This window comes from Sagittula sp. (genome assembly GCF_052825245.1).
The window spans coordinates 109,420-164,949 of the sequence record NZ_JBRBWD010000033.1 but is presented as its reverse complement, the minus strand read 5'-3'; the positions used below and the strand labels follow the sequence as shown (position 1 = coordinate 164,949).

The following is a 55,530-nucleotide window of genomic DNA, read 5'->3' as shown; positions in this document are numbered from 1 at the left end:
TTCACCACGGCGGGCGCCATCCGGCTCGGGCAGGCGATCGAGCCCTACAATCCCCTGTGGTACGAGGAACCGATCCCGCCCGACAACCTGCTCGAGTTCGCCCAGGTCGCAAGCCAGGTCCGCATCCCCATCGCCACCGGCGAGCGCATGACCACCCGGTCGGAGTTCGCCACCCTCCTGCGCACCGGCGGCGCGAAGATCCTGCAACCGGCGCTTGGCCGCGTCGGCGGTCTCTGGGAGGCGAGGAAGCTCGCCGCGCTGGCGGAGTCGTTCAATGCCGAGATGGCCCCCCACCTTTATGCCGGTCCGGTCGAATGGGCCGCCAACATCCAGCTCGCCGCCTGCATCCCCAACCTGCTGATTGCCGAAACCATCGAGACCGATTTCCACCACCGGCTCATCAAGGGATCGATCCGGGTGGAGAACGGCTTTGTCGCAGCGCCCACCGCCCCCGGGCTCGGCATCGAGGTGGACGAGGACCTTGCCCGCGCCCATCCCTACACCGGCAACGATCTGCATCTCCAGATGCAGGATGAGCCCTGCAACTATGCGGAAGGCAACCGATTCCAGGGTGGCGCGCCCGCCCATGACGAGTAATCTCGCATTTTCCGAATCACCCGGCTATACAGTCCCGAGACCGGACCCAGGACCTGACCATGGACCAGAAAGCCCCCCCGGCGCCGCCGGAAGAAATGGAAGCCAACGCCCGCAACGCCTCTGCGTTCCTCAAGACGCTGGCGCATGAAGGCCGCCTGATGATCCTCTGCCACCTGGGTGGGGGCGAGAAATCCGTCGGCGAACTGGAGGAACTCTTGGGCATCCGTCAGGCCGCGGTCAGCCAGATGCTCGCCCGCCTGCGCGAAGAGGGGCTGGTGGTCACCCGGCGCGAGGGCAAGACGATCTACTACAGCCTCGCGAACGAGAACACCTCGCGCGTGATCGCGCTTCTGTACGAGATGTTCTGCGCAGCGCCCGATGCCGACTGCTGAGACGGCGGGATTCACCGGACACGACCTGTGCCGTCTGACGGCGCGCGACGTGGTGGCCCTGCTGAAATCGGGTCAGGTCTCCACCGCCGAACTGATCGACGCCAGCCTGAGCCGCATCGCGCAGACCTCTCCCGCGATCAACGCCATGGTCACCACCTGCGGCGACCGGGCCCGTGACGCGCAGCCTGACCACGACAGCCTGCTGGCGGGCCTGCCCGTCGGCATCAAGGACCTGACCGATGTCGCGGGTGTGCGCACCACCTACGGCACCCCGGCGCTGGCCGACAACGTGCCGAAGGCCTCCGATCCTATGGTCTTGCGCATGGAGGCGCGCGGCGCGGTGGTGATCGGCAAGACCAACACCCCTGAAATGGGCGCAGGCGCCAACACCTTCAATGCCGTCTTCGGCGCCACCCGCAACCCGTGGGACACGCGCATGAACCCCGGCGGATCGTCGGGCGGGGCTGCGGCGGGCCTTGCCACCGGCGAAGTCTGGTTGAGCCAGGGCTCCGACCTCGGCGGCTCGCTCCGGACCCCGGCCAGCTATTGCGGTGTCGTGGGGCTGAGGCCGTCGCCGGGACTGGTCGCTTCGGCTGCCGGTGCGGACACCTTCGACGCTTTCGGTGTCGACGGTCCCATGGCCCGGAACGTGGCGGACGTGGCGCTCTTCCTCGACGCGATGACGGGCTTCGACCCCGTGTCCCCCCTTTCGCATCCGCCCTCGACGGACAGCTATCTGGGCGCCTGCCTCGCAGCGCCGGGCCATGTGCGCATCGCCTTCTCGCCGGACCTCGGCGGGCTCGCCCCCGTCACGTCCGACATGGCGCAGATCCTCGCCCGGGCGGTCGCGCGGGTTCAGGCCCCCGATGTCGCGGTGGAGGAGCATCAGCCGGACACCCGCGGTCTCGACCACGCCTTCCGCACCTTCCGCGCGCTCGGCATGTGGACGTCGCATCAGGTCCGGCCCAAGCGCATCTCGCAGCACTTCAAACCGACGCTGGCCGAGAACATCCGCACCGGCGGCACGTTGACCGTCGACGACATCGCCAGGGCCAACGTGACCCGGTCGCGGCTTTACGCGCAGATGCGCGGGCTCTTCGGCAGGTTCGACGTGCTGGCCTGTCCCGTCACCGGGCTGGCCCCGCTGCCGTCAGAGGTCGAGTATCCCACCGAAGTCGCCGGTCAGCCCTGCCGCGATTACCTCGACTGGCTCAGCTTCGCCTTCCTCGCGTCCACATGCGGCCTGCCCGCGCTGTCGCTCCCGGTGGGGTCGACCTCCAGCGGCCTGCCGGTCGGGCTGCAACTGATCGGCCCGCCGCGCGGCGAGGCGCGGCTGCTTCAGGTCGCCCGCCGCCTGGAAGAGGCGCTGGCCCTGCCGCTGGCGCCCATCGATCCCATCGTGCGCCACGACAACACCCAAGCGGCGTGACAGACCCGCAGAGGGTCCGTCATCTGCATGCAGAGGAACCGCAGGAGGCGGCGCGCCTCACTCCGCCGCCACGTCCTCCTCGACCCATTCCCACGGTCGGGTGAAGCCGCCCAGCACCGCGCCGACCTCGGCCTCGGTGTTGCCGTTGGGGGCCACCTGCGCCACCAGCCCGCGCGACTTGTCGTCGACGACCTTCTCGACCCGCGCGGCAACACCGGCCTTTTCCAGCGCGCCGTTGTAGACGCGCGTGATCGCCAGCTTGCGCAGGTCGGGCTTGAAAACCTTGCCGACCGCCGTCTTGGGCAGTTCGTCGAGGATGGTCATGTGCTTGGGATGCGCCGCGCGTTCGTGGACGTGCACCTTCGCATGTTCCAGCAGCTCTTCCTCGGTCACGGTTGCACCGGCGACCAGTTCCACGAAGGCGCAGGGCAGTTCGCCCGAATGCGCGTCCGGCTGGCCGATGGCCCCGGCAAAGGCCACCGCCGGGTGCGCCAGCAACGCCTCCTCGATCTCGGCCGGATCGATGTTGTGGCCGCCCCGGATGATCAGGTCCTTCGCCCGTCCGGTGATCCAGAGGTAGCCGTCCGCGTCCAGCCGCCCCAGATCACCGGTGCGCAGGTGCGTGCCCCAGTGGAACAGGTCGACGTTCTTGGGCTCTTCCGTGTAGGTTTTCCCGGCGTAGACGCCCGGGTTCGACACGCAGATCTCGCCGATCTCGTCCGTGCCGCAGATCACCGGCTGGCCGTCGCGCACCTTCGTGATCTTCACGTCCGTGTAGGGGAAGGGAATGCCGACGGAGCCGACCTTCTTCTCGCCCTCGGGCGGGTTGACCGACACGAGGCAGGTCGCCTCCGTCAGCCCGTAGCCTTCGCAGATCGTCACGCCGCAGGCGCTCTCGAACCGCTTGAACAGCTCCAGCGGCATCGGGGCCGAGCCGGAGAACGCCGTCTTGATCGACGAGATGTCCGCATCCACCTTGCGCTGCATCAGCGCCGACACGGCGGTCGGCACAGTGATGACGAACGTGGTCTTCCAGCGCTCGCAGAGCTTCCAGAAGTTGTCCATCACACCTTCGCCGCGATAGCCGGCGGGCGTCGGAAACACGACATGCGCCCCCGAGCAGACCATCGCCATCAGGATGACGTGGCACGCGAAGACGTGGAACAGCGGCAGCGGGCACATCACGCTGTCTTCCTCGGTGAACAGCAGAGTGTCGCCAAGCCAGCCGTTGTAGATCATCCCCGAATAGAGGTGCTGCGCGACCTTCGGCATGCCCGTGGTGCCGCCGGTGTGGAAGTAGGCCGCCACCCGGTCCTTGCCGCCGTCCTCGAAGGTCAGCGTCTTGGGCTGCTTCTTCATCTCCGCGCGGAAGCACTTGTAGTCCGCGTGCCGCGTGCCCGGCATCTTCGGACGGATCAGCGGCACGATCCACTTCTTCGGCGGCGTCAGGTAGCGGTTGAGGTCGACCTCCAGCACCGTGTGCACGTTGGGCGCATGGCGCACGGCCTCCTGCACCTTCTGCGGCACGTCGGTCTTCGGGAAGGGCTTCAGCGTCACCACCACCTTGGCGCCGGTCTCGCGCAGGATGGCGCCGATCTGCTCCGGCTCCAGAAGCGGGTTCACCGGGTTCACGATGCCCGCCACCATGCCGCCCAGAAGGGTCGAGACCGCCTCGTTGCAGTTCGGCAGGACGTAGGCGATCACGTCCGTCTCCTCGATGCCGAGGCTGCGGAACAGGTTCGCGGCCTGTGCGGTGCGGTCCCGCACCTCGGCCCAGGTCATCGTCTCTGCCTTGTCCTTCGGTCCCGACAAAAGCTGGTAGCTGACCGCCGGGCGCTGCGGGAACTTGTCCGCCGTCCGGCAAAGCTGGGCCCAGACCGTCTTCGGCAGCCCCAGATCGTGCCAGGCGCCCTGCGATTCGATGGCGTTGCGGTCGTCCATGGTGGCGTAGCCCATGAGCGCATTCTCCTCCCCTAGTCCTCGCCTCCAGTCTTGGCCTTCCCCGGTGCATCGCGCAAGAGCAGTGGACGTCGGGGAAAACACCCGGTGACGCTGCGTTCCGGAGATCTGGGCAACGCACAGGGCACGGTTTATGTTGGGATCATGGACCATCCCCTGATCGACCTCATCTCTGCAAAGATCCGCGCGGCCGAGGCGGAAGGCGCGTTCGACAACCTGCCGGGCGCGGGCAAACCCCTGCCGCCCTGCGACGATCCGGAGAACGCCGTCCTAAACCGGATCATGAAGGAAAACGGCGCGGTTCCTGAGGCGGTCTCCGTCTCGAAGGAACTGGCCCGCCTCCGCGAGGAACTGCGCGAGACCGGCGACCGGACCGAACGGCAACGGATCATGCGCGACATGGCCCTGCTGGAAACCCGGCTGGAGATCGCCAGGCGCCGCTAGGGCTGGCCATCGCGGGCGCGATCGGGCAGGACACTGCGGCAGTCGGAGGGCAAGGCATGGTCACGGTCAAGGAACAGTACGAGGTCTATCCCTACCCCGCCCGAGACCCGGAGGACGAGCGCACGCGCCTGATCACCGGCTCCCCCTCAAGGCCCACCGAAATCGACCACCACCTGTTCGGCGGCGCGCGCGACTGGTCGCAGCCGCTGCGCGTGCTGGTGGCCGGCGGCGGCACGGGCGACGCGCTGATCCAGCTGGCCACGCTGATGACAAAGGCCGGTGCACCCTACGAGATCACCTACCTCGACCTCTCCACCGCCTCGCGCGGGATCGCCGAGGCACGGGCCAAGGTGCGCGGCCTCACGGGCATCACCTTCCACACCGGCAGCCTGCTCGACGCCGGGGACTTCGGGCCCTTCGACTACATCGACTGCTGCGGCGTGCTGCACCACCTGCCCCGTCCGGAGGACGGCTTTGCCGCGCTGCGGGGCGCGCTGGCACCGGGGGGCGGCATGGGGTTCATGGTCTATGCGCCCTACGGCCGATCCGGGGTCTATCCCCTGCAGGAGGCGTTCGGCGCACTGCTGGACGGTCTGCCGCCAGAGCAGCGCCTCTCGCGCGCGAAGGAGATCGTCGCCGCGCTGCCGAAGGGCCACCCGTTCGCGTCGAACCCGCTGCTGATGGACCACGAACAAAGCGACGCGGGGTTCTACGACCTGCTCCTGCACAGCACCGATACGCCCTTCGACGTGGCGCGCCTCCTGGACACCTGCGCGGCGACCGGCTGGCGCCTGCAGGGTTTCGTCACGCCCGCCCTCTACGACCTGTCGCGCATTGCGGAGGTCCCGGCGGGGATGGACTCGGACACCGCCATGGCCGTGACAGAGAAGCTGCGCGGCACGATCCGCAAGCATGTGGGTTACCTCGTGCCCGCCGATGAGGACCGCCCCCTGCCGAAACCCGGCCGCGCCTCGCTGGTGCCGCGCCTGCAACTGCCGCAGCGGCAACTGGCGCAGGCCGTGGCACGCGGTCAGACCCCGCCGGTGGAGGTCGATGGCGTCAAGGACAAGCTCGCCCTCCCGCCCGAGGCCGCACCGCTGATCGCCGCCGCAGACGGGCGCACGCCGCTGTCGCGCATTGCCGCCGGCGCCGGGCTGGACCCGCTGCGCTTCGGCGCTCTCTGGGGCAAGGTGCACCGGGAGCTGACGGACTGGGGGCTGCTGCATTACAGCGGCTTCGGGCTCTGACGGTTTGATTTCCGGCGGCGCGCGATAGATCATCCGGCAAGGATCTGCCCCTGGAGGATACGCCATGTGCGGTCGTTTCGCCGTCACCCTGCCCCCCGACGCCATGGCGCAGCTTTTCGCGGCCGTGCCGTCGAACGACCTGCCCGATGTGCCGAACTTCAACGTCTGCCCGACGAACCAGGTGCATGTCGTCATGAGCGACGAGGGGCGCAGGCTGGTCGCCATGCGCTGGGGTTTCATCCCGCACTGGTACAAGAAGCCGAACGACGGGCCGCTGCTGATCAACGCGCGGGCCGAAACCATCGCGGAAAAGCCCGCCTTCCGCGCTGCCTGCCGCGAACGCCGCTGCCTTGTCCCCGCGACCGGCTTCTACGAATGGACGAAGGATGAGGAGGGCAACCGGCTGCCCTGGTACATCCATCCGGCGGACGACGGCCCGTTGGTCTTTGCCGGGGTCTGGCAGGACTGGGCGCGCGACGACCTGTCCTTCCGCACCGTCGCTATCGTCACCTGCGGCGCGAACGGGTCGATGTCGCGCATCCACCACCGGATGCCCGTGGTGCTGGCCCAGGACGACTGGGGCAAGTGGCTGGGCGAGGACGGACACGGCGCGGCCAGCCTCATGCAGCCCGCCCCCGAGGATGCGCTGGCCTTCCATCGGGTCGCGCGCGAAGTGAACTCCAACCGTGCCTCCGGACCGGAGCTGATCGAACCCATCGACGCTTGAACGCTAGCCCAGCAGGAACAGCAGCGGCAGCAGCCCGGCCAGCCAGAGGCCACCCATGTCGCTGCCGCCCTCACCTTCATCCTCTTCGTCACTGTCCGGGGATGCACCCCCGCCGTCGGACGGCGCATGCGCGCCGTCGGCGAGCGCATCCATCAGCCCCTGCCCGTCCCGGTCGCCGGAGGCGCCGTCATCCGTTTCGTCGTCCGGATCGTCGGTGTCGTCCGCGGGCACCGCGACGGCGTCGGAGGACACACGCGGGCTGCCCGTCTGGGCGAAGACGTCGGCGAAATCGTTGGTGGGCACCACGTCGGTCAGCCGCACCTGCATGATCTCTCCGGGCGCCAGCAGGGTCTCGATCAAGCCGTCGACATGAAGGTCGTCCGGGTCAGGATGCTCTACCGTGGCGCGGCTTTGCGTGTTGCCGGGACCGTCGCCCCGGGCGACACCCAGCACGGTGATTTCCATCTCGCCGAAGCCTTCCACGAGGTTCGAGATGTCGACCTCGCTGTCGACCAGCCCCCGCTGCAGGTTCGAGGTGAAGTAGAACAGCATGTCCTGCCCGTCGGCAAAGGCGTGCACGTCCATCTCGGTGGTGTGCATCTCCGTGCCGCGCTCGTCCTGCGGGGCGAAATCCAGCATCCGCATCCCCGGCAGGTTCTCCGACAGCATGGAGAACATCTCTCCGGGGGGGGTGGTCTCGTCGAACTCCCGCCCCAGTGCCAGCGCGGTCGGGGTGTTCTGGATCAGCGGCCAGACCTGCGCCGAGGCCACGTCCATCCGCATGAATTCCTCGACCTGTTCCAGCATCTCCTGCGCCTGCCAGAGCCCGTAATCGCGGGTGTCCTCGAAGGCGTTCGTGTTGGATTTCTGGTTCCACTCGGTGACGTGGATCTCCAGTTCCGGGTCGATGGACTGCCAGTGCTCCTCGATCTGTTCAAGCTGGTACCAGCGCGAGTGCTCGACCACAGGCGCGCGTGAATAGACGTGGGCGATCACCCCGTCGGTCGCGGCCATGGCGTCGTCGTCGAAATGCGACAGGAGGATCTCGTTGTTGATCTCCGTCCAGTCGATGTCGCCGTTCGGGTAGATCACGCTCTCGTCCAGCGAGAGGCCGTAGGCGGCGTTCACCTCTGCCACCACGTCCGCCGGGGCCATGCCCGCGTAGTCGTCGGACAGGTCGGAATGGCCGAAGTTGGTGCCCACCTGCACCAGCACGCCGACTTCCGCTGCATCCGGGTCTGTCTGCGCGAGGTCGTTCAGCGTGCGGTCGATGATCTGCGCCATGCCGGCAGCCAGCCGCCCGTATTCGGCGGCGTTCATCTCGCCCGAGCCCCAGTATTCGTTGCCGATCTCGAAGGCGGCGACGCGGGCATCGCCGTATTCCCCGCCGACCACGTCGCGCACGAAGCCGGTCAGCACGTCGCGGTCGATGGCGGGCATCCGGTCGCCGTTGGCGTCCAGCGCCGTATCCGACAATTGGTCGCGCGTCGGGATCACGATGGTCAGATCGCGTCCCGTCTGCTCGGCGTAGTCCATGATACCGGAGAGCGGGATGAAATCCACCTCCCTCCCCAGATCGGGCGAGAATACCCGGGCCGCGTCCGGATCGCGCAGGCTGAACATCTTTTCCGTCAGCGAACCGCCCGGGTATCGCAAGCCGGTGACGCCCAGTTGCTCGATCGCCTCCGCGTAACTGCCCGGCCCCATCATGTGGGCGCGGGGGGCAAGGACATTGCCGCCGAAAAGGGCCGGGTGCGCGGCAGAGCCGGTCGCGGCGTCGGGTGTCGTCAATACAGGCATGATCGTCCCACTCGGTCGTGCGTTTGGCGGCACGTTGATGCAAAAGTGGAAACGATCTCTCTATATCGGGAGGAATGTCTCTAAATTACAAACTATTAACCACGTCCCACGCGGGCGAGGACGTAAGGCGTCAGGTACATCGGGATCTGGTAACATCCGATGAAAAGCATGACGGGGGCCATCGTCTCGGGCGGGAGGGCCAGAAGGTAGAGCGCGATGTTGCGGTTGCCCGCCACGACCGACAGTGACATGCGCTCTCCCATCGGCCACCGGCGCAGCACCAGTGCCGCCGCCCCCTGAAGCCCGAAGTTCACCGCCACGGCGATCCCCAGCCAGAGGGCAAAGCGGCCGGGCGCATGGCGCAACGCGTCGGCAGCGGGCGACATCAGGCCCAGCACCATCAGCGTCATCACCAGAGCCGACAGCCCATCCATGATCGAGATGGCACGCGGCGTTCCGGGCACCACGCGATGCGCCAGAAGGGCGAGGCCCCCGGCGCCGAGGATCAGCACCAGCAGCCGGGCCACCGCCATGGTCACCGCCCAGGGGTCGCCGCCGATCTTCAGGACGGAGAGGACGATCCACGCCGTCAGCGGCAGGAGCGCCGTGCCCAGCACCAGCATGCGCAAGGCGGGGGCCGGGTCTCCGCCACCGAGGGCGGCAAGGTTCGGGCTGCCGGTGACCGAGGGCGCCGCCGTCACCAGCAGCAGCGCCAGAACCGCCGGATGCCCGATGATGCCCAGCACAGCCGCGATCCCGGCCAGCGCCAGTGGCAGCGCCACCTGGTAGGCCGCGATCAGACCAAGCGTCTCACGGACCCGCAGTCCGGCCACGCCGACGCGGCCCGTCGCCCCCACACGGAGGGCGCCGAAAAACAGCATCACGGCGATCAGGTGTGGCAGCCACGGGGCAAAGATCGCGCCCGCGCCGGGAAACGCCAGCCCGGCGACCAGCCCCGCCACCAGCATCAGGCGTCCCTGCCGGCCAAGCCATTCGAGGAATGCCACCTAGCCTCCGGGCCGCGACCGGATGTTGTCCGGCAGCCATGTCGCCAGTTCCGGCACCGCGATCAAGACGAAGACCATCAGCACCATGATCAGGAACATCGGGAACGCCGCCTTGGCGATGAAGCCCATCTCGTGCTGCGTCATCCCCTGCAGGACGAACAGGTTGAAGCCGATTGGCGGGGTGATCTGCGCCATTTCGACGACCACGACGATGAAGATGCCGAACCAGATCAAGTCGATGCCCGCCTGCCGTACCATCGGCTCCACCACCGCCATGGTCAGCACCACCGACGAGATCCCGTCGAGGAACATGCCCAGCACGATGTAGAAGACCAGCAGCACCATCAGCAGCTCGAACCGGCTGAGCTCCCAGCCCGCGATCAGGTCCGCCAGCCCGCGTGGCAGCCCGGTGAAGCCCATCGACAGCGACAGGAAGGCCGCGCCCGCGAGGATCAGCGCGATCATGGCAGAGGTGCGGGTGGCGCCCATCAGGCTCTCGGTGAAGGTCCTCCAAGTCAGCGACCCCTGCAGTGCCGCCAGTGCCAGGCTGCCGATCACGCCGAAGGCCGCCGCTTCCGTCGCGGTGGCAAAGCCCAGGTACATCGACCCGATCACCAGCACGATCAGGCAGATCACCGGCGCGAGGTAACGCGAGTTCCAGAGCCGTTCACGAAAGGTCATCTCCGGCTCCGCATCCGGGTTCCAGCCCCGCGAGAACCGGCTCATGACCGCGACATAGGCCATGAACATCAGCGCCAGCACCAGCCCCGGCAGGATGCCTGCAAAGAACAGCTTGGAGATCGATTCGTTGATCGTCACGCCGTAGACGATCAGGGTCAGCGAGGGCGGGATCATCAGGCCCAGCGTCGCGGCCCCTGCCAGCGTGCCGATCACCATCTTCTCCGGGTAGTTGCGCTTGCGCAGTTCCGGGATCGACATCTTGCCGACCGTGGTCAGCGTCGCCGCCGAGGAACCGGACACAGCCGCGAAGACCGTGCAACCGACGATGTTGGTGTGCACCAGCCCGCCCGGCAGCCCCTTCATCCAGGGCGACAGACCGCGGAACATATCCTCCGACAACCGCGTGCGATAGAGGATCTCGCCCATCCAGATGAACAGCGGCAGGGCGGTCAGGGTCCATGACGAGGACGCGGCCCAGATCGTCGTCATCATGGTGTCGCCCACGGGGCGGGTGGTGAACAGTTCCATCCCCACCCAGGCCACGCCCATCAGCGCAAGGCCGACCCAGACGCCCGATCCGAGGAGGGTGAACAGCACGAAGAGGAACAGCAGGATGATCGAGATGTTCTCCATGTCACTCTCCGAAGCTCTGATCCATGCGGTCCTGCACGATCCGGGACTTGCCGCCGAAGATCAGCGACAGAAGGTTGTCGGTCAGGGCGACGGCAAAGATCACCGCCCCCACCAGCACGACGCTTTGCGGGATCCACAGCGCGGTGCGGTCCTGGCCCTGGCTGACCTCGTTGAACTTCCACGACCAGTAGACGAAGCGGTAGCCGTAGTAGACCACGTACCACGCCACCGCCGTGCCGATGGCAAAGCACCAGATGTCAAGCCAGCGCCGCGCGCCCTCCGGCAGCGCGTTCAGGACCAGCGACACGCGGATGTGGCTGCCTTGGTTCAGTGCATTGCCGAAAGCGAGGAAGGAGGCCGCGGCCATGAAATACCCGGCGTATTGCGGCACGCCGGGAAAGACTTCGCCGGTCCAGCGCGCCAGCATCTGCAGCACGATCAGGACAAGGATCGTCACGAGGCACAGCGCCGCGGCCACCCCGGACAGGCGGTAAATGAGGTCGAGCAGGCGGCGGAGCGCAGCCACGGGCGGTCTCCTTCAAGGATGAGGGGAACGGTCGGCAAGGGGCGCGGCCCGGAGGGTGTCCGGACCGCGCGGGGTCTGCTTACTGCATGGCCTTGAAGGCGTCGACGATGGCCGCGCCCTGATCGCCGGCCTCTTCCAGCCAGTCGGAGGTCATGGTCGCGCCGATCTCCTGCAGCTCGGCCTTCAGCGTGTCGGAGGCCGGCGCCACGGTCATGCCGCCCTCGCGCAGGCCGTCCATGGTGAACTGCGTGTAGCCCTTGGACTTCTCGAGCCCCTCCGCCTCTGCCGTGGCAGCACAGTCCTGGATTACCTTCTTGTTCGCATCAGAGACGCCCGACCAGGTGTCGGCGTTGACGATCACGTAGTTGCGCGGCAGCCAGGCGTCGACCTCGTAGAAATAGTTGAGCGACTCCCACACCTTGCGGTCGTAGCCGGTGGCCCCGGACGACACCATGCTGTCCGCCACACCGGTCGCGAAGGCCTGCGAGATTTCCGCCGCCTCGATCTGCACCGGCAGCATGCCGGTCAGTTCCGCCAGCCGTGCGGTGGCGCTGTTGTAGGAGCGGAACTTCACGCCCTCCATGTCGGCGACGGAATTGACCTCGTCACGGAAATAGAGCCCCTGCGGCGGCCACGGAACGGAGTACAGCAGGACGAGGTTCTGCTCTGCCAGCACCTCCTCCAGCGGCCCCTTGGCGGCTTCCCACAGCTTCTCGGACGCATCGAAGGAGGTGGCGAGGAAGGGCACGGAATCGAAGCCGAAGATCGGGTCCTCGTTCTGGTGGCTCGACAGCAGGCGCTCTCCGATGGGCACCTGGCCGGTCTGCACCGCGCGCTTGATCTGGTCGCCGGGGAAGAGCGAGCCGGACGGATGGGTCACGATCTCGATCTCGCCGCCCGTGCCATCGGTCACGCATTGGCCGAACTCGGCGGCGTTCTCGGAATGGAAATTGGTGGCGGCATAGGCCAGCGGCATGTCCCATGTTTCGGCAATGGCCCCGGTCGAGGCAACGGCGCTGACGGCCGTGGCAGCCAGGATGGTGCGCATCTTGGTCATCGGTAGAACTCCCTGTCTTGTTTTATGAACTCATTGAAACCGCCCCGGCGAATAGGGTGCAAGGTCTATGTTGGGCATTCGGCCAGAGATCACCTGCGCCAGAAGCCGCCCGGTCTTCGGTCCGCCCGTCAAACCGACATGATCGTGACCGAACCCCGCATAGGCGCCGGGCGCGTCCGGGAAGGCGCCGATCACCGGCAGGGAATCGGCCATCGAGGGGCGGTGCCCCATCCATTCGACCTTTTCCTTCCAGGTGATGCCGGGGATGGCGCGGCGGATGTTGTCTTCGAGCAGGGCAAAGGGCGCGCGGGAGGGCTCGGCCTCCAGCCCGCCGAATTCGACGATCCCCGCCAGCCGCAGCCGCCCGTCCATCGGCGTCGCCACGAACTTGCCCGAGGCGACCATGACCGGCGCCTTGGGCATCACCGACGGCTCCCACAGCTCGAGGTGATAGCCCCGTTCGCTTTCCAGCGGGACCTTCGCGCCCAGCTTTGCCGCCAGCTTGGCCGACCACGCGCCCGCCGCCAGCACCACGGCGTCGCAGGTCAGGGTCTCGCCGCCCACCCGCAGACCGATGACGCGCAGGCCGTCGCGCACCACGTCGCTGACCTCAGCCTTCAGGATCTGGCCGCCTTGGCGTTCGACGTGGGCGGCCAGCGCCTTCACATAGGCGCCGGGATCGCTGATCCGCCCGTGACCGCCCAGCCGGACGGCACAGCGCAGGTCCTGGCCGAAGCAGGGGTCGTAGGCGGTGAAATCCTCGTCCTCCAGCACGTCCCAGTCCCAGCCTGCCTTGCGGCGCACCTGCCAGTAGGCGGCATCCACCTCGAACTGTCGGCGGGTCGGGTAGACGTAGAGGTAGTCGGAGGGCACGACGAACCGCTCTGCCCCGGTGCCTTCTGCCAGAGCGAGGTGGTCGTTCAGGCTGTCCCCGATGATCGGCGCGATGGCACGCGCACGGCTGGCCACCCCTTCGGTCGTGGCGTGACGCATGTAGCGCAGCAGCCAGGGCATGAGGCGCGGCAGGTAGCCCCACTTCAGGAACAGCGGCTGGCGCGGATCGAACAGCATCCGGGGCGCCATCTTCCACAGCCCGGGCACCGGCACAGGCACGACGGAGGCAGAGGCCAGCACCCCGCCGTTGCCGTGGCTGGTGCCCTCTCCCGGACCGCGCTGGTCGATCAGCACCACGCGGTGCCCTTCGCGCTGCAGCCAGACCGCCGTGGACACCCCGACGATGCCCGCCCCCACAATCGCTACCGTTTTCGTCATGCCACCCCCGACCGTTTGCGCGGACCTTGCGAAGGGACCGACCGCGTGTCAACGAGGTCGCGTGCCGCCGGAGCCAGCCATGTCCGATACCTCCCCGTTCGACGCAGCGCCGATCGGCATCCTGATGCTCGATTCGCGCTTTCCCCGCATCCCGGGCGACGCAGGCAATCCGCTGTCATGGCCCTTCCCGGTGGCGATCAGGGTGGTGCGCGGCGCCTCTCCGCAACGGATCGTGCGCGAGGGCGGGGGCGACAGCCTTGCCGCCTTCATCGACGCCGCCCGCGCTCTGGTCGACGAGGGCGCCGTGGGCATCACCACGACCTGCGGGTTCCTCTCGCTGTTCCAGCAGGCGCTGGCAGAGGCCGTGCCGGTGCCTGTGGTGACGTCCTCTCTGGCGCAGGTGGAGATGGTGAACCGCATGCTGCCCGCGGGCCGCGTCGCGGGCATCCAGACCATCGCGGCCTCGTCCCTGACTGCGCGACACCTCGCCGCCGCCAACGTACCGGCGGGCACACCCATCGGCACCACGGAAGGCGGGCGGGAATTCACCCGCGCCATCCTGAACGACGAACCGACATTGGACGTGGCGCTGGCCCGGCAGGACAACGTTGAGGCCGCCCTCGCCCTGCAAGAGGCCAACCCGCATCTCGGCGCCATCGTCCTCGAATGCACCAACATGGTGCCCTATGCGCCGGACATCGCTGTGGCGACGGGGCTGCCGGTCTATTCGATCCACACGCTGGTGCGCTGGATGCACATGGGGCTCTGCCCGCCGCGCTTCGCCGTCTAGGGGATCAGCCCGGCCAGCAGGGCATCAGCCGCCGACGGTGACAGCGCCAGCGGCGTGTCATGGTAAATCGCGAGCCGGGTCAACGCCTGCAGGTCGGCATCCCCCACGTAGCCGGAACCGGGATCGGCGAAGAACACCACCGCGTCCAACTCCCCCGTGGCAATCAGCGCGCCAAGCTGCTGGTCGCCGCCGAGCGCGCCCCGTTGCAGCCGCTGCACGGTCAGGTCCGGGGCGGCCTCTGCCACCATCCGGCCCGTGCCGCCGGTACAGATCAGCCGCTGCCCGGCCAGTGCCCTCGCATGCCGCAGAACCCACGCGCGCAGGTGTGCCTTGCGGTTGTCGTGCGCGACGAGGGCAATCCGGCGCGGCGCGCGGGAGAACCGTCGCGCCCGCGCCGTGATACCCAGGATGGCGCGGACCTGCGCCGCGAAACCCTCTGTCTCCGCCGGGAACACCCCGTCGAGCGCCGCCGTACCCACGGTGAAACCCGCCGCCCCCGCCTCTGCCACCGCCTCGACCCGAGCCTCGCTGTCGATGGACCCGGCCATGATGACCGGCTTTTCGACCGCGCCGCAGACCTGCGCCATCAGCCCCGGCACGTCGCCGTCGAAGCGATAGGCCAACAGGTCCAGGCCATGCACGTATTCGAGGTCGCACAGGCGGCGGGCGGAGTCGGCGATCGCTTCTGCCGGGCCTTCCAGCACGGACGGATGCCCGACGATGCGGCCCGGGAAGGGATAGTAGCGCAGGGGGTGGTGGCGGATGACCTCCGTCACCTCCGCCGCGCGGGTGCCGCCCAGCAGGCAGTCCACGTCCAGCGCCACGGCGGCGCGGGCCGAGGCCAGCTCGCTCTCGGCGTCGAGGCTGACGACCTCAAGGTAGGACCGGCCCCCGGCCGCGCGGATCGCCTGCGCCAGCCCCTTCAGGTCTTCGAACGGCAGCCCCACGTCCTTGAAGCCGATGTGCCGCACGCCGCCTTCCAGCGCCTCTTCCAGCCGCGCGCGGGCGTCCGGGATGGTACGGTCGTTCGACGTCAGCATCAGGATGAAATCAAAGGCCATGTGGTTCCCCCTCAAGCGGCGCGGCCCGGGTCCAGACCGCCGCCGTCTCCGTGATCCTCAGATGTGGCGCGCCGAGGCTTTCCGCGATCAGCGCCTGCAGATGGCCCAGTGCCTGTCCCGTCGCCACACCCGCCGCGATCAGCGCGGCCAGCACGTCGCCTGTCCCCTGCGGCACCCCGTCATGCCGGGGCACAACGTAGCGGACAGCGGCGGCCTGTGACAGGTCCAGCACGCCCAGCTCCATTGCTGTGACCCCGTGCGAGGTCACGATGACACGCGGCACGGATGACGCGACCTCCCCGAGCCAGCCCTGTTCGAAGGCGTTCGGGGTCAGGATGTCGGCGCGGGGCACCAGCGTGTCCCTCATGCGCCCTGCCGCCTCGGCGTCGATATAGAGCCCCTTCGGCGCGTCCCCCATCACCGGATCGACGACGACCCGCGCCACGCCGATGCCGCGCATGCGGTCCACCAGCCGCGCCCCGAAATCCACATGCTCCGCCGTGGGCAGGTAGCCGGTGAGGACGGCATCGTGGCCTTCGAGGAACCCGTTCCGGTCCAGCGCGGCGACCATGTCCTCAAGCTGTCCGACCGGCACCTTCGCCCCCGCCACGGCGGCGAAACCCGGATGGTTCGACAGCATCACTGTGGGCAGGACGGTCGCGGTATGCCCCAGCGCCTGCAACGCCGGAATCGCCGCCGAAGCGCCCACATGCCCGCAGGCCACCATGCTGGACAGGATCAGAACCCGGGCCATGTTCCCCCGCACCGGACGGTCCCATAACCGTCTTGACCGTTTCGACGGGTTGGCCTAGGACGGGGCACCCGAGCGGGTATAGCTTAATGGTAAAGCCCCTGCCTTCCAAGCAGGTTATCTCGGTTCGATCCCGTGTACCCGCTCCATTCCCATCGCCGAACGCCTGCCGCCGCGCACCCTATGCCCGTCTCCGACGATGGCTGAGCGCAGCGCCTGTTGCGCCATTGCCCCGCGTCCTCAAGTCGCTTGACCCGGACGCCTGCCGTGGCCACAACGCCACACGCGCGATGACGAAGGAGAGGACATGGCCCGTACCCCGGCAAACGCCCCCGGCGAGGAGCGCGAGAAGTCGAAGAACGTCGGCGCCCTGCGCGCGCTCTGGCCGTTCGTCCGTCCCTACCGGGCGCTGGTCATCGCCGCCATCGGCGCGCTGATCCTGACCGCCTGCGTCTCGCTGGTGCTGCCCATGGCCGTGCGCCGGGTGGTCGACAACTTCAATGCCGAAGGCGCGCTGCTGGACAAGTACTTCGCCGCCGCACTGGGGATCGCCGCGCTGCTGGCGGTGGGCACGGCGATGCGCTACGCGCTGGTGACCCGGCTGGGCGAACGGGTCGTGGCCGACATCCGCAAGGCGGTCTTCGACAAGGTGATCGGCCTGTCGCCCTCGTTCTACGAGAAGGTCATGACCGGCGAGGTCCTGAGCCGCATCACCACCGACACGACGCTGATCCTGTCGGTGATCGGCTCCTCCATCTCCATCGCGCTGCGCAACGTGCTGCTGTTTTCGGGCGGGCTGGTGCTGATGCTCTTCACCTCGCCCAAGCTGACGGGCCTCGTACTGCTGATCGTGCCGCTGGTGGTGGTGCCGATCCTTGTGCTGGGGCGCCGGATGCGGGTGCTGAGCCGCGAGAACCAGGACTGGATCGCCGCCTCCTCCAGCAACGCGTCGGAGGCGCTGAGCGCGGTGCAGACCGTGCAGGCCTACACGCATGAAACCCTGTCGCGCGCCGCCTTCTCCGACGTGACGGAGAAAAGCTTCGTCGCCGCCAAGAAGCGGATCTGGACCCGCGCCGCCCTGACGATGATCGTCATCTTCCTCGTGTTCACCGGGATCGTCGGCGTGCTCTGGATCGGGGCGTGGGACGTGCGCGCGGGCGACATGAGCGCCGGTGTGCTGATCCAGTTCGTCATCTACTCCGTCATGGTGGCGGGCGCCGTGGGCGCGCTGTCGGAAACCTTCTCCGAACTGCAGCGCGCCGCCGGTGCGACGGAGCGGCTGGTGGACCTGCTGCAGGCCGAGGACACGGTCAACGACCCCGCCCAGCCGGTGGCGCTGGCCGCGCCCGTCCGCGGAGAGATCGTCTTCGACGACGTGCACTTTTCCTACCCCTCGCGGCCCGGCGTCTCGGCGCTGGACGGCGTGTCGCTGCACATCGCCCCGGGCGAGACCGTGGCGCTGGTCGGCCCCTCCGGCGCCGGCAAGACCACCATCGTGCAACTGATCCAGCGGTTCTACGATCCGGCCTTCGGACGGGTGACGCTGGACGGCGTGGCGCTGACCGAGATGTCGCGTGACGCCTTCCGCCAGCACATCGCGCTCGTGCCGCAGGACCCGGTGATCTTCGCCGCCTCCGCGCGCGACAACATCCGCTTCGGCCGACCCGACGCCTCGGACGCGGAGGTCGAGGCCGCAGCACGGGCCGCAGCCGCGCACGACTTCCTGACCGGGCTGCCGGACGGCTACGAGACCTGGCTGGGCGAGCGTGGCGTGATGCTGTCGGGTGGCCAGAAACAGCGCGTGGCCATCGCCCGCGCGATCCTCCGCGATGCGCCGGTGCTGCTTCTGGACGAGGCGACCTCGGCGCTCGATGCCGAAAGCGAACGGCTGGTGCAAAGCGCCGTCGACACGCTGGCCGAAGGTCGGACCACGGTGATCGTCGCGCACCGTCTGGCCACGGTGAAGAAGGCGGACCGCATCGTGGTCATGGACCACGGCCGGATCGTGGCACAGGGCACACATGACGCTCTGGTGGCGGAAGGCGGCCTATACGCCCGTCTGGCCCGCCTCCAGTTCACCGAGGGCATGGCCGCGGAGTGAGCGGGCGAATTACGTGACCGTCCAGAGCGCAGGTCGCGCAGCCGTCCTGATCTCCCGCTGCCTGCCCTGAACATCTGACGTCACCCAACCGCCAGCCGCGCTCGATGCAACGTATCGCGCCGCCCGCGCGGGACCGCGCTGCAACCGTTTGACCGCCGGCACCTTCGCGCGTTGCGGCCCCCAAAAGACCGACGCGCAGGGCGGCGCATAGCCCCGCCCTACATCAGGTCATTCGCGCTGCAGCATCACCAAGCTGAACATTCGCTTTTTCTGTTCGTCGGCAAGGGGGCTTTGCCCCCGGCTCTTCGAGCCTCCCCCAAGGTATTTCCATCCAGGTGAAGTCGCGGCCACGCTTCGCCGAGGCGTCTCCTTCATCTTCGTTCAAGCCCCCTCGGCGGCTGCCGCAGGCAGCGGGGCCGGAGCCTCCATCTCGCCTTTGAGGCACCTCCAATGAAAAAGGGCGGCACCTTGCGGCACCGCCCTCGTTCGGAATTTGAGGTGTGATCTTACTCCGAGCCAAGGACCTTGATGCGGCCGTCGGTGTAGGGCGCGTAGGGGCCCTGCTCCGCGAGGTATTCCGCCGTCACGTCGGCGAGGTCGGGGCCGAAGTCATAGGCGTTCTGCGCGTCCACGAACATCTTATAGCCGTCGCCGCCGTTACGGACGTAGTTGTTGGACACCACGCCGTAGGTCTTTTCCGGATCGATGGGTTCCCCGCCGACCATGACCTCGGAGATCCGGCTGCCCGGTTCTGCGGAGGGATCGACGGTGAAGGAAATGCCCGCGACCTGCGGGAAGCGGCCGCCGCCGTCTTCCATCTGGCTCACGCCGTTCTCAAGCGCCTCGACCAGGGTCGCGCCGGTCACCTGGAAGGTCGACAGCGTGTTCTGGAACGGCAGCACGGTCAGCACTTCGCCCATGGTCACCTCGCCCGCGTCGATCGACGCGCGCAGGCCGCCGCCGTTGGCGATGGCGACCTCGATGCCCTGGTCCTTCACGCGGTCAAGCATGGCGTCGGCCACGAGGTTGCCCATCGGGCATTCCACCGCACGGCAGACCGACCGGTCGCCCTCGATGGCGTCCGAGGTTTCGGCCACGACCTCGTTGCGGATCTCGTCCAGCGGCGCCGCGGCTTCGGCGATGCGCGCCTTGGTGCCCTCTTCCTCGGCCACGCTGCCGTCCAGCAGGATCGGCTCGCCCTTGGCTTCGGTGATCACGCCCTCGTCGTCGAAGACCACGTTCAGCTCACCGAGGAACTTGCCGTAGGCGTAGGCCTGCACGATGGCGGTGTCGCCGACCATGACCGGGTACGGGCCTTTCGCGCCTTCCTGCGTGTTGGAGAGGAGCGAGTTGTCGTGGCCGCCGACGATCACGTCGACGCCTGTGGTGCTCTCGGCCACCTTCTTGTCGACGTTCAGGCCGGAGTGCGACAGAACGATGATCTTGTTCACGCCCTCTTCGGTCAGCTTGTCGACCTCGGCCTGCACGGCCTCGGACGGGTCGGTGAAGATGATGTTCTTGCCGGGCGAGGCCAGCTCGTCGGTGTCCTGCGGGGTCAGGCCGATCAGGCCGATCTTCTCGCCGCCCTTCTCGATCACCGTGGACTTCATGATCGAGTCCTTCAGCAGGTCCTCGCCGGAGATGTCGGCGTTCGACATCAGCACCGGGAATTCCACCGCGTCGACGAAGCCGCGCAGAACCTCGGGGCCGTCGTCGAATTCGTGGTTGCCCACGGTCATCGCGTCGTAACCCATCTGGTTCATCATCTCGGCGGCAAGCTTGCCCTTGTAGTAGGTGTAGAACAGCGTGCCCTGGAACTGGTCGCCGCCGTCCACGAGGATGTAGTTGTTGGTCCGGGTCTTGGCCTCGTTGATCGCGGTCTGCAGGCGTGCGGAGCCGCCGAAGCATTCACCGGCGTCGTTGTCCTCTGCCGAGCAGCCGGAATCGTAGGCCGAGATCGGCTCGAACCGGGCGTGGAAGTCGTTGGTGTGCAGGATGGTCAGCGAATAATCGGCGCTCGCGGCACCCGCGATCAGGGCGAATGCGGCGGCGCTGGTCATCAGGCGGTACATGAAAGACCTCTCTGTCAGAACTGTTTTATCTCGTCAGCAGACCCCGGTTGGACCAAAGAGTCAAAGCCTGAAACCGCATATCGCAACGTCAGGCGACGATTCGATGACGGCGGTGCACGAATGCGGGTCACGGGGCCTTGAGCCCCACGACAAGGCCGCCGCGGGCAGGCCGGGGATTGACCGGCGGCACGATCCCCGGCAACAGGATGACATGCTGATTTACAAGATCCTGAGAGCCGACGAGTGGTCGGACCTGCGCGCCCGGGGCGCAACCGAGGGCGCGCCGGTGGATATCGCCGACGGCTTCATCCATTTCTCCACCGCCGAACAGGCGCGGGAAACCGCGGCAAAGCACTTTGCCGGAGAGGACGGGCTGATGCTGGCGGAGCTGGAGACCGACCGCATGGGCGATGCGCTCAAGTGGGAGAAATCCCGCGGCGGCGCGCTCTTCCCGCATTTCTACGGGCCGCTGACCCTGGCGCATGTGACTTGGTGCCAGCCCCTGCCCCTCAGGGACGGCGTCCACCAGTTCCCGGAGAGCTTCGCTTGAGCCATGTCGATCCCACGCGGGCGCAGTTCGACGCCTTCAAGGGGCTCGACCGCGACGAGCCCTGCGAAATGCTGAACCTCGTGCGCCTGCGTGACCGGGCCGCCTACCCGGAGGATCACCCGCTCAGCGGCGCTGGTCTGACCGGGGCGGAGGCCTACGCCCGCTACGGGGCCGAAAGCGGTCCGGTCCTGGCGAAGGTCGGCGGGCAGATCCTCTGGCGCGGCGGGTTCCGCACCACGCTGATCGGGCCGGAGGGCGAGGGCTGGGATCACGTCTTCATCGCGCGCTACCCGTCCGCCCATGCCTTCATGGCGATGGTCAAGGACCCGGACTATGCCCGCGCGGTGATCCACCGGCAGGCGGCGGTGGCCGACTCGCGACTGGTCCGCTGCGCCCCTGCCGAGACGGGGGAGGTGTTCGGATGAACGCGCTGGAACGCATCGGGCTGGGGGTCTTGCACCGGCTGGACCCGGAGGACGCGCACACCTGGGCGCTGCGTGCGCTGAAGGCCGGGGTCGCGCCGCTGCCCGGGCTCGTGACCTCGGAACGCCTCAGGACGGAGGTGGCGGGGCTTCATCTGACCAACCCGGTCGGGCTGGCCGCCGGGTTCGACAAGAATGCAGAGGCGCTGATGCCGCTGTCGCGCGCGGGCTTCGGGTTCGTCGAGGTCGGCGCCATCACCCCGCGTCCGCAGCCCGGCAACCCGCGCCCCCGACTCTTCCGGCTGACGGAGGACGCGGCGGCGATCAACCGCTTCGGCTTCAACAACCAGGGCATGGAGGCGGCGGCCTCCCGGCTGGAAAACCGCCCGCGCGACATGGTGCTGGGTCTGAACCTCGGCGCGAACAAGGACAGCGACGACCGGGCGGCGGACTTCGCCAAGGTGCTGGGCCGCTGCGGAGCGTACCTCGACTTCGCGACGGTGAACGTGTCGTCGCCCAACACCGAAAAGCTGCGCGACCTGCAGGGGAAAGAGGCGTTGTCTGCCCTGCTCGCAGGGGTGATGGCGGCGCGCGACGCGCTTCCGAAACCGCTGCCCGTCTTCCTCAAGATCGCGCCCGACCTCGATGCCCAGGGGCTGGAGGACGTGGCCGATGTGGCGCTGTCTTCGGGCGTGGCGGGAGTGATCGCCACCAACACGACGCTGGCGCGCGACGGCCTGCGGTCGGCGCACAGGGGCGAGACCGGCGGCCTGTCGGGGCAGCCGCTGTTCGAGAAATCGACCCGCGTTCTGGCGCGCCTGTCGCAGCTAACCGAGGGGCGTCTGCCGCTGATCGGCGTGGGCGGGGTGTCGACGGCAGAGCAGGCCTATGCCAAGATCCGGGCGGGCGCCTCGGCGGTTCAGCTTTACACGGCGCTGGTCTACGGTGGCCTTGGGCTGGGCGCAGAGATCGCCCGTGGCCTTGATGCGCTTCTGGCGCGGGACAATTTCAGGACTGTCGCCGACGCTGTCGGCACGGATCGGGAGAAATGGCTATGATCCTCTGGCACAATCCGCGCTGCTCCAAGTCGCGCGAGGCGCTGAAGCTGCTCGAAGACAAGGGCTACGAGGTGGAGGTCTTCCGCTATCTCGACACCCCGCCTTCGTTCGAACAACTCGAGTCGCTGCACAAGGTTCTGGGCGTTCCCGCCATCGAGATGGTCCGCACCAAGGAGGCCGCCTTCCGCGAACACGGACTGTCGAAGGACGACCCGGACGAGGCGCTGCTGAACGCCATGGTGGCCGAGCCGAAGCTGATCGAACGCCCGATCCTCGTGCGCGGCAACCGTGCCGTCATCGGCCGCCCGCCGGAACGCGTGCTGGACCTCGCCGCCGAGTAAGGCGCGGCCAAGGGGTGGAGCTAAGCCAGCCCGCCCCAGCCCGCATCGGGCATGAAGCGTTCGCCGTGCCGCGCCGCCAGCGTACGCAGGCGGTCAGGCACCCCGCCCCGCACCTTCGCATAGTGCAGCGGCCCGCCGCGGAACGGCGCGAACCCCATCCCCAGCACTGCTGCGGCGTCGGCGGTATCGGCGTCCGCCACGATCTTGCGCCGCAGCGAACTTGCAGCGGCATCGCAGATCGGCAGGACAAGCCGGTCCGAGATATCGGGTGAGGCAGGCTCCACCGGCAACAGGGGCGGCTTCTCTCCCTTTGCGTAGAGGTAAAGGCCCGTGCCCGTGGCGATCCCGGTGTGGCCGTCCTCGACCATTTCGGGCAACCAGCCGGGGATGGCGGCGACCGCGCAGTCGGATGTCTCGGTCACCGTGTGGAACAGCGCGAGGCAGCGATCCAGACCCAGCTTGTCCGCCAGCGTGACCGGGCCGACCGGCATTCCGAACCCCAGCGCCGCGCAGTCCAGATCGCGCTTGTCGTGGCCTTCGTCGATCATCACCATCGCCTCCATCAGGTAGGCGGCGATCAGGCGTTCCACCAGGCCGATGGGCGCGTCCATCACGGCCAGCGGCAACTGGCCAAGGCATGTGATGAAGGCCGCCAGCCGGGCGCGTGTCTTCGGATCGGTCTGGCGGTGCGCCGTGACCTCCACCAGTCCGGGCACGTCCTCGGAGAACCGCAGCCCGGCAAGGCGCGACGGGCTGCGGACAAGACCGGCAAGTTCGGCAAGCCGCAGGTGCGGCGTGGCACTGACCAGAAGGGCCCCGCGTGCCATCACGTCGGCCAGCGCCCTGTGCAGTTCGTGACGGTCGGCAATCTCTTCGTCGCCGGTGGCGATCACAAGGTCCGCCCGCGACCGGCCATGCCCCTTGGGATCGGGGATCAGGCGGTCGAGCGCCGCCTGCCGGTCCGCTGCCGGGCGCCCCGTCTCGTCGCACAGACGCGCGGTCCGGTGCACCGCCTGCCCCAGCTGGTCGAGCGACGGGTCCTCCAGCGTCACGCGCAGGCCACCGGCTGCGATGCAGGCGGCGATTTCGGTCCCGCGCTTGCCGGCGCCGATCACGTGCACCGTGCGGATCGGTTCATCGTTCCGGGCCTCCAGCGCGGCGCGCAGACGGGAAACGCGGGTCAGGTTGCGAGACGCGGCGGATTCCGCCAGGCGGGAGAACGAGGCAGTCTCGGCCTGCTGCATGGCCTTGGGGTCGAACCCGTGTTCCTCCCACAGGGCGATCAGCGCGAAGGGCGCCGGGTAGAAGGCATAGGGCGTGACATGCTCCGATTCCGAGCGCAGGCGGCTTGCGGACATGCGGCGGGCGGGCCCCAGACGCATGGCCGCGGTGCGCAGGCTTTCCGTCCGGTCCAGCCGCCGCTCCACCGCCGCGCGCACGGCTTCGCTGACGTGGCACTCCGGCACAAGCGCATCGACGAGACCGAGGGCCTTGGCCCGCACGCCGGTCAGCGGAGCGCCGGTCAGCATCATCTGCATCGCCTCCAACGGATCCATCATCCGGGTCAGGCGGACCGTGCCGCCCATGAACGGATGCAGCCCGAGGCAGATCTCCGGGAAGGCACAGGTCATCCCCTCGATCCCGATGCGGTGGTCGCAGGCCAGCGCAAGCGACAGGCCGGTGCCCGACGTGCGGCCGTGCATCACCGCAACGGTGGCGCAGGGCAGCCCTGCCAACCTGTCGAGCACGCTGGCCCCCGCCTCTGCCAGGTCCTGCGCCACTGCGCTTTCGAGGTCGGTCAGGTCTTCCGGCGGCAGCCCGTCGGCCAGACCCTCGGGCCTACGGGCCCGCAGGATCACGGCATCCGGCATGTCGGCAGCGATGGCGTCGAGCAGGCGGTTCAGTTCGTCGAGAACCTGGCGCGTGACGCGGTTGGGACCGGCCCGAGCACAGTCCAGCCACAAGGTGACCTGACCGCCCTTCCGCTCGGGGCGCCAGTTCTCCGTTTCCGGGAACGCGTTATCCGGGACCAACGCTGTCATGCCGGCTCCATGAGCAGGGCTGCACCTTGGCCGCCCCCGATCGACGCCATCGCAACGCCCTTGTTCACACCACGGTTCCCCATGGCATGGGCCAGATGCAGCACCATCCGGCAACAGTCGGCGCCCACCGGCAGCCCGAGCGCAATGGCCCCGCCGTCGACGTTGAGCCTGTCGGGATCTATGGCGCCACTCGCCCCATCGAGGCCAAGCGTATCCCGGCAGAAGGCGTCATCCTGGGCCGCCGCGGCACAGGCGAGAACCTGGGCCGCCGTCGATTCCTTGATCTCCCACAGACCGACGTCCTGTGCAGTCCATCCGTTCCGGGCCATCGCCGGCAGGGCCGCCATGATGGGCGCGATACCGGCATCCGCTTCCTGCGCGCCCGCAATGGCACTGTCGCTCACCCGGGCAATAGGGGTCAGTCCGAAATCGTCCACGGCCGCCTCGGAGGCAACCATCAGCCAGCAGGCCCCTTCCCCGGGCACCGCCGCATTGCCGGTCGTCAGGCTCCCGAAGGGTGCATCCGTCAGGGGGCTGAGCCGCGCCAGACGCTCGGCAGAGACATGCGCCAGCGCGCGGTCCGACGAGGTGACCTTGCCGTCAGCATGGAACGCGGGCACCACTTCGGCTTCGACCCGGCCGGCAGCAATCGCATCGGACAGACGCGCATGGCTTTGCGCGGCGTAGGCGTCGGTGCTGGCCCGGTCGATCCCGAAGCGGTAGGCGGCTGTCTCGGCGGCACGGATCAGGGCCGGGTTGCTGGCGGGTCCATCGGGTTTGCGCCCGGGCGCGCGCACCGGCAGAAGGTACTCGGGGTGGCCGTCCGCCAGCGCCCGGACCCGGGACAGCGGCGCGCGGCGGCTGGCCACTTCGCCGAACCACGAGGACGCCTCTGACCGATAGACCATCGGTGCACGGCTGGGCACGTCCGCCCCGCCCACGAGCACGATGTCCTTGTGCCCCTCGCTCACCATGCAGAGCGCAAGGCTCAGCGCCTGCATCCCGGCGCCGCAATTGTCCCGCAGTGTCAGTGTCTGGCAGGAGGGAGGCAGTTCCAGCCGCTGCACCGCATCGCGCGTCAGATCGCCCTCCGTCTCGGTCGGGGCGGTGGCGACGATGGCCATGCCGATGGCATCGCCGGGCACGCGCTGGCGCAGGAGAAGCTGCTGCCCGCACTGCACCGCAAGATCGGCCGCGGAAAACGCGGATTCCGTTCCGAGTGTGGGCTGAAATGGCGTCCGGGCGCCGTCGACGATGAACACGGGACGAGTCATGTGCGGCTCTGACCCACGCTGCTTCTGCCGGCTCCGGCACGCTGGCGCACCGGTGTCATCGTGTCATTCATCATGCCCGTACGCCTCCAACACGTACAACGCGTGCAAGGGTGCAATGTTCCGGAACCCAAGGAAAATCCGGAGGTCGGAGAGCGAAGAACGCGCCCATGCCGACGGACCGCCGCCGCGGTGCAGCGGGGTGGGATCAGAGCCGCGGCACGGCCTCCGCGCCCTGCGCGGCACGGACAAACGCCGCGATCCTGGCCGGATCCTTGACCCCGGGCGCGGATTCCACACCGCTCGAGACATCCACCTGCGCGGCGCCCGTCATGGCCACAGCGCGGTCCACGTTCTCCGGAGTCAGCCCCCCGGCCAGCATCCACGGTTTTGGCCAGCGGCGCCCGGCGATCAGGCGCCAGTCGAAGGCCAGCCCGTTGCCGCCCGGCAGCGTGGCGTCCTTCGGCGGCTTCGCATCGATCAGCAACTGGTCGGCGACCTGCGCATAAAGCCCGAGCTTCGGCAGGTCTTCCTCCGACGCCACACCCACCGCCTTCATCACCGGCAGGCCAAAGCGGGCACGGATCTCCGTCACCCGTTCCGGCGTCTCGTTGCCGTGAAGCTGCAGCATGTCGAGCGGCACGTCCGCCACGATCCGCTCCAGCAGGTCGTCGTCCGGATCGACCACCAGCGCGACCTTGGCCAGCCCCGGCGGCGCCGTCACGGCAAGGTCGCGGGCGGTCTGGATCGCGATGTTGCGCGGGCTTTTCGGGAAGAAGACGAAACCGCAATAGGCCGCGCCGGCGGCCACCGCCGCCTCCACGTCGCCTTGGGTCTTCAATCCGCATATCTTGACGCGCACGTCGGCCATGGTTGCCTCCGTTCAGAGTCGGGCTGCAGCATTCCGTGGGAACGCCGTGCATCCGGGACAGGCTGGCAGCCCGTCAGTGGGACTGGTCGAGGATCGCCAGGACTTCGTCCTTGTCCTTGTCGCGCTCATCCTGGGTCCGCTTGAGCTTGCGCTCCAGCGTCTTGACCTCGGCCTTCTTGCGCGACGCTTCGGCGCGGTACTTGTACTCGCGCAGCCATTCGAACAGCTCGCCGATGGCAAAGCCCAGAAGCAGCCCGCCCAGCACGACGATGAACAGCGGCACCTCGACGGACAGGGCCAGCCAGCCCATGCCCGGGATCGCCGCCAGGCCGTCGGGCAGCGTGCTCAGCGTCACGGTTCCGCGGTTGGCGAGACAGACGACGACCAGCACGATGGCCAGCACCGCGTAGATGGCGTAGCGAATGTAACGCATTGATTATTTCCCGTTCAGGCGGTCCCGCAGAAGCTTCCCGGTCTTGAAGAAGGGGACGTGTTTCTCTTCGACCTCAACGGAATCTCCCGTACGGGGGTTCCGACCGATCCGTGCGTCCCGCTTCTTGACCGAAAACGCCCCGAAGCCCCGCAGCTCGACCCGATCGCCCCGGGCCATGGCGTTGGTGATCTCTTCGAAGATCGTGTTCACGATCCGCTCTACGTCACGCTGATACAGATGCGGGTTCTCGTCCGCAATCTTCTGGATCAGTTCAGATCTGATCATCTCACTTCCCCCTCGTCGTGCCTTCGGTTTTCGAGACACGTTAGGTGGGACTATACGCATCTGTTTTCGATACGGGAACAGGGGAAACCGTGGGAAAACCGTGATTTTGCAGCGGTTTGCGAGCTTTTCGCGTCAAAAGTGTGTGGATATCGCAACGATCAGGCGCGTCCCTGCCCGGCCTGCCCGCGGCGCCCCGCCCGGCTGCCGCGACGATTCGCGCCGCTTGACCGGGTGACTGGGTGCGTCATCACTGGCAGACGGCGGCGAACTCCGTCCGGCCCTTCGCGTCCCTGCCGCCCGGCTTGAAGTAGATCAGCCGCATGCCGCCCTCCGCACAGGTCTGGGCGGCGCGGCTCTTCACCTCCCCCTCGGACCAGGCCGCACCGTAACGGCCACGCAGCTGGTTCTGGCCCTGCACGGTGACAGGTTTCATCACGAGGTCGGTGCCGGTCTGCGGGGCATTCTGGCGGATGCCGGGATCCTCGGCCGGCAGAACGATGTCCTGAGCCGCTGCCGCCGTGCACACGCACAGCCCGACGATCACGATGGCCATCCGCATGGCGCCCTCCCCCGGTTTCCGTCGCGTCCGACGATAGGAAATCGTCCGGCAGGATGCGAGCGCTTTCATTGCCGCACTTGCCGCAGGATCCGGAGCGGCAAGCCGCAGGAACCGGATCGCCGAAATCCCGTGCCCCGACCATCCTGAAGGCATCCGAAACCATGGAGAACCCTCATGTTCCGACGCCTGTTCCGCCGACGCCCTGAACGCCAGCCCCTTGTGAACGGCCCCCACCTCGACGCCCGAATCCGCCGCGACCTGAACCTGCCGCCCCGCGCACCGGGTGACCGCTGGTCGCCGCCGGACTGGTGGATGCGATAGCCGCCGCTGCACTACGGCACAGCGACCCTGTCAAAGCCGATCCTTTGGCGCGTACAGGTCTGGTGGATCCCGCACGACCAAAAGAAAAGGCCCCCGCCGAAGCGAGGGCCTTTCCCAAATTCAAAAGGTGAGACGATTACTCGTCGCCGCCCTTCAGGGCCGCGCCGAGGATGTCGCCCAGCGATGCGCCGGAGTCGGAGGAACCGTACTGTTCAACGGCCTCTTTCTCTTCGGCGATCTCGCGTGCCTTGATCGACAGGCCCAGACGGCGGGTCTTCATGTCGATGTTGGTGACGCGAACGTCCACCTTGTCACCGACCGAGAAACGCTCGGGGCGCTGTTCGGAGCGGTCGCGGGACAGGTCGGAACGGCGGATGAAGGACTTCATGCCTTCGTATTCCACCTCGATGCCGCCGTCCTCGATGGCCGTCACTTCGACGGTCACGATGGAGCCGCGCTTCACGCCGCCGGTTGCCTCGGCGAACTTGTCACCACCCAGCGCCTTGATGGAGAGCGAGATGCGCTCCTTCTCGACGTCGACTTCGGACACCACGGCCTGGACGATGTCGCCCTTGCGGTATTCCTGGATGGCTTCCTCGCCGCGCTGGTCCCAGCTGAGGTCGGAGAGGTGCACCATGCCGTCGATCTCGCCCGGCAGGCCGATGAACAGACCGAATTCAGTGATGTTCTTGACCTCGCCCTCGACCTGCGTGCCCTCGGGGTGCGTTTCGGAGAACACTTCCCACGGGTTGCGCATGGTCTGCTTGAGACCAAGCGACACGCGACGCTTGGTCGGGTCGATTTCCAGCACCATGACGTCCACTTCCTGCGAGGTGGAGACGATCTTGCCGGGGTGCACGTTCTTCTTGGTCCAGGACATCTCGGAGACGTGGACCAGGCCCTCGACACCGGCTTCCAGCTCCACGAAGGCGCCGTAATCGGTGATGTTGGTGACGCGACCCTTGTGGACGGAGCCCAGCGGGTACTTCACACCGACCAGATCCCACGGATCTTCCTGCAGCTGCTTCATGCCGAGGGAGATACGATGGGTTTCCTTGTTGATCTTGATGACCTGCACTTTGACAGTCTCACCGATCGACAGGATCTCGGACGGGTGGTTCACGCGGCGCCATGCCATGTCGGTCACGTGCAGCAGGCCGTCAACGCCGCCGAGGTCGACGAATGCGCCGTACTCGGTGATGTTCTTGACCACGCCGTCAACCGAATCGCCTTCCTGCAGCTTGCCGATGACTTCGGCGCGCTGTTCGGCGCGGGATTCTTCGAGGATCGCACGGCGCGACACCACGATGTTGCCGCGGCGACGGTCCATCTTGAGGATCTGGAACGGCTGCTTTAGACCCATGAGCGGGCCTGCGTCGCGCACGGGGCGCACATCGACCTGGGAACCGGGCAGGAAGGCCACGGCACCGCCGAGGTCGACGGTGAAGCCGCCCTTGACGCGGCCGAAGATCGCACCTTCGACGCGTGCGTCGTCTGCGTAGGCTTTCTCGAGACGGTCCCATGCCTCTTCGCGGCGGGCCATCTCGCGGGAGATGACGGCTTCGCCACGGGCGTTTTCGGCGGCGCGGAGGAAGACCTCCACTTCGTCGCCGACCTGAACGTTCGGCTGCTCGCCGGGTTCAGCGAATTCCTTCAGCTCGACGCGGCCTTCCATCTTGTAGCCTACGTCGATGATGGCCTGGCCCGCTTCGATTGCGATGACCTTGCCTTTGACAACCGAACCTTCGTCCGGGGTGTCCATTTCGAGGCTCTCGTTAAGGAGGGCTTCGAATTCTTCCATGGATGCGTTTTGAGCCATGTGGCGTGTGTTTCCTTTACATCGGTCTATTCTGGCCGAGCGGTTGTCTCCGCCGGTCTTGGGTGGGTTGGTCATTTCAGGCATGCCGCAAAACAAAGAGGGCCGGTGGTTCCGGCCCTGCTCGTCCTTGCCGCGGCAATTCCTGCCTTGTCGACGCTCGCGCGTATAGCTGGCGGTGGGCGGCGGGTCAAGGCAAAGGCGCGCGAAGGCGGTACTGTTCACGTCCGGCACGCCACTGTGATCTGAGACGACCGGCTCGTCCAGCAGCGGCGCACAACGATCGCCGGAACCACTTCGTCCCCCACGGCATTCACCCGTCATGACCGTGTTCCTCGTCGTCCTGATCGTCTCTTTCGCCCTTCTCGCCGGGGCCTTATGGGGCGCGTACCTGCATCTTGGCGACCGGACCGAGGGCTTCATCGTCGCCATGGCGGGCGGCGCGCTGATCGTCTCCGTCATGGACGAACTGATCCGCCCGTCGACCGAAAGCGCCCCGCTCTGGATCGTCGTCGGGGCGGTGGCGGCGGGCGCGGTGGTGTTCACCGGCCTCGACGTCTGGGTAAAGCGGGCCGTGTCCGGTGCGGGGGGATTCGGCCTGCTCTTGGCGGTGATGCTGGACGGCATTCCCGAAAACCTGGCACTCGGGACCGCGCTGATCGGCGCGGGCCCGCTGGAGGTCGCGGCGCTGGCCGGGTCGATCTTCCTGTCGAACCTCCCCGAAGCGGCGGGCGGCGCGCGGACCATGACCTCTGACGGGATGTCGAAGGCCAAGGCCGTGGGTCTGTGGGCGGCGACCGCGACGCTTCTTTCGGCGGCGGCACTCGGGGGCTATTTCGGACTGGAGAGCGCCTCCGACGAATGGATCGCCGCCATCCGCTGCTTTGCCGCGGGCGCGGTGACGGCCAGCCTCGCGACCGAGGTCTTTCCGCAGGCGTTCCGTGAAGACCGCTACTGGACCGGCATCGCTGTCACGGCGGGCATGCTGATGGCGCTGCTGCTGGGGCAACTGGGCGGCTGAATCGACGGGCGATGCGCCCTCGGGCGCAGGGCAGCGCCGTTCGCTCATATGCCCGTCAAAGCCACCTTTTCCACCGGAAGAACAGGAAACTCCCCAGCGCGGAACCGGCCATCAACCCGGTCGCAATCAGCCAGCCCCACGGCTGGTCCATGCCCGGCACGTAGGGAAAGTTCATACCGTAGATCGAGGCGACCAGAGTCGGCGGCAGGAACAGCACCGCGACCACCGACAGTGTGCGATTGGCGTCCGACTGCTGCAGGCTGACCATGCCCAGAATCACATCCGTCACATGCGCCACGCGCCCGGTCAGGAAATCGGCATGCACCACGAGCGAGCGGATGTCGCGGGTGTGGGCCTTCAGCACCTGCTTCAGCCCCTGCCCGGCCTTCGGCGGCAGGTTCAGCGAAAACGTGGTCAGCGCCCGCTCCAGCGACAGCAGAGACAGCCGATAGTTGGCCAGTTCCTCGCCCCGGCGGCCCACGATGCGGATCATTTCCTCAAGCAGGTCCTCCGGTTCGTCGCCTTCGAACAGGTCGCGCGCGGCCTTGTCCAGTTCCCGGCCCGTGCCTTCGATCAGGTCTGCGATGCGGGCGACGATCTCCTCGATCAGGCCGAGGAACAGGTGCAGATGCGTGGCACATCCGGCGCTGGAGGTGACGGCGTGATCCGGGAAGGTCTCGAACGAGCGCGGCGTGTGGTAGCGGACGGTGATCATCCGCTGCGGCGACAGCATGAAGGCCACCGGACCGAAACCGCGCTTGCCGTCGGCGCCGGTGCCGGGCAGCGCCACGGTCAGCACCTCCACCTCGCCGGTGCGGTAGAGCCGGTTGGACACCTCGATCTCTTCCATGTCGGCAAGGGTCGGCACCTCGAAGCCAAGCGCACCGACCCGGGCCGCCTCCTCCGTGGTGGGCGAAGCAAGGTCGATCCACCGGGCCCCGTCGAGCGGGACATCCGCCTGCGCCGGAGTGAGAGCGGCATTGTCGATGAAGAAAGCACGTAACATCGCGCGCAGATTGGCGCAAAGCGGGCGGCGGGTACAGATGGGTCAAGGCGACAGTTCGGTGACGCCGCGCAGGTGTGCGGGACCGGGCACATCCGTCGCGGAACGTCGCGAGACATGGACGGTCCGCGGTCATTGACCGGAGGCGCGGGCGGCGTTGCCCTGACGGACCTGGCGCTTGGCGAAACGCAGGACTCGGATCACACATCTCATGGCGGCCGGGATGGCGGCGGCGACAAAGACTGCTCCCCTGATTCGCCGCAAGACTGCTGCCCCCGCCCGCAAAACCGATACGCACAGGGCGCCAGCGAGCCAAGCCGTTGAGTGCGCGGCGAAAGGCGGCGCTTCTCCACATGCCGTCCGCGCAGGGCCCATGTCACCCCTTTGATACATTGCCGCGCTATACGCGCAGGACCCCGACCGTATCGAGCAGGACCCATGACCACCCCGCCCTCCAGCCTGCGCCTGACAGGTGCCACGGTGCTCCGTGACGGCGCTCTTCAGCAGCGCTCCGTGGCGTTCGAGGATGGCCGGATTTCCAAGGGTCCCCTGCCCGAGGTCGACCTGAGCGGCTACCTCGTGCTGCCGGGGATCGTCGACCTGCACGGCAGCGCCTTTGAACGCCACCTTGCCCCGCGTCCCGGCGACGCGATCCCTCTGGACACCGCCCTGCGCGCCACGGACCTCGATGCCGCCGCCAACGGCGTGACCACCGGGTGGATATCGCAGGCCTGGAGCTGGGAAGGCGGCAACCGCGCCCCGGACCGGGCCGAGGCGCTGCTGCGCGCGCTCGATGCCTACGGCCGCCGCGCGCTGACCGATCTGCGGGTGCAGATCCGTTGCGAGACGCACACCGCCGACACGCAGGACCGGCTGCTGGCCGCGGTCCGGCGGCACCGGGTCGATCTCGTGCTCTTCGCCAACACGCTGGACGAGGCGGGCCTTCTGGCCGAGGTCGATCCCGTGCGGCTGGCGCAATGGGCATCGCAGGCCGGTCGCACGCCCGAGGACCACCACGCCGCCGTCCGTGCCGCACGCGCCATGCGCCGGGACGTGCCGCGCTTCCTCTGCCGGCTGGCGGAGGCATTCGACACCCTGGGCGTCAGCTACGGCAGCCTGCGCGATGCGGACGGCGAGACGCGGGAATACCACTCGCAGATCGGCGCGAAGCTGTGCGTGTTCCCTGCGCGCCGCGCCGCTGCCGCGCTGGCCCGGGCGGTGGGCGATCCGGTCGTCCTTGGCGCGCCGGACCTGCTGCGCGGCGGTGTGCGGCCGGGATGTCCGGGCGGTCTGGACCTTGTCCGGCAACGGCTTTGCGATGCGCTGGTCTCGGACCATCACTACCCGTCGTTGTTGCAGGCCGCGTTCCGGCTGGTGGACGAGAACATCCTCGACCTGCCGCACGCCTGGGCACTGATCTCGGCCGGCCCGGCAGAGATCCTGCGGCTGCCGGACCGGGGCGTGATCGACTACGGCCGCCGTGCCGACCTTGTGGTGGTGAACCCACGTACCCGCGCGGTGGAGGCGACGGTCTGCGAAGGCCGGATCACCCACCTCGCGGGCGAGGCCGCGGGCCGCTTCCTCGGGTCCCGCGCCTCCTTCCGGCTTGCGGCGGAGTAGACCGGCCGGCTTTTTTCACACGGCTGTCACCTGGGGTCACACGGGTGTCATGCAGCGCCTCTAGGAGGGGCGCGCGAGTGTGACCGCAGACCCCAGGGGCGCGGATTTCGAACCCCGGGATCGCTTTTTCAAAGGTGTTTCGACCAGACGTTTCCATCACCTGCGGGCGGCCTTCGGGCCGCCCTTTTGCTTTCCGCGCGCCACGCCCGCGTCAAACCGATTCACATCGCTGCCCTTCCCGCCTAAAATGCCGCCCGAAGCGCCCCTGTTCAGAGGGCGCGGGCGTACCGAGGGCGAGCATATGAAGATCCTGTTGATCCACCAGAATTTCCCGGGCCAGTACAAGCACCTGGCACCCGCTCTGGTGCGGCAGGGGCATCAGGTCGTCGCGCTGACCTGCAAGGTAAAGGAACCGCAGGTCTGGCAGGGCGTCCAGGTGGTGCCCTACGCGATCAATGGGCAGAGCACGCCGAAGATCCATCCGTGGCTCGCCGACTTCGAAACCAAGCTGGTGCGCGCCACCTCCTGCTACCGCGGCGCCAAGGGGCTGAAGGCGCAGGGGTTCGAGCCGGACGTGATCTGCGCGCACCACGGCTGGGGCGAATCCATGTTCCTAAAGGACGTGTGGCCCGACGCGCGCCTCGGCCTCTACTGCGAACTCTACCACCTGACCGAACAGCCCTTCCTGCACTTCGACCCGGAATTCCCCTCGAAGAGCCCGGAGGCCGACGTGCTGCGCATCCGGATGAAGAACCTCAACAACCGCCTGCACGAGGAGGTCATGGATGCCGGGATCTCGCCCACCGGGTTCCAGGCCTCGACCTTCCCCGAGCACTGGCAGGACCGGATCACCGTTGCCCATGACGGCATCGACACGCAGACCGTCCGCCCCGACCCGGGCGCGCGGCTGGCGGTGTCCGACGACCTGACGCTGACGCGGAACGACGAGGTCATCACTTTCATCAACCGCAACCTTGAGCCCTACCGCGGCTACCACATCTTCATGCGCGCCCTGCCCGACATCCTGAAGCGGCGCCCGAACGCGCATGTGGTGATCCTGGGCGGCGACGAGGTTTCCTACGGGTCCAAGCCACCCAAGGGCCAGACGTGGAAGCAGATCTTCATCGACGAGGTGCGCGAGCGCATCGCCACGCCGGACTGGAACCGGGTGCACTTCCTCGGGCGGGTGCCATACGACCGCTTCCTCGCGATGCTGCAGGTGAGCCGGGCGCACGTCTACCTGACCTACCCCTTCGTGCTGTCGTGGTCGCTGCTGGAGGCGATGAGCGCCGGAGCGGCCATCGTCGCCTCGGGCACCGAACCGGTCCGCGAAGTGATGACCGAAGGCGAGAACGGGCTGATGGTGGACTTCTTCGACCGCGTCGCGCTGGTGGAGCGGCTGTGCGCCCTGCTCGACGACGCCGATCTGCGCGCCCGGCTGGGCGCTAACGGGCGCGCCTTCGTGCAGGAGCACTACGACCTCGCCTCCGTCTGCCTGCCGCAGCACCTCGACTGGGTGGCCCGGCTGGCCGAGCTGGAACCGCGCCCCGTGCGTGACTGAACCGCTTTCCTGCCAACACAGACGCCGCCCGCTGTCGTGGCGACTTTGCAGGCTGCACCGTTCTTCGGTATTTTTGCCAAGATGAAGGTCGGGGTCCGCGCCCAAGATAAGCCGCAGGCGAGGCCGGCCGGACATGCAAAAGGCCCGGACAGAGCCGGGCCTTGTCACTCCTGCCGCTTCAGCGCGGGATCAGAGCCGGGCGTCGCGGGCGCGCAGCTGGCGGGCGCGGGTGAGGATCGCGTCCTCGATCGCGCGGACGGTGGAGGCCGAGGCCGGGCCGCCGCGGGTGGCCAGCGTTACGTTCAGCGACCGCGCGTCGAGCGCCGGGTCGTTGATCAGGATCGTCGCACGGTAGGGCTGGCTGCCGCCCGGAGGGGTGCCGTAGCCGGTGGTGATGACGCCGGTGAAGGGATCGACCGTCTCGATGGGCAGGAAGTTCAGCACTTCGAGCGAGGCGTTCCACAGGTACTTGTTGACCGAACCGATCTGCCCCTGGTCGCCGCGCGGCTTGAAGATGTCGAAGATCGAGGAGTCCGACCGCCCCTTCGCGCCTTCGCGTTCCTGGATCTCGGCGAGGATCTCGTCGTTGGTCGGCGTGTTCACCGCCGCCTGACGCGCACGCGGGCCGCCAAGCCCGCATCCCGCTTCAAGCAGAACGATTCCGACAAGGCCCGCCCCAAGCAGGATCCGCGAGGGTACTCTGCGCTTGCTCATAAGGTGTATCTCCCTGTCGTGACCGTTCCGAACTGCCTCCTGCATCTCATTACAAGCGCAAAGGGCAACCGGCAACCCGTCAACGATCGGCAGCTTTTCGCGCAACAAATGTCACAAACGCCCGGCCATCCAGTGCTTTGTGGCAATTGCGCATCACTGATCCGCTTTGGACGGACGAGCCTTTTGAGCGGGTTGCACTGAAGGACCCTCGGGGCGCATAGAAAGCACATCAAGGCCGGGGCACCGGCTTGGTACGTGCCTTTGAACACATGAGGGAAACAATGAAAAAGATCCTGTTCGCGTCCACCGCTCTGGTCGCATTCGCAGGCGCAGCCGCGGCAGAAGTGACTGTCACCGGTGCTGCCGAAATGGGTATCGTTGGCGGCAACCGCTACGCCACCCCGTCCAACACCGACGGTGTGACCCAGTTCTGGACCGACGTCGACGTCACCTTCACCATGTCCGGTGAAGCAGACAACGGCCTGACCTTCGGGACCAAGGTGAAGTTCGAGGAAGCTCAGAACGGCATCGCAACCCAGGAAGAAGACGACTTCGCAGTCTGGGTCGCATACGGCAACGCTCGTCTCGACATGGGCGACACCGACGGTGCGTTCGACTGGGCCATGCAGGAAATGAACCTGGCAGCCGGCTCCATCGACGACTCCGAGACCGAGCACCCGGGCTTCAACGCCAACTCCGGCTTCGACGGCCACGAAGATGGTCAGATCGCGCGCTTCACCTACACCTTCGGTGACTTCGCAGCCGCTCTGTCCGCAGAAATCGACGACGATCCGAACGCTCAGGCGATCGCACCGTCCATCGACCCCGACTCCGACGACGACGTTGTCTGGGGCCTCGGCTTCAAATACTCCGGCGACCTCGCAGGCACCAAAGTCAACGTTGGCCTGGGTTACCAGGACCAGAACGACTTCGGTTCGCTGATCGGTCTGTCGGTCGACACCACCCTGGCATCCGGCTTCAAGATCGGTGCGTCCTACTCCGAAATGGACCCGGAATCCAACATCGCGTCTGACAACGTGACCCACGCCGCAATCGGCTTCGGTTACGAGATGAACGCTCTGTCGATCGGCCTGAACTACGGTAAGTTCGAGAACTACGACAAGATGTCCGGCACCTACGGTTCGTCGGCTGAATCCGACGGCTACGGCCTGGCAGTCGCATACGATCTGGGCGGCGGTCTCGCAGTTCAGTTCGGCTACGGCGTCGGCGACTCCACCACCGCAGCCGGTGTTGAGAGCGACTGGGACTCCTACTCGCTGGGTCTGGCAATGTCCTTCTAAGGACACCAGCCATTCGGCTTAGGGAAGAGCGGGCGCTTGCGTCCGCTCTTTTCTTTTGTGGCGGTTTTTGATTGAACCGGCCCTGTCCATGACAACGGCAGGACCCGCATGACCCCGCAGCAGATCAAGGCGCAGTTCGCGCAGGCCCAGGCGTTGATCCGGGCCGACCGCCCCGAAGAGGCGCTGGCGCTGCTGAAGACCCTGCTGATGCCCTCCGGCGGCGCGCCGGAAATCCGTTTCCAGATGGCCCGCGCGCTGGACCTGATCGGCGACACCACCGCGTCGGCCGCCGCACTGGACGAGGTACTGAAAGCCCTGCCCGGCGAGGCGTCTGTGCGCGAGGCGGCGATCCGCGCCCACACGCGGCTGGGCAACGAGGACCGGGTGCGCGCGCTTTATGACGAGGCCGTCAAGGCGGACCCGAAGACGATCAAGCCGCGGGCCGACAAGGCGCAATACCTCCAGCAGATCGGCGATTTCGACGGGGCGGAGACGATTCTGCGCCGTCTGTTGAAGCAGTCCCCGCAGGAGACGGAGCTTTACCGGATGCTGGTGGCCGGGCTGAAGCTGAAACCCGGCGATCCTCTGGTCCGTGCGATGCGGAAACTCTGGACCGATCCGCGCCTGAACGACCAGGGGCGGATGCAGCTTGGCTTTGCGCTGGCCAAGGCGGCGGAGGATGCGGGCGAAACGGACCGCGTCTTCGACTATCTCGACGCCGCAAACACCGCGCAGGCAAGGCTGGCGCCCTTCGATGCCGCGGCGCGCGATGCGGAATGGGCGGCCTATGCCCACGCGCAGGACGACCTTGCTCCGCCCGCCGGCACGGCGTCCCTGCCCCTCCGCCCGGTCTTCGTGACCGGCATGCCTCGGTCGGGCACGACCCTTGTGGAACAGATCATCGGCGCGCATTCACAGGCCGTCGCGGGCGGCGAGATGGGACATGCCCTGCGCGAAGCGGTGCGCCTGTTCGGCCCCGCCGAGAAAATGAAGCCCCTCTCGAAGATGGGCGCGGCCGACCTCGACCGCTGGGCCATGGCCTACCGGCGCGGCGTACGGCGCGACACGGGCGCCGTCAGCGGCGTGGTGACCGACAAGTCGATCCGGTCGCAACTGATCTTCGGCCTGATCGCCAAGGGTCTGCCGGGCGCTCGCATCATCGTCGTGCACCGCGATCCGCGTGACATCGCGCTGTCGATCTACAAGAACCACTTCCGACTGGGCACGCACCGCTACGCCAACGACCTCGGCACCATCGCCGCCGAGATCCGGGCGTTCCGCGCGCAGGTCGACCATTGGCGCGACCGCCTGCCCGGCCAGATCCACGAGATCCGCTACGAGGACCTCGTCGCCGATGCAGAGACGGAATCGCGCAGGCTGATTGCCGCGGCGGGACTGGACTGGGAGGACGCCTGCCTCACGTTCCACAAGCAGGCGGGCAAGGTGAAGACGCTGAGCCTTGCACAGGTGCGCCAGCCGATCCACGCCGGACGGCGCGAGGCATGGCGGAAATACGAGACGGAACTGGCGCCATTCCTGGACTCCTGGGGAGACGAACCATGGGACTGAATGACATCCGCACCCGAGTCGAGGCCGCCTGCAAGGCCGCCGACCGTGACCCTTCCGAGGTAAGGCTGATCGCGGTCAGCAAGGTGCAGCCGCTCGAACGGGTGGAGGCCGTGCTGGAAGGGGGTCACCGCCTCTTCGGCGAAAACCGCGTGCAGGAGGCGGCAGGCAAGTGGCCGGATTTCCGGGACCGCTTCGACGGGGTCGAGGTGCACCTGATCGGCCCGCTCCAGTCGAACAAGGCACGGCAGGCGATGGAATTGTTCGAGGCGATCCATTCCGTCGACCGCCCGAAGCTCGCCAGCGCCATCGCCCGGCTGGCGCAGGAGATGGGCCATTGCCCGGACCTCTTCGTGCAGGTCAACACCGGCGAGGAAGACCAGAAGGCCGGCGTGCTGCCGAAGGAGGCCGACGCCTTCGTCGCCGAATGCCGCAAGCTGGACCTGCCGGTCGCGGGCCTGATGTGCATCCCGCCGGTGGAGGAAACGCCCTCCCTGCACTTCGCGCTGCTCAAGAAGATCGCCGAGCGCAACGGGCTGACCGGCCTGTCGATGGGCATGAGTGCCGACTTCGAAGAGGCCATCGCCCTTGGCGCCACCCATGTCCGCGTGGGGTCGGCCATCTTCGGCGAGCGCGAAAAGACCTGAACGCCGATCAGACCAGATTGCGCGCCTGATAAGTCCAGTCTAGCGTCGCCCCATGGCAATCCCGGTCGAGACCTTCCACCTCGCCCCTCGGGCGCAGGGCACCCTTCAGGCGCGCATCCAGCAACTGGTGGCAGAGGGCATTCTCTCCGGCCGCTTCCGGCGCGGAGAGAAACTGCCCTCCACCCGCGCCCTCGCCCGGCATCTCGGCATCAGCCGGATCACCGTGACGCTGGCCTACACGGAACTCTTGGCCAACGACTACCTGACGGCGCGCGGGCGGTCGGGCTATTACGTCAGCGACAACGCGCCCGAGCCGCCTGACTTCCGCCCCGTCGCCGCCCGCACCGATCGGGTGAACTGGGACGCCGCCCTGCCGCGGCGCTACGCCGGAGGCCCCGCCTTCGACATGGAGCGCCCGCCCGACTGGGCGCGCTACCGCTACCCGTTCATCTACGGCCAGACCGATCCCACGCTCTTCGATCATGCCAACTGGCGGCTCTGCGCGATGCAGGCGCTGGGGGCCAAGAACTTCGACGCCCTCACCCAGGACCAGTTCGACGCCGACGACCCGGAGCTGGTGCGCTTCATCGCCCACCACACGTTGCCCCGCCGCGGTATCCACGCCCGCCCCGAGGAGATCCTGATCACGCTGGGCGCGCAGAACGCACTCTGGCTCGCGACGCACCTTTTGGCCGTGCGGCAGCGCGTGGCGGTGGAGACGCCGGGCTATCCCGCGCTGCAACAACTGCTGGCCCAGGCCGACAGCGAGGTGCACGCCGTCCCGGTCGACGACGAGGGCCTGCCGCCGGACCTCGTCCCCGATGGCACGCGGGTGATCTTCACCACGCCCAGCCACCAGTGCCCCACCTCCGCCACCCTGCCCCGCGCCCGGCGCGAGGCGCTCCTGACCCGCGCTGCCGAGCTCGACGCCGTCATCGTGGAGGACGACTACGAGTTCGAGATGGCCTATCTCGACGCCCCCTCTCCCGCCCTCAAAAGCCTCGACGAGGATGGACGGGTGATCTACGTCGGCAGCTTCTCCAAGTCGCTCTTCCCCGGCCTGCGCCTCGGCTACCTCGTGGGCGCCGCCCCCTTCATCCGCGAGGCCCGCGCGCTCCGCGCCTCCGTCCTGCGTCATCCGCCCGGCCACATCCAGCGCACCGCCGCGCAGTTCCTCCGCCTCGGCCACTACGACGCCCTCGTGCGCCGCATCGGACGCGCGCTGGCCGCACGGCGCGAGGTGATGGAACGCGCCGTTGCCGACCACGGCCTGCTGGTGGCCGGCAAAGGCGCACACGGTGGCTCCAGCCTCTGGATGCGCGCCCCCGACGGCATTGACACCCGCGATCTGGGTCTGGCACTCCGCCGCGAAAGCGTGCTCATCGAACCCGGCGCCCCGTTCTTCACCGGCCCGGAGGTGCCGCACCACTTCTACCGCCTTGGCTACAGCTCCATCCCCTCCGACCGCATCGACGAGGGCATTGCCCGCATCGCCGCGGCCATCGCACAGGCCCAACCCGCCTGAGACCCACAGACGCCTTCATCCTGGCCAAAATGCCTCTGAGGGGGACCGTGTGTGGCCGTGCCTCCCCCGCGGGTCACGCCAGACGGGCACGATGCCAAAACCGGTTTCACCTTCCGCCGGAAATGCTCTAAGCCGCAGGCATGCGGATCGTCAGAGACTACCAGTACACGAGTCCCGGGGACCGGGGCGCAAGCGTCGCCATCGGCAACTTCGACGGCGTCCACCTCGGCCACCAGGCGGTGATCGGCCTCGCCCTGCAGGCGGTGCCCACGGCCCCGCTCGGCGTGCTCACCTTCGAGCCGCACCCGAGGGAGTTTTTCGCCCCCGACGCGCCCAGCTTCCGGCTGATGAGCGCGGAGGCCCGCACCGCCCGGCTGGAAAAGCTGGGCGTCGACGTACTCTACCAGCTGAACTTCAACACGGCGATGGCCTCGCTCTCGCCCCGCGAATTCGCCGAGCGGGTGATCTGCAAGGGTCTCGGCCTCGTCAACGTGGTGGTGGGTGCCGACTTCTGCTTCGGCAAGGGCCGTGCGGGCACCGTGGCGGAGCTCAAGGCCTTCGGCGAAGAGATGGGCTTCGGCGTGACGGTCGCCGAACTGATGGAGACCGACGGGCTGGTCGTCTCTTCCTCCGCGATCCGCGACGCGCTCTCCGAGGGACGCCCGCGCGACGCGGCGAAGCTCCTTGGTCACTGGCACCGGATCGAAGGCGAGGTGATCGGCGGCGAACAGCGCGGCCGGGAACTGGGTTACCCCACCGCCAACATGTCGATCGAAGGGCTGCATCCGCCGAAATTCGGCGTCTACGCGGTGCTGGTCGACGTGCGCGACGGTCCGCACCGGGGGAGCTATCACGGCGCGGCCTCCGTGGGCGTGCGCCCGATGTTCGACGGCGAGGTGCCCAACATCGAGACCTTCCTCTTCGACTTCACCGGCGATCTCTACGGCGCCACGCTGTCGGTCGCGCTGGTCGAATACCTCCGCCCGGAGCTGAAGTTCGACGGGCTCGACGGGCTCATCACGCAGATGGACGCCGATTGCGTGACGGCGCGCAGCATACTGGAGGCGCTGTGACAGAGCCCATCGCCCGTCCCGGCCTGGCCCCGCGTTTCTGGGAGAAGAAGCGCCTCAAGGACATGTCCAAGGACGAATGGGAGGCGCTCTGCGACGGTTGCGGCAAGTGCTGCATGAACAAGCTGGAGGACGAGGACACCGGCGAGGTCGCCCTGACCCGCGTCGCCTGCCGCCTGTTCGACGATTCGACCTGCCGCTGTTCGCAATACCCCATCCGCCACCAGTTCGTGCCGGAGTGCATCGTCCTGTCGCCGGCCAACCTGCATCACAATCTCTACTGGATGCCGGAGACCTGCGCCTACAAGCTGCTCAACAACGGCAACTCCCTGCCCGACTGGCACCCCCTGCTGACCGGATCGCCCGACAGCGTGCACAAGGCGGGCGTCAGCATGCAGGGCGCGACAGTGCCGGAGTTCGAGGTCGGCGAGGACGACTGGGAAGACCACATCATCGAGGAGCCCACATGACCGGAGAGGGCACATGAATTTTGCATCCGACAACGCAGGTCCCGTCCATCCGAAGGTGATGGAGGCGCTGGCGCGCGTGAACACCGGCTACCAGCACGGCTACGGCAACGATCCGGAGACGGAGGCCGCCAAGGCCGCCCTGCGCGACTTGTTCGAGGCCCCGGACGCCGAGGTCTTCCTGATGCCCGGCGGCACGGCGGCGAACGCGCTGGTGCTGGGCACGCTGGTCCAGCCCTGGCAGGCCGTCTATTGCTCCGGCCTCGCCCATATCCACGTCGACGAATGCAACGCGCCGGAGTTCTATACCGGCGGGGCAAAGCTGGTCGCTGCGGTGCCGGGCGACCGCCTGACGCCGGACGCGTTGAAAAAGGCATGGGCCTTCTGGGACACCGGCGACGTGCACCAGCCCTTCGGCGGCGCACTCTCGGTGACCAACACCACCGAGCGCGGCAACACCTACACACTGGACGAACTGAAGGCGCTCTTCGACCTCGCGAAGGGGCGCGGGCTGGCGGTGCACCTCGACGGCGCACGCTTTGCCAATGCCGTGGCCCGGCTGGGCTGCACCCCGGCCGAGATGAGCTGGAGGATCGGCGCCGATGCCGTTGTCTTCGGCGGCACGAAGAACGGCTGCATGGCGGTCGAGGCGGTGATCTTCTTCGACCCGGAAAAGGCGCGCGGCCTGCCCTTCCGGCGGATGCGCTCTGGCCACCTGCTGTCGAAGCACCGCTACCTCGCCGCGCAGATGAACGCCTATGTCGCTGACGGGCTGTGGCTCGACCTCGCGAAGAAGGCCAACGCCACCTGCGCCAGACTGGTGGAGGGGCTGGGCGCGCTGGGGGTGGAGATCACCACCGAGACGCCGGCCAACATGATCTACTTCCGCCTGCCGCTGCGCCAGCATGAGGCGCTATTGGCGAAGGGCGCGGTCTACTACCACATGCCCGAACCCGACGACGGCCCCGATGCATCCGTACGCGGGCGGCTGGTCTGCGACTGGAACCTGTCCGAAGAGGCCGTCGACCGTTTCCTCGACCTCGTGAAGTCGGAGATATGAGCAAAGGAAAAGGCGGCCTCGTCGGGCCGCCTTTTCCTTTCACCGCATGGTCGCGCCGGTCAGTTCAGCGCAAAATGCAGCTCGTAGCTGCCATCGGTGAACGCCCCGAACAGGTCCGGGATGTCTGGATGATCCACCGGCTCGCCCGAGTAATCGGCGACCAGGTTCTGTTCGGACACGTAGGCCACGTAGAAGCTCTGATCGTTTTCCGCCAGCAGATGATAGAACGGCTGCTTCTTCGCAGGCCTGCTCTCTTCCGGGATCGATTCGTACCATTCCTCGGTGTTGTTGAACTCCGGGTCGACATCGAAGACCACACCGCGGAACGGGTGTTTCCTGTGCCGGACGACTTGTCCCAGGTGATATTTCGCGCGCTGTCTCAGCATGTGCTCCACCTTGCTTTCCCCCACTCTTACCGTTCCGGGGCGGGATTTGTCCAACAATTGCCATGAATCCGCCGGAAACACTCTGTGGAGACGCATCCAACAGTGTCCAATGCGGCGAGCGCCTGCGGATTGATCATGCAACCCCCGCGACTCACCCAAAAGGAAATGTGATTTCAAAGCGGGCCGCAATGGGTTAAAATCCCTACAACAAAAATAACGAACGACGCGAGAGGCAGATGAGCAGAACCCTTCGCGCGCTGGTAATCATTCTGTTGGCGGCTTCCTGTGGAGGCGGCGGCGGCGGAAGCGGCACGTCCCCGAACCAATTGGACGATGCCTGTGCGATTCTCCAGCAGCGCCCGACTTATTACCGCGCCTTCCGGGCCACCGAACGCCGCTGGGGCGTGCCGGTGCACGTCCAGATGGCTGTCATCCACCAGGAGAGCAAGTTCGACTCCGACGCGCGCACGCCGCTGCGGTTCACGCTGGGCGTGATTCCCATGGGGCGGCAGAGCTCGGCGTTCGGCTATTCGCAGGCGCTGGACGGCACCTGGGACGAATACCTGGCCGACGGCGCACGCCGCAACGCGCGGCGCGACGACATCCGCGACGCCACGGACTTCATGGGCTGGTACATGAAGCAGACCGAGGAACAGCTTGGCATCCCTCTCTGGGACGCACGCCGGCAGTACCTCGCCTACCACGAGGGCCGCTCCGGCTATCGCCGCGGGTCGTACAACAGCAAGGCGTGGCTGATGCGCGTCTCGTCCTCGGTGGGCGACCGGGCCATCATGTACCAGGGCCAGCTGCGCGGCTGCCGCCACGCACGCTAGTCCGTCAGGTCGTAATCGGGGGCACGTCCCACGTGTCCCCCGGCGCCTGCGCGCGGAAGCGGTCGGGCGCCACCGCATGACGCTCCAGCGCCTCCTGCAAGGCGGTCAGCGGGGCCGTGCGTGCCTCGTCGGTCAGCTGGATCGTACCCCAGTGGTGGCCGATGGCATAGGCCGCCCCTGACAGCAGCAGCCCCTGCACCGCCTCGTCCGGGTTCTGGTGCTGGTCGCGCATGAACCAGCGCGGCTCGTAGGCACCGATCGGCAGGATCGCCAGCCTGAGCGGCCCGAAGCGGTCGAGCCCGCGATAGGGCCGCCCGCCGTCGAAACCCGTGTCCCCGATGTGCAGGATCGTGCCCGCCGGACCGGTGACGACGAACCCGCCCCAGAGCGCCATGGACCGGTCCCCCACGCCCCGCGCCGACCAATGGTGGCAGGGTGTGCAATGGACCGTCAGCGGCCCCGCCTCCACCGAATGCCCCCAGTCCACCGTCTGACAGCGCAGGCCGGTCGGCGCCACCAGCGCGTCGTTGCCAAGCGGCGTGATGACAAGCGGATCGTGCGTGGCCTTCAGACGGCGCAGTGTGGCGATGTCGAGGTGGTCGTAATGGTTGTGCGACAGCAGCACCACGTCGATGGGCGGCAGGTCGGCAAAGGCGACGCCGGGGGCCACAACACGCTTCGGCCCGGCGAAGGTCATGGGCGAGGCGCGCCCGGACCAGAACGGATCGGTCAGGATGTTGAGCCCGGCAGTCTGGATCAGCAGCGTCGCGTGGCCGACCATGGTCACGGTCATGTCCTGCACCCGTTCGGCAGGCCTCGTGCTGCCCGACAGCGCCACCTCGTCCGGCCATTCCGCGGGCTTCGGCCCGAAGCGCCAGCGCATCAGGTCGCGGAACCCCTTCGGCACCTGCCCTTCGGGGTTGAAGAAACGGACCCCGTCAAAGTGATCGCTGACGGGGCCGTCGTAATAGCGGTTACGTCCGTTGCGCGCCGCCACCGTCCCGCCTGCCGCGGACACGCCGAGAAGCGCCGCGGCAGAACGGAAGAGGGTGCGCCGGTTCACGCGACCGGCCCGGTCAACGGTTCAGCTCGGAATCGATGAGGAATGCGCTTGTGGGGATGGAGGTCTTCTGCAGACCGCCCAGCACAACGGTCGTCTTCACCCCGTCGCCATCGGTGATGATCCACTGCCGCAGCTCCGTCGGGTTGGCGGTGAACTTCAGCTGGATGTTGCCGTACTCCGGGCGGCGCGGGTCCTGGGCCGTCACCACCGTGGCCGTCCCGTCGAAGCTGTGGCCGGTCACCATGCCCGCCTGTCCGAGGTTCACGTTGCGGGCGAGAATGATCGACAGCGGCGTCTGCTCGAGCGGGTAGGTCTCGGGCATGCCACCCAGCTTGCGGTCAAGGATGTAGACCGACCCGGACGACACCAGCACCAGCCCGCGCTCCGGCGGGTTGTAGTCGAAGCGGGCCTTGCCCGGCCGCTTGATCGAGATCGTCCCGGTGGAGATCGTGCCGTCCGAGTTGATCTGGGTGAACGGGCTCTTGACGGTCTGAAGCGTGTTCAGATAGCGCGAAATCTCGTTCAGCGACAGTTGCTGCGCCTGTGCCGAGGCTGCCAGGAATACGGCGGCCACTGCGGCCAGTAGGATGCGGATCATGCGGAGTCTCCTGCTCTTGTCGCCTTCCATGTGTCGGTTCGTCGCCTGATATGCGATAGCCGCGCAGGTGAAACCACATATCATCGGCGAAGTTCCACCGATCAAGGCGTCGTGGCGAAATGAGACGCCCCTTCCTCCGGCCAGATCGAGGAAAAGTTTCCCCGAAATTACCTTAGCAGTGACCATACATCACGGTTATGATGCTCCCGGTTGCACTATCAACTTAATATGTTTTCTGTTTGCACTTTATTACACTCGCACAGGTGGCCCTTGGATCACGCCGTCCCGTACCTGACCCGGATGAGCCCGGCCTTGCGCCGTGCCCTGATGGTTTGGTCCTCCTGGCGGCATGATGTGTCCCACCCCCCGCGCTTCGACGAGATGCAGATCGTCGACATCGCCACCCCGGAGCTGGCGGCCAGCGTGGGAGAGGTCATCCGCGAAGGGGACGACCCGGCGCCGGTGGACTTCCGGCTGATCTACGTCTGCCCCAACCTGCGCCATCTCGCCCTCGACAAGGAAGAAGGTGCCCTCTTCTCGGAACGTCGGCACAGCCGGCCCGGCAGCCCCACGTTCAATGCGGCGCACGACGCCGCGACCCTTGGAAAGGCGCAGTTCTTCGATGCCTCGGGGTCGAAGGGCGTGCTCGGCTTCCGCAAGCTGGAAGGGCTCTCCCTGCCGCTCTGGGGGGAGACCGACCACGTGGACTACGTCATGACCGTGGTGTGCTTCGAGCGCTAGAAAAGCTACCTGTCCGCCGCGCCACGACCGATCCCGATCTTTCGCGGTTCCGTTTCCGCCGATCCAACGAACCCGGCCACGGAAAAGGCGGGAAAGCCACGCTTCCCCGCCCCTCTCACGTTCAATAATGGCTGCCGCTCAGGCCTGTTCGGGCACGAGGATCTCCCGCTTGCCGACATGGTTGGCGGCGGACACGACGCCCTCGTCCTCCATCTGCTCCACGAGGCGCGCCGCCTTGTTGTAGCCGATGCCCAGCTTGCGCTGGATGTAGGAGGTCGAACACTTGCGGTCCTTGATGACAATCGCCACCGCCTGGTCGTAAAGCGCATCCTCGCCGCCGGTGTTGCCACCCGTGTTCAGGCCCAGCACGGCGTCGATATTGTCGGCCTTCTCCTCGTCCGGGCCTTCCACCACGCCGCCCACGTATTCCGGCGGGCCATAGGCCTTGAGGTGGTTGACGATCTCCTCGACCTCTTCGTCGCTGACGAACGGACCGTGGCAGCGGGTGATCTTCGCCCCGCCCGCCATGTAAAGCATGTCGCCCATACCGAGGAGCTGCTCGGCGCCCATCTCGCCCAGGATCGTGCGGCTGTCGATCTTCGACGTCACCTGGAAGGAGATCCGGGTCGGGAAGTTCGCCTTGATCGTGCCGGTGATGACGTCGACCGACGGACGCTGCGTCGCCATGATCAGGTGGATGCCCGAAGCCCGCGCCATCTGCGCCAGGCGCTGGATGCAGGCTTCGATCTCCTTGCCCGCGACCATCATCAGGTCGGCCATCTCGTCGACGATGACGACGATGTAGGGCATCTTCTTCGGCTCGAACTCGTCGGTCTCGAACACCGGTTCGCCCGTCTCGTCGTCGAATCCGGTCTGCACCGTGCGCGAGAACATCTCGCCCTTCGACAGGGCATCCGCCACGCGCGAGTTGTAGCCGTCGATGTTCCGCACGCCCATCTTGGACATCTTGCGGTAACGGTCTTCCATCTCACCCACGACCCACTTCAGCGCCACCACGGCCTTCTTCGGATCGGTCACCACCGGCGACAGCAGGTGCGGGATGCCGTCGTAGACGCTGAGTTCCAGCATCTTCGGGTCGATCATCACCAACCGCAGGTCCTCCGGCGTCAGCTTGTAGAGCAGCGACAGGATCATGGTGTTGATTGCCACCGACTTGCCCGAACCCGTCGTACCCGCGATCAGCAGGTGGGGCATCTTGGCGAGGTTCGCGACCATCGGGTCGCCGCCGATGTCCTTGCCGAGCGCCAGCGGCAGCTTGTGGTTGCCGTCGCCGTACTCGCGGCCGGCGAGGATCTCGCGGAAGCAGACCATCTCGCGCTTGTCGTTCGGCAGTTCGATCCCGATGACCGAGCGGCCCGGCACGGTGGAGACACGCGCCGACAGGGCGGACATGCTGCGCGCGATATCGTCAGCCAGGCCGATCACGCGGCTGGCCTTCAGGCCCGGCGCCGGTTCCAGCTCGTACATGGTGACCACGGGGCCGGGACGGACAGAGACGATCTCCCCCTTCACGCCGTAGTCGTCCAGCACGGATTCCAGCATCCGGGCGTTCTCTTCCAGCGCCTCGTCCGACAGGTGGTGCCGTTCGATCCGCTCGGGCGACATCAGGAGCGACAGCGGCGGCAGCTCGAACTCCGGCGCGTTGTCCTCGAACTTCAGGCTCGGCTGGGCTTCCAGCTTGGCGCGGGTCGACAGCTGCACCGGCTTGCGGACCGGCTGCTGCACCACCTTCTTCGCATCCTGCATCGGCGCGGCGCGATGGACCGGCGGTGCAGGCATCGGCGGTGCGGGCGGCAGGGTGCGGTGGTCGTCGTCGTCCTCGTCGAAGCGGCTCACCACATCGTCGTCATCGTAGCCGTCGTCATAGCCGTCGTCGTATCTGTCGCCGTAGTCGTCGAAGTCCGACAGCTCGGTGTAGGCGTCGGCGGGCGGCGTGCGGTGCGGTTCGGCCACGCGCGGGGTGGCCGCCATGGCGGGCTGCGGCGGCAGCGTCGCATCCTCTGCCACGGGCGCGTTCATCGGGCGCGACGCACCGGGCGCCTGCGGCACGCTTCCGCGCGGCGTGGCATGCAGCGGCGGCAGGCCGGCGGCCCCGGCCATCGCCCCGGCGCTCATGGTGCGCGACGCGGTCAGAGGCGGTTCCGGCGGCAGCGCGGCTTGACCGGCGGTCATCGGCGGCTCCGGCGGCAGTCCCGCGGCTTGCGTGCGCTGCGAAATCAGAAGCGGCTGCGGGCCGTGACCCCGCCCCTTCGTCAGCGGCTTCGTCGGGTCCGGCCGCTTGGCGCTGAGCGTCGGCAGGACGGGACGGCGGGCATTCACGGCCGAGGCGATCTTGGCCCGGATGCGATCCTCGCCGGGGGCGTCCACGTCGTGATCCATCAGGTTCTCCACCAGTTCCGGCTGCGGCATCGGCGCCGGATCACGCCGGATCAGCGAGGGCATGCGCTTCAGGAACCCGGTCTTCTCCGGCGGCGGCGCAAAGGCCGGATCGTCGAAGTCGACGTCGTCCTCGGTCACCTCGAGCGTGTTGACCGGCGGCACGGCGCGCTTCACGCGCGGCGCGGTGGGGATGCCTTCGTGAGAGATCGCTTCGGCCTCTGCAGCGGCAGCCCGCGAGGCACGGCGTTCGGCGTTGCGCTCCTGCATGACACGGGCGGCGCCCACGGCCTGCTGCGCGCCACGGCCCGTCAGCCGGACGAGGAAGGCGTAGGTCATCACCACGCCGATCATCATGAAGCGGCCGATGCGCACCAGTTCCTCGCGGGTAAAGCCCAGAACGAAGGCGCCCAGCCCGATGATCCCGAGGCCCAGCACCAGCATGGTCAGTTTCAGCCCCAGCGCGGGCGACAGCGGCAGACCGGTCAGGATCGAGCCCATGACCATGTCGCCGAACAGACCGCCATGACCGAAGTGATGCGTCCAGTCGCCGCCTTGCGGCAGCCCCGAGGCATAGACCGAGCACAGCATCATCCAGACCGGGGCGAGGATCACGCAGAGGAACGACCGCCCCTCGGCCTTGTGGGCCACCATGCGCACGCCCCAGACGGCAAAGGCGAAGGACAGCGCCCATGTGCCCAGCCCGAGGATCATGAACAGGGGCGCGGCGATGTAGGCGCCCAGCCGGCCCAGCCAGTTCTGCACCGGCGCATCCGTGGCCGACAGCCAGGACGGATCGTCCGGCGAGTAGGAGGCGATCATCAGCGCGACGGCAAAGCCCACGATCACCATAACCACGCCCACCAGTTCGCGCCCGCGCTTTTCCAGCACCAGAGCGGTGTTGGAATCCAGCAGCGGATCGCGGCGGCGGCCTGAGTTGTGAGCCTGGTAAGATGCCATGTCGTGTTCGCCTCTTTTCTTGTCCTTGCGCCCTCTTCCGGGACCTTCGGCGCCGTCGCGCGCCGGTGCCCCGGCGGATGCGCCGGTCTTTTCTTATCCGTAAAGCGTGTCCCTGATGAGGGTCAGCCCTTCTTCCGTTTCGTCCCGCGGTGCCACGATGGCCACGCGGATATATGCCTTGCCCGGATTGCCCGCGGCAGTGTCCTTCGACAGGTACGCGCCCGGCAGCACCCGGACGCCGGTCTTCTGCCACAGCTGCAGCGTCGCGGCCTCGCCGTCCTCGACCGGCAGCCACAGGAACATGCCGGCGACCGGGCTCATGTAGCCGGGCACATGGCCCAGCAGGCGGTCCGCCAGTTCGTACTTCTCGACGTAGAGCGCGCGGTTCTCGGTGACGTGGGTCTCCTCGGCCCAGAGCTTTTCGGACACGCGCTGGATCGGCAGCGGCAGCGGCGCGCCGGAGTAGGCGCGCAACTGCTTCATCCGCGCGATGCTCTCCGGTCCGCCCGCGACAAAGCCCGACCGCAGCCCCGGCAGGTTCGACCGCTTCGACAGCGAATGGAAGGAGACAACGCGTTCCGGGTCGGCGCCCATGTCCTTCGCCACCTCCAGCGCGCCCTTCGGCGGCGTGTCGCGGTAGATCTCGGCATAACATTCGTCGGCGAGGATGACGAAGTCGTGCTTCTCCGCCAGTCCGATCAGATCGCGCCAGTACCCCTCGTCCGCCATGACCCCCTGCGGGTTGGCGGGCGAACAGATGTAGACGGCCGCCGTGCGGTCCAGCACATCCGCCCCGACAGAGGCGAAGTCCGGCAGGTGGCCCGTCTCTGCCGTAGCGGGCACGAAACGCGGCTCCGCGCCCACCGAAATCGCCGAGATCATGTAAACCTGGTAGAACGGGTTCGGCATCAGCACGACCGGCCGCTTTCCGTTCTTCTGTTCGGGGATCAGCGACATGCCCGCGTTGTAGAGCCCCTCGCGCGACCCGTTCAGCGCCATGATCTGCGTGTCGGGGTCCATCATCACGTCGTAGCGGCGATAGAGCCAGTCGCGGATCGCGCCGCGCAGCTCGGGCGTGCCCTCGTTCGGCGGATACTTGGCAAATTCATGGGCATGGGCGACCAGCGTGTCCGAGATCCACAGCGGATACGGGTGCTTCGGCTCACCGATGGACATATGGCGCACCGGTCCGCCCGGCTCTGTCGAGTCGAGAAGTGCCCGCAGACGCGGGAACGCATAGGCCGGTAGGTTCGAGAACCGCTCGGGGAACATCTGGTCTGCTCTGTACTGCCTCGGTATGCCCGTTCGGGCGTCGGGGTCGTTTTCCGCCCCGCGTTGCACGAAGGATACGTTTATTGCCCCCGGTCTGTCCAGAATCTTGGGGCACCTCCGGGGCGATGTGGCGCGAAAGTCGCAATAGTGCTCAATGACTTCGCCCGCGCGGTCACGGTTCAGCCCCGCGTCCCGGCGACAGGACCGCACCATTTGCGCCCCTGCGCCGTGGATGGCGCGCATCTGGCCCCTCTGACCGGCCCACCCGCCACCTGCCCCCCCGCCCGGTCGCGCCGGGCGGCCCGAACGATGATCGCCTTTCTGGCCACCGGCGGTTGACACCGGCGCGTCCTCCTGAACCGCATCGAAAAGGGCCCGGCCGTCAAAGCCGGGCCCCTGCCCAGGTCACGATTCTCCGCAGGTCCGGGGGCGTCTCAGCCCGCCAGCGCAGTCTCCACGCCTTTCGCCAGCCGCAGCACCCGGTGTTCCGCCATCGGCGGCGCCATGACGGAGATGCCGCAGCTCGGCAGACCGGCGGGCAAGGTGACGATGGCACCGCCCAGCAGGTTGCCGATGCGGGTGTTGCGCAGGGTGCGGAGGTTCGCCTTCACGTAGGTCTCGCCCAGTTCCATCAGCGTCGCCGCCTTCTCCGGCAGATTGGGCGCCGTGGGCATCAGCACCCCGTCAAACCCGGCCGTCGCCCGCGCCCATGTTTCCCGCACCGCGCGCAGCCGCTGCCAGGCCGCCTCGAAATCCGGGCCGGAGTGCGACTTCCCGCTCTCGAACCGCTCGCGGATCGGCTGGAACATCAGGTCGGGCCGCGCGTCGATCTCCGCGCCCCAGGTCGCCCAGGCCTCCACCGTGTACAGCATGGCGCTGTCCTTGTTCGGCCCCTCGATCTCCGGGAAGTCGAGCGGCACGATCTCGGCCCCGGCCTCCCGGATCCGGTCCAGCGCCTGCGCGTAGGCCCGCGCAGGCGCTTCGTCGAGGTCGTCCATCACCACGGTCTGCAGGGCCGCGAACCGCCGCCCCTTCAGCGACGTGTCGCCGCGCAGGTCCGGCGCCGGGCTGCCCTCCAGCGCCGACAGAACCAGCGCCGCATCCTCCACCGTCCGGCACAGCGGCCCCACCGTGTCGAAGCTGACGATCAGCGGCACCACCCCCTTCAGCGACAGCCGCCCCGTGGTGGTCTTCAGCCCCACGAGGTCGTTCCAGCAGGCGGGCAGCCGGACGCTGCCGCCGGTGTCCGAGCCGATCCCCGCCGCCGCCAGGCCAAACGCCACCGAAGCCGCCGCCCCGGAGGACGAGCCCCCCGCCACCGCGTCGGGATCGTTCACGCAGGGCGAGGTCGCGGTCGACGGGTTCAGCCCCAGGCCGGAGAACGCCAGTTCCGACATGTGCGTCTTGCCGAGGCAGACCAGCCCGTTCAGCGTCGCAGTGCGCAAGACCTCCGCGTCCTGCGCAGGCACCCGGCCCTTCAGCAGCGCCGAACCCGCCTCCGTCGCGACGCCCGCTGTGTCGTAGAGGTCCTTCCAGCTGATCGGCACCCCGTCCAGCGGATGCCGCCGCAGTTTCAGCCGCGCCCGCTCCGCCGCGGCCTCGGCCTCGGCCATGGCACGCTCCGGGGTCATGCGGGCAAAGATGCGGTCCTTCAGCGGATGCGCCTCGATCGCGTCGAGCATGTCGCGCGTCAGCCGGACCGGATCGGTCTCGCCGGAGGCAATGGCGCGTCCGAGGTCGGCGGCGCTGGGTCGGTCGGTCATGTCGGGCTCCCTGTCGTGCAGCACCTTGCGGCGGCGGCCATGCCTCCCCCCGGCTCCGGTGCGTCAGGAACAGGAGTAGCGGCGGGAAGGCGCATGGACAATCCCGCGCGGGCCGCCATATTCCGCCTCATGGAACATGACCTGATCATCGTGGGCGGCGGGCTGAACGGTCCGGCCCTTGCCCTCGCCGCCGCCCGCGCCGGACTGACCAGCGTGGTGCTCGACGCCCTGCCCGCGGCAACCCGCAGCGACGACAACTTCGACGGGCGCGGCTACGCGCTGGCCCTTGCCTCGCAGCGGATGCTCGCCGCGCTCGGCCTCTGGGACGGGCTGGCGGCCGACGCGCAACCGATGCGCCAGATCAAGGTCACCGATGGCCGCGTGGGCGAGGCGCAGGTCTTCCTCGGCCTGCATTTCGACAGCGCCGAGCTCGAGGAAGGCCCGATGGGCTACATGCTCGAGGACCGCTTCCTGCGCCGCGCGCTCATGGCCGCGACCGAGGCCTCGCCGCTCATCACCCCCCGCGCCGGCACCCGGGTCATCGCCCAGACCACCGGACCCGAGGGCGCGACCGTGACGCTCGACGACGGCGAGGTGCTGAAAGGCCGGCTGCTGGTCGGCGCCGACGGGCGGTCCAGCGGCACGGCGGCCCGCGCGGGCATCCGGCGCACCGGCTGGGGCTACGGCCAGACCGCGCTGGTCTGCGCCATCTCGCACGAAAAACCGCACGCGGGCGTGGCCCACCAGCTCTTCCTGCCCTCCGGCCCGCTGGCGATCCTGCCGCTGCCCGGCAACCGCTCCTCCATCGTCTGGAGCGAGACCGAACACCGCGCAAAGGCGATCGACGCGCTCGGCGATGCGGAATACCTGCAGGTCCTGCGCCCCCGCTTCGGCGACTTCCTCGGCGAGATCGGGCTGGCCGGGCAACGCTTCACCTACCCGCTGAACCTGACGCTGGCGAACCGCTTCGTCGACACCCGGCTGGCGCTGGTGGGCGACGCGGCCCACGGCATGCACCCCATCGCCGGACAGGGCCTGAACGCCGGTCTGCGCGACGTGGCAGCCCTCGCCCATGTGCTGAGCCACGCCAACGCCCGCGGCGAAGACATCGCCTCCGAGCCCGTCCTCGCCCGCTACCAAAGCTGGCGGCGCTTCGACACCGCCTCGCTCGCGGCCAGCACGGACCTCTTCAACCGGCTGTTCTCGAACGACAATCCGCTCCTGCGGCTGGCGCGGGACGCGGGCATGGCGGCGGTCAACGCCGTCCCCGGCCTGCGCCGCGGCATCATCCGCGAGGCCGCGGGCCTGACCGGCGACCTGCCCGACCTGATGCGCGGCTGAACGAACGGGGCGCGGGTCAGACCATCCCCGCCGACGCACATCCCGCCGGCCCGACGGCATCCTCTGGCGCCGCATCCCGCGACCACGCCCCTTCCCCACCGCGCCG

The 55,530-nt window shown here is 67.8% G+C and carries 51 protein-coding genes and 1 tRNA gene (1 of these 52 only partly in view); 27 read left to right on the top strand and 25 right to left on the bottom strand.

Going from position 1 to position 55,530, the window contains the following annotated elements; all coding sequences use genetic code 11:
* The 3 genes in view from ACU0DV_RS14970 to ACU0DV_RS14960 are tightly spaced (at most 59 nt apart) and all read left to right on the top strand, a layout consistent with a single transcriptional unit that may run on beyond the window.
* Positions 1–597, top strand: the final stretch of a protein-coding gene (locus ACU0DV_RS14970) for a mandelate racemase/muconate lactonizing enzyme family protein (RefSeq protein ID WP_446242507.1). It extends 636 nt beyond the left edge of the window; the window shows 597 of its 1,233 coding nt (coding positions 637–1,233); its start codon lies beyond the left edge, outside the window; it ends in the stop codon at positions 595–597.
* Positions 598–656: 59 nt separating this feature from the next.
* Positions 657–989 (top strand): ArsR/SmtB family transcription factor, encoded by a 333-nt coding sequence (locus ACU0DV_RS14965; RefSeq protein ID WP_100927942.1) that lies wholly within the window; start codon positions 657–659, stop codon positions 987–989.
* Positions 976–2,418 (top strand): amidase, encoded by a 1,443-nt coding sequence (locus ACU0DV_RS14960; protein WP_446242508.1) that lies wholly within the window; start codon positions 976–978, stop codon positions 2,416–2,418. The genes ACU0DV_RS14965 and ACU0DV_RS14960 overlap by 14 nt, the downstream gene beginning before the upstream one ends.
* A 57-nt stretch (positions 2,419–2,475) precedes the next feature.
* Here ACU0DV_RS14960 and ACU0DV_RS14955 read toward each other — a convergent pair whose 3' ends face one another.
* Positions 2,476–4,374: an acyl-CoA synthetase gene (locus ACU0DV_RS14955; protein ID WP_446242509.1), complete on the bottom strand. Its 1,899-nt coding sequence runs from the start codon at positions 4,372–4,374 to the stop codon at positions 2,476–2,478.
* 147 nt (positions 4,375–4,521) lie between these two features.
* Between ACU0DV_RS14955 and ACU0DV_RS14950 the strand changes: the two genes are divergently transcribed.
* The 3 genes from ACU0DV_RS14950 to ACU0DV_RS14940 all read left to right on the top strand — a co-directional run bounded on the left by ACU0DV_RS14950 (position 4,522) and on the right by ACU0DV_RS14940 (position 6,795).
* Entirely contained in the window at positions 4,522–4,821 is a 300-nt protein-coding gene (locus ACU0DV_RS14950; protein ID WP_100930853.1) for a DnaJ family domain-containing protein, read from the top strand.
* A gap of 56 nt (positions 4,822–4,877) precedes the next feature.
* Entirely contained in the window at positions 4,878–6,068 is a 1,191-nt protein-coding gene (locus ACU0DV_RS14945) for a class I SAM-dependent methyltransferase (protein ID WP_370311825.1), read from the top strand.
* Between the two features lie 64 nt (positions 6,069–6,132).
* Positions 6,133–6,795: an SOS response-associated peptidase gene (locus ACU0DV_RS14940; protein WP_100927946.1), complete on the top strand. Its 663-nt coding sequence runs from the start codon at positions 6,133–6,135 to the stop codon at positions 6,793–6,795.
* Positions 6,796–6,798: 3 nt separating this feature from the next.
* Here the strand turns inward: ACU0DV_RS14940 and ACU0DV_RS14935 are convergent, their stop codons facing one another.
* The 6 genes from ACU0DV_RS14935 to ACU0DV_RS14910 form a co-directional block, all read right to left on the bottom strand.
* Positions 6,799–8,595, bottom strand: a complete 1,797-nt coding sequence (locus ACU0DV_RS14935) for a hypothetical protein (protein WP_446242510.1) — start codon at positions 8,593–8,595, stop codon at positions 6,799–6,801.
* A gap of 95 nt (positions 8,596–8,690) precedes the next feature.
* Complete coding sequence (locus ACU0DV_RS14930) at positions 8,691–9,602, bottom strand: hypothetical protein (RefSeq protein WP_446242511.1); 912 nt, start codon at positions 9,600–9,602, stop codon at positions 8,691–8,693.
* A complete protein-coding gene (locus ACU0DV_RS14925) occupies positions 9,603–10,916 on the bottom strand; it encodes a TRAP transporter large permease (RefSeq protein ID WP_100927948.1) in 1,314 nt (437 codons plus the stop codon).
* 1 nt (position 10,917) lies between these two features.
* Positions 10,918–11,442 (bottom strand): TRAP transporter small permease, encoded by a 525-nt coding sequence (locus ACU0DV_RS14920; protein WP_100927949.1) that lies wholly within the window; start codon positions 11,440–11,442, stop codon positions 10,918–10,920.
* Between the two features lie 79 nt (positions 11,443–11,521).
* Positions 11,522–12,499, bottom strand: coding sequence for a TRAP transporter substrate-binding protein (locus ACU0DV_RS14915; RefSeq protein WP_100927950.1), 978 nt, complete (start codon positions 12,497–12,499; stop codon positions 11,522–11,524).
* A gap of 30 nt (positions 12,500–12,529) precedes the next feature.
* Positions 12,530–13,771 (bottom strand): NAD(P)/FAD-dependent oxidoreductase, encoded by a 1,242-nt coding sequence (locus ACU0DV_RS14910; RefSeq protein ID WP_446242512.1) that lies wholly within the window; start codon positions 13,769–13,771, stop codon positions 12,530–12,532.
* Between the two features lie 79 nt (positions 13,772–13,850).
* Between ACU0DV_RS14910 and ACU0DV_RS14905 the strand changes: the two genes are divergently transcribed.
* On the top strand, positions 13,851–14,561 hold the full coding sequence (locus tag ACU0DV_RS14905; RefSeq protein ID WP_446242513.1) for an aspartate/glutamate racemase family protein: 711 nt from the start codon (positions 13,851–13,853) through the stop codon (positions 14,559–14,561).
* On the opposite strand, the gene ACU0DV_RS14900 is transcribed toward ACU0DV_RS14905, so the two are convergent.
* Positions 14,558–15,622, bottom strand: a complete 1,065-nt coding sequence (locus tag ACU0DV_RS14900) for a methylglyoxal synthase (RefSeq protein ID WP_100927953.1) — start codon at positions 15,620–15,622, stop codon at positions 14,558–14,560. The two genes, ACU0DV_RS14905 and ACU0DV_RS14900, sit on opposite strands and share 4 nt — an antisense overlap.
* Positions 15,612–16,376, bottom strand: coding sequence for a bifunctional hydroxymethylpyrimidine kinase/phosphomethylpyrimidine kinase (locus tag ACU0DV_RS14895; protein WP_446242514.1), 765 nt, complete (start codon positions 16,374–16,376; stop codon positions 15,612–15,614). The genes ACU0DV_RS14900 and ACU0DV_RS14895 overlap by 11 nt, the downstream gene beginning before the upstream one ends.
* Before the next feature lie 72 nt (positions 16,377–16,448).
* Between ACU0DV_RS14895 and ACU0DV_RS14890 the strand changes: the two genes are divergently transcribed.
* Positions 16,449–16,522 (top strand) — tRNA-Gly (locus tag ACU0DV_RS14890).
* A gap of 158 nt (positions 16,523–16,680) precedes the next feature.
* Entirely contained in the window at positions 16,681–18,474 is a 1,794-nt protein-coding gene (locus ACU0DV_RS14885) for an ABC transporter transmembrane domain-containing protein (RefSeq protein ID WP_446242515.1), read from the top strand.
* 506 nt (positions 18,475–18,980) lie between these two features.
* Here the strand turns inward: ACU0DV_RS14885 and ACU0DV_RS14880 are convergent.
* Positions 18,981–20,546, bottom strand: a complete 1,566-nt coding sequence (locus ACU0DV_RS14880) for a bifunctional metallophosphatase/5'-nucleotidase (RefSeq protein WP_446242516.1) — start codon at positions 20,544–20,546, stop codon at positions 18,981–18,983.
* 211 nt (positions 20,547–20,757) lie between these two features.
* Between ACU0DV_RS14880 and ACU0DV_RS14875 the strand changes: the two genes are divergently transcribed.
* From ACU0DV_RS14875 to arsC, 4 genes are read left to right on the top strand one after another with little or no spacing between them, the layout of a single operon-like run.
* Entirely contained in the window at positions 20,758–21,096 is a 339-nt protein-coding gene (locus ACU0DV_RS14875; RefSeq protein ID WP_446242517.1) for a DUF952 domain-containing protein, read from the top strand.
* Positions 21,093–21,521, top strand: a complete 429-nt coding sequence (locus ACU0DV_RS14870; protein WP_446242518.1) for a DUF1330 domain-containing protein — start codon at positions 21,093–21,095, stop codon at positions 21,519–21,521. The genes ACU0DV_RS14875 and ACU0DV_RS14870 overlap by 4 nt, the downstream gene beginning before the upstream one ends.
* Positions 21,518–22,576 (top strand): quinone-dependent dihydroorotate dehydrogenase, encoded by a 1,059-nt coding sequence (locus tag ACU0DV_RS14865; RefSeq protein WP_446242519.1) that lies wholly within the window; start codon positions 21,518–21,520, stop codon positions 22,574–22,576. The genes ACU0DV_RS14870 and ACU0DV_RS14865 overlap by 4 nt, the downstream gene beginning before the upstream one ends.
* Positions 22,567–22,917, top strand: coding sequence for an arsenate reductase (glutaredoxin) (gene arsC / locus ACU0DV_RS14860; protein WP_283982261.1), 351 nt, complete (start codon positions 22,567–22,569; stop codon positions 22,915–22,917). The genes ACU0DV_RS14865 and arsC overlap by 10 nt, the downstream gene beginning before the upstream one ends.
* 20 nt (positions 22,918–22,937) lie before the next feature.
* Here arsC and ACU0DV_RS14855 read toward each other — a convergent pair whose 3' ends face one another.
* The 6 genes from ACU0DV_RS14855 to ACU0DV_RS14830 form a co-directional block, all read right to left on the bottom strand.
* Positions 22,938–24,959 carry an enoyl-CoA hydratase-related protein gene (locus ACU0DV_RS14855; protein WP_446242520.1) on the bottom strand — a complete coding sequence of 674 codons (2,022 nt, stop codon included), beginning with the start codon at positions 24,957–24,959 and terminating at the stop codon, positions 22,938–22,940.
* Positions 24,956–26,233 carry an acetyl-CoA C-acyltransferase gene (locus ACU0DV_RS14850; protein WP_446242521.1) on the bottom strand — a complete coding sequence of 426 codons (1,278 nt, stop codon included), beginning with the start codon at positions 26,231–26,233 and terminating at the stop codon, positions 24,956–24,958. Before ACU0DV_RS14850 ends, ACU0DV_RS14855 begins: the two co-directional genes overlap by 4 nt.
* Before the next feature lie 205 nt (positions 26,234–26,438).
* Positions 26,439–27,101, bottom strand: coding sequence for a phosphoribosylanthranilate isomerase (locus ACU0DV_RS14845; RefSeq protein WP_446242522.1), 663 nt, complete (start codon positions 27,099–27,101; stop codon positions 26,439–26,441).
* Positions 27,102–27,174: 73 nt separating this feature from the next.
* A complete protein-coding gene (locus ACU0DV_RS14840) occupies positions 27,175–27,534 on the bottom strand; it encodes a LapA family protein (RefSeq protein ID WP_100927964.1) in 360 nt (119 codons plus the stop codon).
* A gap of 3 nt (positions 27,535–27,537) precedes the next feature.
* On the bottom strand, positions 27,538–27,819 hold the full coding sequence (gene ihfB, locus ACU0DV_RS14835) for an integration host factor subunit beta (RefSeq protein WP_005860332.1): 282 nt from the start codon (positions 27,817–27,819) through the stop codon (positions 27,538–27,540).
* 247 nt (positions 27,820–28,066) lie between these two features.
* Positions 28,067–28,378 (bottom strand): hypothetical protein, encoded by a 312-nt coding sequence (locus tag ACU0DV_RS14830; protein ID WP_100927965.1) that lies wholly within the window; start codon positions 28,376–28,378, stop codon positions 28,067–28,069.
* Positions 28,379–28,552: 174 nt separating this feature from the next.
* Between ACU0DV_RS14830 and ACU0DV_RS14825 the strand changes: the two genes are divergently transcribed.
* A complete protein-coding gene (locus tag ACU0DV_RS14825; protein ID WP_157814932.1) occupies positions 28,553–28,699 on the top strand; it encodes a hypothetical protein in 147 nt (48 codons plus the stop codon).
* A 136-nt stretch (positions 28,700–28,835) separates the two neighbouring features.
* Here the strand turns inward: ACU0DV_RS14825 and rpsA are convergent, their stop codons facing one another.
* Complete coding sequence (gene rpsA, locus ACU0DV_RS14820; RefSeq protein ID WP_283983476.1) at positions 28,836–30,593, bottom strand: 30S ribosomal protein S1; 1,758 nt, start codon at positions 30,591–30,593, stop codon at positions 28,836–28,838.
* A gap of 244 nt (positions 30,594–30,837) precedes the next feature.
* Between rpsA and ACU0DV_RS14815 the strand changes: the two genes are divergently transcribed.
* On the top strand, positions 30,838–31,536 hold the full coding sequence (locus tag ACU0DV_RS14815) for a ZIP family metal transporter (protein WP_446241869.1): 699 nt from the start codon (positions 30,838–30,840) through the stop codon (positions 31,534–31,536).
* A gap of 55 nt (positions 31,537–31,591) precedes the next feature.
* On the opposite strand, the gene ACU0DV_RS14810 is transcribed toward ACU0DV_RS14815, so the two are convergent.
* Positions 31,592–32,542 carry a CorA family divalent cation transporter gene (locus ACU0DV_RS14810; RefSeq protein WP_446241870.1) on the bottom strand — a complete coding sequence of 317 codons (951 nt, stop codon included), beginning with the start codon at positions 32,540–32,542 and terminating at the stop codon, positions 31,592–31,594.
* Between the two features lie 435 nt (positions 32,543–32,977).
* On the opposite strand from ACU0DV_RS14810, the gene ACU0DV_RS14805 reads away from it, so the two are divergent.
* Both ACU0DV_RS14805 and ACU0DV_RS14800 read left to right on the top strand, forming a co-directional pair.
* Positions 32,978–34,159, top strand: a complete 1,182-nt coding sequence (locus ACU0DV_RS14805) for an alpha-D-ribose 1-methylphosphonate 5-triphosphate diphosphatase (protein WP_446241871.1) — start codon at positions 32,978–32,980, stop codon at positions 34,157–34,159.
* 301 nt (positions 34,160–34,460) lie between these two features.
* Entirely contained in the window at positions 34,461–35,720 is a 1,260-nt protein-coding gene (locus ACU0DV_RS14800) for a glycosyltransferase (RefSeq protein ID WP_446241872.1), read from the top strand.
* 189 nt (positions 35,721–35,909) lie between these two features.
* Here ACU0DV_RS14800 and ACU0DV_RS14795 read toward each other — a convergent pair whose 3' ends face one another.
* Positions 35,910–36,434, bottom strand: a complete 525-nt coding sequence (locus ACU0DV_RS14795; protein ID WP_198521828.1) for a DUF3576 domain-containing protein — start codon at positions 36,432–36,434, stop codon at positions 35,910–35,912.
* A 281-nt stretch (positions 36,435–36,715) separates the two neighbouring features.
* Here ACU0DV_RS14795 and ACU0DV_RS14790 point away from each other — a divergent pair, with 281 nt between their 5' ends.
* From ACU0DV_RS14790 to ACU0DV_RS14760, 7 genes are all read left to right on the top strand, one after another.
* The gene (locus ACU0DV_RS14790; protein ID WP_370311802.1) at positions 36,716–37,735 is read left to right on the top strand and encodes a porin; all 1,020 of its coding nucleotides are present in this window, start codon (positions 36,716–36,718) and stop codon (positions 37,733–37,735) included.
* A 108-nt stretch (positions 37,736–37,843) separates the two neighbouring features.
* Entirely contained in the window at positions 37,844–39,304 is a 1,461-nt protein-coding gene (locus tag ACU0DV_RS14785; protein WP_446241873.1) for a tetratricopeptide repeat-containing sulfotransferase family protein, read from the top strand.
* Positions 39,295–39,948 (top strand): YggS family pyridoxal phosphate-dependent enzyme, encoded by a 654-nt coding sequence (locus ACU0DV_RS14780; RefSeq protein ID WP_446241874.1) that lies wholly within the window; start codon positions 39,295–39,297, stop codon positions 39,946–39,948. Before ACU0DV_RS14785 ends, ACU0DV_RS14780 begins: the two co-directional genes overlap by 10 nt.
* 52 nt (positions 39,949–40,000) lie before the next feature.
* Positions 40,001–41,473 carry a MocR-like pyridoxine biosynthesis transcription factor PdxR gene (gene pdxR / locus ACU0DV_RS14775; protein WP_446241875.1) on the top strand — a complete coding sequence of 491 codons (1,473 nt, stop codon included), beginning with the start codon at positions 40,001–40,003 and terminating at the stop codon, positions 41,471–41,473.
* Between the two features lie 140 nt (positions 41,474–41,613).
* Complete coding sequence (locus ACU0DV_RS14770) at positions 41,614–42,546, top strand: bifunctional riboflavin kinase/FAD synthetase (RefSeq protein WP_446241876.1); 933 nt, start codon at positions 41,614–41,616, stop codon at positions 42,544–42,546.
* Positions 42,543–43,013 carry a YcgN family cysteine cluster protein gene (locus ACU0DV_RS14765; protein WP_100927975.1) on the top strand — a complete coding sequence of 157 codons (471 nt, stop codon included), beginning with the start codon at positions 42,543–42,545 and terminating at the stop codon, positions 43,011–43,013. Before ACU0DV_RS14770 ends, ACU0DV_RS14765 begins: the two co-directional genes overlap by 4 nt.
* Positions 43,014–43,026: 13 nt before the next feature.
* Entirely contained in the window at positions 43,027–44,070 is a 1,044-nt protein-coding gene (locus ACU0DV_RS14760; RefSeq protein ID WP_446241877.1) for a threonine aldolase family protein, read from the top strand.
* Positions 44,071–44,129: 59 nt separating this feature from the next.
* Here ACU0DV_RS14760 and hspQ read toward each other — a convergent pair whose 3' ends face one another.
* A complete protein-coding gene (gene hspQ / locus ACU0DV_RS14755; protein ID WP_100930856.1) occupies positions 44,130–44,456 on the bottom strand; it encodes a heat shock protein HspQ in 327 nt (108 codons plus the stop codon).
* Between the two features lie 236 nt (positions 44,457–44,692).
* Here hspQ and ACU0DV_RS14750 point away from each other — a divergent pair, with 236 nt between their 5' ends.
* Positions 44,693–45,289, top strand: a complete 597-nt coding sequence (locus ACU0DV_RS14750; RefSeq protein ID WP_283982247.1) for a transglycosylase SLT domain-containing protein — start codon at positions 44,693–44,695, stop codon at positions 45,287–45,289.
* 4 nt (positions 45,290–45,293) lie between these two features.
* Here the strand turns inward: ACU0DV_RS14750 and ACU0DV_RS14745 are convergent, their stop codons facing one another.
* A complete protein-coding gene (locus ACU0DV_RS14745; RefSeq protein ID WP_370311797.1) occupies positions 45,294–46,352 on the bottom strand; it encodes an MBL fold metallo-hydrolase in 1,059 nt (352 codons plus the stop codon).
* 13 nt (positions 46,353–46,365) lie between these two features.
* On the bottom strand, positions 46,366–46,950 hold the full coding sequence (locus ACU0DV_RS14740) for a LolA family protein (protein ID WP_446241878.1): 585 nt from the start codon (positions 46,948–46,950) through the stop codon (positions 46,366–46,368).
* 354 nt (positions 46,951–47,304) lie between these two features.
* Between ACU0DV_RS14740 and ACU0DV_RS14735 the strand changes: the two genes are divergently transcribed.
* A complete protein-coding gene (locus ACU0DV_RS14735) occupies positions 47,305–47,691 on the top strand; it encodes a hypothetical protein (protein ID WP_446241879.1) in 387 nt (128 codons plus the stop codon).
* Between the two features lie 138 nt (positions 47,692–47,829).
* Here ACU0DV_RS14735 and ACU0DV_RS14730 read toward each other — a convergent pair whose 3' ends face one another.
* The 3 genes from ACU0DV_RS14730 to ACU0DV_RS14720 all read right to left on the bottom strand — a co-directional run bounded on the left by ACU0DV_RS14730 (position 47,830) and on the right by ACU0DV_RS14720 (position 54,083).
* Positions 47,830–51,048 carry a DNA translocase FtsK 4TM domain-containing protein gene (locus tag ACU0DV_RS14730; RefSeq protein ID WP_446241880.1) on the bottom strand — a complete coding sequence of 1,073 codons (3,219 nt, stop codon included), beginning with the start codon at positions 51,046–51,048 and terminating at the stop codon, positions 47,830–47,832.
* 93 nt (positions 51,049–51,141) lie between these two features.
* Positions 51,142–52,320 (bottom strand): aminotransferase class I/II-fold pyridoxal phosphate-dependent enzyme, encoded by a 1,179-nt coding sequence (locus tag ACU0DV_RS14725; RefSeq protein ID WP_446241881.1) that lies wholly within the window; start codon positions 52,318–52,320, stop codon positions 51,142–51,144.
* A 434-nt stretch (positions 52,321–52,754) separates the two neighbouring features.
* A complete protein-coding gene (locus tag ACU0DV_RS14720) occupies positions 52,755–54,083 on the bottom strand; it encodes an amidase (RefSeq protein WP_446269994.1) in 1,329 nt (442 codons plus the stop codon).
* 93 nt (positions 54,084–54,176) lie between these two features.
* Between ACU0DV_RS14720 and ACU0DV_RS14715 the strand changes: the two genes are divergently transcribed.
* Complete coding sequence (locus ACU0DV_RS14715) at positions 54,177–55,424, top strand: UbiH/UbiF/VisC/COQ6 family ubiquinone biosynthesis hydroxylase (RefSeq protein ID WP_446241883.1); 1,248 nt, start codon at positions 54,177–54,179, stop codon at positions 55,422–55,424.
* Positions 55,425–55,530: the final 106 nt, after the last annotated feature.

What these genes read in the sequence shown, in the direction of transcription:
- ACU0DV_RS14810 (WP_446241870.1), bottom strand. Translation starts at nt 32,542, where the DNA reads ATGTTACGTGCTTTCTTCATCGACAATGCCGCTCTCACTCCGGCGCAG.
- ACU0DV_RS14925 (WP_100927948.1), bottom strand. Translation starts at nt 10,916, where the DNA reads ATGGAGAACATCTCGATCATCCTGCTGTTCCTCTTCGTGCTGTTCACC.
- ACU0DV_RS14875 (WP_446242517.1), top strand. Translation starts at nt 20,758, where the DNA reads ATGCTGATTTACAAGATCCTGAGAGCCGACGAGTGGTCGGACCTGCGC.
- ACU0DV_RS14825 (WP_157814932.1), top strand. Translation starts at nt 28,553, where the DNA reads ATGTTCCGACGCCTGTTCCGCCGACGCCCTGAACGCCAGCCCCTTGTG.
- ACU0DV_RS14800 (WP_446241872.1), top strand. Translation starts at nt 34,461, where the DNA reads ATGAAGATCCTGTTGATCCACCAGAATTTCCCGGGCCAGTACAAGCAC.
- hspQ (WP_100930856.1), bottom strand. Translation starts at nt 44,456, where the DNA reads ATGCTGAGACAGCGCGCGAAATATCACCTGGGACAAGTCGTCCGGCAC.
- ACU0DV_RS14900 (WP_100927953.1), bottom strand. Translation starts at nt 15,622, where the DNA reads ATGGCCTTTGATTTCATCCTGATGCTGACGTCGAACGACCGTACCATC.
- ACU0DV_RS14905 (WP_446242513.1), top strand. Translation starts at nt 13,851, where the DNA reads ATGTCCGATACCTCCCCGTTCGACGCAGCGCCGATCGGCATCCTGATG.
- ACU0DV_RS14915 (WP_100927950.1), bottom strand. Translation starts at nt 12,499, where the DNA reads ATGACCAAGATGCGCACCATCCTGGCTGCCACGGCCGTCAGCGCCGTT.
- ACU0DV_RS14840 (WP_100927964.1), bottom strand. Translation starts at nt 27,534, where the DNA reads ATGCGTTACATTCGCTACGCCATCTACGCGGTGCTGGCCATCGTGCTG.
- ACU0DV_RS14785 (WP_446241873.1), top strand. Translation starts at nt 37,844, where the DNA reads ATGACCCCGCAGCAGATCAAGGCGCAGTTCGCGCAGGCCCAGGCGTTG.
- ACU0DV_RS14965 (WP_100927942.1), top strand. Translation starts at nt 657, where the DNA reads ATGGACCAGAAAGCCCCCCCGGCGCCGCCGGAAGAAATGGAAGCCAAC.
- pdxR (WP_446241875.1), top strand. Translation starts at nt 40,001, where the DNA reads ATGGCAATCCCGGTCGAGACCTTCCACCTCGCCCCTCGGGCGCAGGGC.
- ACU0DV_RS14945 (WP_370311825.1), top strand. Translation starts at nt 4,878, where the DNA reads ATGGTCACGGTCAAGGAACAGTACGAGGTCTATCCCTACCCCGCCCGA.
- ACU0DV_RS14910 (WP_446242512.1), bottom strand. Translation starts at nt 13,771, where the DNA reads ATGACGAAAACGGTAGCGATTGTGGGGGCGGGCATCGTCGGGGTGTCC.
- ACU0DV_RS14955 (WP_446242509.1), bottom strand. Translation starts at nt 4,374, where the DNA reads ATGGGCTACGCCACCATGGACGACCGCAACGCCATCGAATCGCAGGGC.
- ACU0DV_RS14770 (WP_446241876.1), top strand. Translation starts at nt 41,614, where the DNA reads ATGCGGATCGTCAGAGACTACCAGTACACGAGTCCCGGGGACCGGGGC.
- arsC (WP_283982261.1), top strand. Translation starts at nt 22,567, where the DNA reads ATGGCTATGATCCTCTGGCACAATCCGCGCTGCTCCAAGTCGCGCGAG.
- ACU0DV_RS14935 (WP_446242510.1), bottom strand. Translation starts at nt 8,595, where the DNA reads ATGCCTGTATTGACGACACCCGACGCCGCGACCGGCTCTGCCGCGCAC.
- ACU0DV_RS14795 (WP_198521828.1), bottom strand. Translation starts at nt 36,434, where the DNA reads ATGAGCAAGCGCAGAGTACCCTCGCGGATCCTGCTTGGGGCGGGCCTT.
- ACU0DV_RS14830 (WP_100927965.1), bottom strand. Translation starts at nt 28,378, where the DNA reads ATGCGGATGGCCATCGTGATCGTCGGGCTGTGCGTGTGCACGGCGGCA.
- ACU0DV_RS14880 (WP_446242516.1), bottom strand. Translation starts at nt 20,546, where the DNA reads ATGTACCGCCTGATGACCAGCGCCGCCGCATTCGCCCTGATCGCGGGT.
- rpsA (WP_283983476.1), bottom strand. Translation starts at nt 30,593, where the DNA reads ATGACCAACCCACCCAAGACCGGCGGAGACAACCGCTCGGCCAGAATA.
- ACU0DV_RS14740 (WP_446241878.1), bottom strand. Translation starts at nt 46,950, where the DNA reads ATGATCCGCATCCTACTGGCCGCAGTGGCCGCCGTATTCCTGGCAGCC.
- ACU0DV_RS14895 (WP_446242514.1), bottom strand. Translation starts at nt 16,376, where the DNA reads ATGGCCCGGGTTCTGATCCTGTCCAGCATGGTGGCCTGCGGGCATGTG.
- ACU0DV_RS14730 (WP_446241880.1), bottom strand. Translation starts at nt 51,048, where the DNA reads ATGGCATCTTACCAGGCTCACAACTCAGGCCGCCGCCGCGATCCGCTG.
- ACU0DV_RS14865 (WP_446242519.1), top strand. Translation starts at nt 21,518, where the DNA reads ATGAACGCGCTGGAACGCATCGGGCTGGGGGTCTTGCACCGGCTGGAC.
- ACU0DV_RS14850 (WP_446242521.1), bottom strand. Translation starts at nt 26,233, where the DNA reads ATGACTCGTCCCGTGTTCATCGTCGACGGCGCCCGGACGCCATTTCAG.
- ACU0DV_RS14760 (WP_446241877.1), top strand. Translation starts at nt 43,027, where the DNA reads ATGAATTTTGCATCCGACAACGCAGGTCCCGTCCATCCGAAGGTGATG.
- ACU0DV_RS14950 (WP_100930853.1), top strand. Translation starts at nt 4,522, where the DNA reads ATGGACCATCCCCTGATCGACCTCATCTCTGCAAAGATCCGCGCGGCC.
- ACU0DV_RS14855 (WP_446242520.1), bottom strand. Translation starts at nt 24,959, where the DNA reads ATGACAGCGTTGGTCCCGGATAACGCGTTCCCGGAAACGGAGAACTGG.
- ACU0DV_RS14725 (WP_446241881.1), bottom strand. Translation starts at nt 52,320, where the DNA reads ATGTTCCCCGAGCGGTTCTCGAACCTACCGGCCTATGCGTTCCCGCGT.
- ACU0DV_RS14750 (WP_283982247.1), top strand. Translation starts at nt 44,693, where the DNA reads ATGAGCAGAACCCTTCGCGCGCTGGTAATCATTCTGTTGGCGGCTTCC.
- ACU0DV_RS14845 (WP_446242522.1), bottom strand. Translation starts at nt 27,101, where the DNA reads ATGGCCGACGTGCGCGTCAAGATATGCGGATTGAAGACCCAAGGCGAC.
- ACU0DV_RS14805 (WP_446241871.1), top strand. Translation starts at nt 32,978, where the DNA reads ATGACCACCCCGCCCTCCAGCCTGCGCCTGACAGGTGCCACGGTGCTC.
- ACU0DV_RS14815 (WP_446241869.1), top strand. Translation starts at nt 30,838, where the DNA reads ATGACCGTGTTCCTCGTCGTCCTGATCGTCTCTTTCGCCCTTCTCGCC.
- ACU0DV_RS14790 (WP_370311802.1), top strand. Translation starts at nt 36,716, where the DNA reads ATGAAAAAGATCCTGTTCGCGTCCACCGCTCTGGTCGCATTCGCAGGC.
- ACU0DV_RS14960 (WP_446242508.1), top strand. Translation starts at nt 976, where the DNA reads ATGCCGACTGCTGAGACGGCGGGATTCACCGGACACGACCTGTGCCGT.
- ihfB (WP_005860332.1), bottom strand. Translation starts at nt 27,819, where the DNA reads ATGATCAGATCTGAACTGATCCAGAAGATTGCGGACGAGAACCCGCAT.
- ACU0DV_RS14940 (WP_100927946.1), top strand. Translation starts at nt 6,133, where the DNA reads ATGTGCGGTCGTTTCGCCGTCACCCTGCCCCCCGACGCCATGGCGCAG.
- ACU0DV_RS14715 (WP_446241883.1), top strand. Translation starts at nt 54,177, where the DNA reads ATGGACAATCCCGCGCGGGCCGCCATATTCCGCCTCATGGAACATGAC.
- ACU0DV_RS14720 (WP_446269994.1), bottom strand. Translation starts at nt 54,083, where the DNA reads ATGACCGACCGACCCAGCGCCGCCGACCTCGGACGCGCCATTGCCTCC.
- ACU0DV_RS14885 (WP_446242515.1), top strand. Translation starts at nt 16,681, where the DNA reads ATGGCCCGTACCCCGGCAAACGCCCCCGGCGAGGAGCGCGAGAAGTCG.
- ACU0DV_RS14780 (WP_446241874.1), top strand. Translation starts at nt 39,295, where the DNA reads ATGGGACTGAATGACATCCGCACCCGAGTCGAGGCCGCCTGCAAGGCC.